This window comes from Pseudomonas sp. R28(2017), assembly GCF_002112505.1.
Lineage (GTDB): Bacteria > Pseudomonadota > Gammaproteobacteria > Pseudomonadales > Pseudomonadaceae > Aquipseudomonas.
This window is the reverse complement of record NZ_NEHW01000017.1, coordinates 55,324-112,994: the sequence shown is the minus strand read 5'-3', so window position 1 is coordinate 112,994 and position 57,671 is coordinate 55,324. Positions and strand designations below refer to the sequence as shown.

Genomic DNA, 57,671 nt, shown 5'->3' with positions numbered 1-57,671 from the left:
CACGAAGAAGGCAGCCTGACCCGTGCCGCCGCGCGCGAAGCCATTGCAGTGTCGGCGGCCAGCAAGCGCCTCAACGAGCTGGAGGGCGCGCTCGGCTCGCCGCTGTTCCTGCGCCAGGCCCGCGGCATGCAGCTCACCGCGGCGGGCGAAACACTGCTGCACCATGCCCGGCGCATGCTGTTCAACCTGGAGAAGATCGGCCTGGAGCTGGGCGAGCACCTGCAAGGCGTGCGCGGTTACGTGCGGATGCTGGCCAACCTGTCGGCGATCATCCAGTTTCTGCCCGAGGACCTTGCCGCGTTCAACGCCGACCATGCGCAGATCAAGGTCGACCTGGAGGAGCGCCCGAGCAACGGCGTGGTCCAGGGCCTGCTCGACGGTGTCGCCGACCTGGGCATCTGCTCCGGCGACAGCGATACCCGCGACCTGCATGCCGTGCGCTACAAGCGCGACCAGCTGGTGCTGGTGGTGCGCCAGGGGCACCCGCTGGCCGAGCAACCGCAGGTGGCCTTTGCCCAGACTCTGGACAACGACTTCGTCGGCCTGCATTCGGCCAGTTCGATCAACATGCGGACCGTCGAGGCCGCACGCCGGGCCGGCAAGGTACTGCGCCTGCGCATTCATGTGCCGAGTTTCGATGCCGTGTGCCGCATGGTGCAGGCCGACATGGGTGTGGGGATTCTGCCGCGCAAGGCCTTCGAGCTGTTCGGCGGGGCCCTGGGCTTGCGGGCGGTGACGCTGAGCGATGACTGGGCCGAGCGCGAGTTGCTGCTGGTAGCCCGGGAGCTGGAGGCGCTTTCACCGGTAAGCCGCTTGCTGTTCGAGCAGCTGCGTGGGGATAAGCAATAGTGTTGTCCTGTACCGGCCTCTTCACGGGCTTGCCCGCTCCCACAGGTATTTCACTGCCCTTGAGGTCCGGGTGATCCTGTGGGAGATCACCCAGCCCTTTGGCTGCGCTGTCGCGCAGAGAACAAATCCTCAGCAAGCGCCGCTTTACCCTGTGGGAGCGGGCAAGCCCGCGAAGTGGCGGGTGCTGGCAGGGCACTCACCCTTCGCGTTTCGCGAACGGTAGTTGCCCACACAGGATTGGTGCCCTGTCCCTGACAGCCGTAGGCTCTCCCTCAAAGTCCAAGAACAATGAGGTACACAACATGCCTGCTCCCCTCGAAGGCATCCGGGTGCTGGAAATCGGCACGCTGATCGCCGCCCCCTTTGCCGCCCGCCTGCTCGGTGAATTCGGCGCCGAAGTGATCAAGATCGAAGCCCTGGGCCAGGGCGACCCCCTTCGCAAGTGGCGAAAGCTGCACGACGGCACTTCGCTCTGGTGGTACCTGCAATCACGCAACAAGAAGTCCCTGGCGCTGGACCTCAAGGCCGCCGAGGGCCTGGCCATCGTCAAGCAGTTGCTGCAGGACACCGACGTGCTCATCGAAAACCTGCGCCCCGGTGCCCTGGAAAAACTCGGCCTGGGTTGGGACGTGCTGCACGCGCTCAACCCTCGCCTGACCCTGGTGCGCATCTCCGGCTACGGCCAGAGCGGCCCATACCGGGACCGCCCGGGCTTCGGCGCCATCGGCGAGGCCATGGGCGGCATCCGCCATACCACCGGCGAACCGGGTGCGGCACCGGCCCGTGCCGGGGTCAGCCTGGGCGACTCGCTGGCCTCGCTGCATGCGGTGATGGGTGCGCTGCTGTCGCTGTTCAATGTGCGCGCCAACGGTGGCGTCGGCCAGGTGGTCGATGTGTCGCTGGTGGAAAGCGTGTTCAACCTGATGGAAAGCCTGATCCCCGAATACGACCTGCTTGGCCATGTGCGTGAGCGCAGTGGCGGTGCACTGCCAGGTATCGCGCCGTCGAACACCTACCGCACCGCCGACGGCGCCTTTGTGGTGATTGCCGGCAACAGCGACCCGATCTTCCGCCGCCTGATGCAGGCCATCGGCCGGCCGGACCTGGGCGAAGCCGACGAGTTCGCCCACAACGACGGCCGCGCCGCCCAGGCCGCACTGCTGGACGACGCCATCGAACAGTGGACCCGCCAGCATCCGATCGACGCCGTGCTGGCGGCCCTGGAACGGGCCGAAGTCCCGGCCGGGCGCATCTATTCGGTCGCCGATATCGTCAACGACCCGCACTACCAGGCACGCGACATGCTGCTCGACAGCCAGTTGCCCGACGGCACCGCCGTGCGCATGCCGGGCATCGTGCCCAAGCTCTCCGCAACGCCGGGCCGTGTCGACTGGCAAGGCCCGGCGCTGGGTGAGCACACCGACGCCGTGCTCGGTGGCCTGGGGATGGCCGCAGCCGACATCGCCCGCCTGCGCAGCCAGGGGGTGGTGCAATGATCCCGGCCAACCCCGAGCAGCTGATCATCCAGGAAGTGGCCCCGCGCGACGGCTTGCAGATCGAACCGACCTGGGTCGCCACCCAAGACAAGATCGCCTTGGTCGATGGCCTTTCGCGCCTGGGCTTCAGCCGCATCGAAGCCGGCTCGTTCGTCTCGCCCAAGGCGATCCCGGCGCTGCGCGACGGCGATGACGTGTTCCGCGGCATCCAGCGCCAGCCGGGGGTGGTCTATGTGGCCCTGATCCCCAACCTCAAGGGCGCCGAACGCGCCCTGGCAGCCGCTGCCGACGAGCTGAACCTGGTGCTCTCGGCCAGCCAGTCGCACAACCTGGCCAACATGCGCATGCGCCGCGAGCAGTCGCTGGCAGGCTTCGCTGACATCGTTCAAGCCGTGCAAGGGCGCACGGTCAGCCTCAATGCCACGGTGGCGACGGCCTTCGGCTGTCCGTTCGAGGGGCGCATCGATGAAGACCTGGTGCTGCGCCTGCTCGATGCCTACCTGGAACTGGGCGTGCACGGCGTGACCCTGGCCGACACCACCGGCATGGCCAACCCGCGCCAGGTCGAACGCCTGGTTCGCCGCAGCCTGGAACGGCTGCCGGCAAGCATGCTCACGCTGCACTTCCACAACACCCGGGGCCTGGGCCTGTGCAACGTGCTGGCGGCCTATGAAGCCGGCGCCCGACGCTTCGATGCGGCCCTCGGCGGGCTCGGTGGTTGCCCGTTCGCGCCGGGCGCCTCGGGCAACATCTGCAGCGAGGACCTGGCCAACCTGTGTGCCGAAACCGGCATCCCCACCGGCATCGACCTCGATGGCCTGGTGCGCCTGGCGCGGGGCCTGCCTGCCCTGCTCGGCCATGAGGTGCCCGGCCAGCTGGCCAAGGCCGGGCGCAACTGTGACCTGCACCCGCTGCCGGCCGGCCTGTCAGCCTGACTGCAGCGCAGTAACTTCGGGGTACGCCCCACCAGACAACAAGAACAACAGGGCCGCCCACGTCGCGGCCCGACTGGAGAACACACAATGAGTCTTTCCGCCCTGCACACGGCTGCCGATGGCACCGCCGACAGTGAAAAAGCCCTGGTGCGCAAGGTCGCCTGGCGGCTGATGCCGCTGATCATGGTCTGCTACCTGTTCGCCTTCTTCGACCGCATCAACATCAGCTTCGCCAAATTCCAGCTGCAGACTGACCTGGGCTTCAGCGACACCGCCTATGGCCTGGGCGCAAGCCTGTTCGTGGTCGGCTATGTGCTGTTCGAGGTACCCAGCAACCTGATGCTGTACAAGGTCGGCGCTCGCCGCTGGATTGCCCGCATCATGATTTCCTGGGGGCTGGCCACCGCCGCCATGGTGTTCGTCAGCAACGAGTGGCAGTTCTATGCCCTGCGCTTCATCATCGGCGCCATGGAAGCCGGCTTCGCGCCTGGCGTGCTGTACTACCTGACACTCTGGTTCCCCCGCCACTACCGCGGCCGTATCACCTCGCTGCTGTTCCTCGCTTCGGCCTTTGCCGGGCTGTTCGGCGCACCGTTCTCCGGCCTGATCCTCGGCCACCTCGACGGCGCCTTGCAGATGCGTGGCTGGCACTGGCTGTTCCTGCTCGGCGGCCTGCCTTGCGTGGCCCTTGGCCTGCTGGTGCTGACCCGGCTCAAAGACCGCATCGAGGATGCCGGCTGGCTGAACCAGGCGGAAAAACAACTGCTGCTGTCGCGCATCGACCCACCGCAGGCTGCCCATGGTCAAGGCTCGCTGCTGCAGGCGATCCGCATTCCGGGTTTCCTGACCCTGGGGCTGATCTATTTCCTGATCCAGATTGCATCCTACGGCCTGAACTTCTGGGCGCCGCAACTGATCCGCAGCGCCGGCACCGAGAACCCGTCGATGATCGGTCTGCTGACAGCCATCCCCTACATTTGCGGCGCCATTGCAATGGTCGTGTGCGGGCGCCTGTCGGATGCCACGGGCGAACGGCGCTGGTTCACCGCCGGGCTGATCTCGCTGGGCGCGCTGGGCTTCCTCTGCGCCGGGCTGTTCGATGACAACACGCCGTTGCTGCTGGTGTCCCTCGGCCTGCTGGGCGCCGGTGTGGTGGCGTCGATCCCGAGCTTCTGGGCGTTGCCGCCAAAATTGCTGGCCGGAGCCGGCGCGGGTGCGGCCGGCGGCATCGCCCTGATCAACACCCTGGGTCAACTGGGCGGGATCGTCAGCCCGGTGCTGGTGGGCCGCATTCGTGACCTGACTGGCACCACCACTCCGGCGCTGTACCTGATTGCCGGGGCCTGCGTGGTGACGGCGCTGCTGGTGCTGTTCGCCTTGCCAGAGAAACTGCGCACGCGGGATGTGCCGAACCGTTGAAGCCCTTGCGCGGGCAAGTCGCAGCGGCGGTTCCGCACGCCGGCTTGCCCGCGAAAAAGCCAACACGGATTCAAATGTGAACCCTGTCCAGATGCCGTACTGCCACGATTGCGCCGCTCTAGCCCGTGGGTTCTAATCCCTGCCCAACGGTTTATCTTCGCAATCCAAGGACGTTTCATCATGTACAGGAAGCTCGTACCGCTGGCGTTGCTGGCCACCCTGTCCGGCTGCTCGGACACCAAGGACGCCAGCGAGGCCAATTTCCACAAGGCGGCCCAGGCCTACCTCGACACGCAGTACCCGCACTGTTTCGTGGTCACCGACTTCCCCACCAAGACCCAGGACTTCGACGTCACCGGCACCAGCAAGGCGTTGCATGCCCTGGCCAGGGTCGGCATCGTCAGCGAAAAGGAAATTTCCCGCGTCGAAGTGCCGGAGCGCCTGTGGCAACCGGCGCGCACTGACATCTACTACGCCTACGACCTTACCGATGAGGGCCGCAAGTACTACAAGGCCGATGCCCAGAAGCTGCTCAACGGCCAGACCCGCGGCGGGCTGTGCTTCGGCAAGGCCGAGGTGACGGCGATCGAGCAGTTCAGCGAACCGGGGCAGATGATGGGGCACACCGTGGCCGATGTGACCTATGCCTACAAGATCACCGGGTTGCCGGAATGGGCGACCAATGACGAGGTCAAGGCCACTATCCGTGACCTGGGCAATGCGGTGGCCACCACTGACTCCCCGGCCAGGGAAAAGCGTGTGATGGTGCTGACCAACAAGGGTTGGGTGCACGAGCGACTGTTCGACAAATAATGTTCTCCTGTACCGCCCCTCTCGCGGGCAAAACCGCGAAATGGCCGGTACAGGTTCACATCCACCCGGCGAGTACCACCGGCAGCCAGACGAACGACAGCACGGTCGAACACATGACCAGGTTGGCCACCTGCTCCGGCTGCCGGTTGGCCCTGACCGCCATCAGGTAATTGAACACCGCCACCGGCATCGCCGACTGCACCATCAGCACCGCCCGTTCCAGGGTCTCCATGCCCAGGGCTGCTCCCACGGCCCATCCCACCGCCGCACCCAGCACGATGCGCACGCCGCCGAGCAACAGGCCGCCACCGATGTGCTGCGGGCGGATGCTGGCCAGCGAGACGCCCAGGGTCAGCAGCATCAGCGGGATCGACATGCCACCCAGCAGGTCGGCGGTATTGGCCAGCCAGCGCGGCAGTTCGACGTCGAGGAAGATGATCGGCATGGCACCGGCCAGGCTGATGACGATGGGGTTGCGCAGCAATGCCTTGAGCGAGGCCACCGTGCCGGAGATGGCCATGCCCAGGGTGAACTGCACGATCGACAGGGTCAGGAAGAAGGCCACGGCCAGGGCCAGGCCATGCTCGCCGAAGGCATACAGGCTGATCGGCAGGCCCATGTTGCCGGTGTTGGGGAACATGAATGCCGGCAGCAGCACCCGCCAGTGCTGGCCCGAGATGCGGCACACCAGCAGCCCCGCCAGGGCCATGCCCAGGGTGCACAGCAGGCAGGCCAGGGCCATGCTGGTGAACGCCGTGGCGTCGAGCTCGGTGCGGCTCAGGGTCGACAGCACCAGCGACGGCGTGCCGACGGTCATGACCATGCGGGCGATGAATTCGGTGGGGTAATCCAGGCCTTTGCGGGCCCAGGCGTAACCGATGCCGGCGACGATGAAGACCGGGGCGAGAACGGCGAACAGCGAAGCGAGCATGAGCGGGCTTTCCTTGGTGGGAATGGCGATTATGCCGCAGCCTTGAGCAATCTGGGGCTACTGCGCGACCCCAGCAATGTCGGATTCAGTCACAAAGCTGTCGCATCCCGCCCTGCGTCGTCTCGTCGCAGGCCTTAGCCTCTTGGGCAAATCGATCACAACCCGTAGAATCGCGCTTCCTTTTCGCCCGTCGCCTTGAACGGTGGCAACCGGCAGCAACGACAGAGTCCAGGCCTGAACACATGACGCCCATGTGAAATAGGCTCAACCCACCCCGCCCGGCCCCGCTCTTACAGGGTCCAGCGGTTGAGTCTTGCCCAGGTCGCATCCAGCCCAGGCACATCCGTGCACTTTTTTCGGCCCTCGATGGGTCCGTTTGGCGTGCGCGTTCGAAGAGGCGTTTCTGACCGCCACTCCAACTTGAGGTACCTATGTCTCCGCGTTTGCTGGCCATGGCGCTGGCGCCCCTGCTCGGGCTGTTCATCATTGCCCTGGGCAACGGCTTCATGTCTTCCCTTACCACCCTGCGCCTGGACGCTGCCGGCGAATCGGCAACGACCATCGGTATCGTGTCGTCGACCTACTTCATCGGCCTGACCCTTGGCGCCATCTTCAACGACCGGCTGATCCTGCGCATCGGCCATATCCGCGCCTACACCAGCTTCGCCTCGCTGATCGCCGCGACCATCCTGCTGCAGGGGCTGTTCTACGACGCCACCTGGTGGTCGGTGCTGCGCCTGATCAATGGCTGGGCGGCTGTCGGCGTGTTCCTGGTGATCGAAAGCTGGCTGCTGCTGGCCGGTGACGCAAAGATCCGTGGGCGCCTGCTGGCGCTGTACATGATTGCCTTCTATGGCGCAGGCGTGATCGCCCAGGCCGGCCTTGGCGAAATCACCCACCTGGGCGACAGCGCCCCGTTCATGCTCGCCGGCATGCTCGCCGCGCTGTCGGTATTGCCGATCGTGATCCTGCCGCGGGTGTCGCCGTTGCTCGACCAGGTCGAGCCGCTCAAGCCGCGCCAGCTGCTGGGCGTGGCCCCGTCGGGGCTGGTCGGCTGCTTCGGCTCCGGCGTGGTGATTGCCGGCATCTATGCCCTGCTGCCGCTGTACCTGCAGCGCATCGGCCTGGATGTCGGTGAAGTCGGCAACATGATGGCCTGGGTGATCCTCGGCGCCATGCTGCTGCAGTACCCGGTGGGGCGTTGGTCCGACCGCAAGGACCGCCAGGATGTGCTGATCGCCCTGGCTGCGCTGTGCATGGTGCTGTCGCTGGTGACGGTGTTCCTGCCGTCGGATTCGGCCCTGCTGCCGGCCATGCTGTTCCTGCTCGGGGGCGGCGTGTTCGCGCTGTACCCGGTAGCCGTCAGCCATGCGGCCGACCGGGCGCCATCCGACGCCCTGGTGCCGATGATCCAGGGCCTGCTGCTGATCAACTCGCTGGGCTCGGCCATGGCGCCGCTGGCCATTTCGCCGGCCATGACCGAGTTTGGCGAAGTGGGGCTGTTCTGGGCCTTTGCCGTGGTCAACCTGGGCATGGTGTGCTTCTTCCTCTGGCGTCGCGGCAAGCGCCCGGCGGCAGAGCACCCGGCACCGTTCACCGCGTCGACCACCTTCTCGCCGACCGGCGCGGAACTGCGGGTGACCGAAGACCTGATGCATGCGGCGCAGGAGCATCCGCCGCTGGAACCGGTAGAAGCCGCTGTGCCGGCAGCACAGCCAGAAACCAGGTAAATGAAGGGCCGCTCCAGCGGCCCTTTTCTTTACCGCCCGTCGGGCCTGCGGCACCCCATCAGCCCGCGCCAGCCAAACGAATGACAGATCATCCTTCCAGGAGACTTGCCATGATCCGCATTCAAACGCTGTTGCTCGCCCTCGCCTTGGGTATCGCCTCCACCACCGGCTACGCGGCCAGCGATGCCACCAACACCGACAGCAAACCCAAAACCGACCAGCAAGGTGGCAAGACCGCCGGTGAAGGCAGCAGCGTCAACAGCCCGGGCAGCGGCCAGGACAATGACAGCAGCGACACCGGCAGCAATTCGGACGCGGCCGATGGTGCGGCCGGTGGTTCCAACAACACCGGCGAGGCCACAGGCTCCGGTGCCGGGCACACGGGCGGCACTGCCGAAGACCAGGACAGCCGCTGACCGGCCGCTGGGCTACACTGCGGCGCAACGCCCTGCCGAGGAATCACCATGAACCTCAAACCCTGGCTGCTCGCCGCCTTGCTGCCCTGCACTGCCGTGGCGGCGGGCGGTGATTCCGCCGCGCTGTCGATCAGCTCGTCGTCGTTCACCGATGGCGGAGTCATCGGCCTGCAGCAGGTCGGGCCCGACCCGGCCTGCGGTGCCGGTGAGGCGCGCACGCCGCAGTTGAGCTGGAAGAACCTGCCCGACGGCACGCAGTCGCTGGCCTTGGTGATGTTCGACCCGGACGGCGCCAAGGGCCTGGGCGTGGTGCACTGGATCGCCTACGACATCGACCCGGCGCTCGGCGCGCTGGAGGAAGGTGCGGGCTGGCAGACCAGCCAGGCGCTGATCGTCGGGCGCAATTCGCACGGGACCATGACCTATCGCGGGCCTTGCCCGCCGGCCGGGGACAAGCCGCACCATTATGCGCTAACGCTTATTGCCACCGACCTGCCGCTGGGTACTTTGCCGGAAGAGCTGGATCGCGGCGGCCTGATGGAATTGCTGAAAGGGCATGCACTTGGGGCGCAGAGCCTGGTCGGCCGCTACGGCCACTGAAACTCTGATGCTGTATTGTCCCGCGAAGAAACCAGCACCGCTTCATCGCCAGTAACGCGCGTCATCGACGATCCGTTCATGGCTGGCAAACAACCCCGGCAGCTGTTCCTTGAGGTAGTCGATCCAGGTCCGCACCTTGGCATCCAGGTAATGCCGCGACGGGTAGATCGCATACAGCGCGTTCTCACGTAACCGGTACGGCGCCAACAAGCGCCGCAGGCGCCCCTGCTCGATGGCCTGGCTGGCGGTGTAGAACGGCAGCAGGCCAATGCCCATGCCCAGTTCACTTGCCACCAGCATGGCGTCGGCGACATTGGTCAGGAAGCTGTCGCGCGGAGCGATCACGCAGTGGTCGAGGCCCTGGGGGAACACCCAGTCACCTTCATGCATCGGGTAGGCCATGCGCAGGCAGCGGTGCTCGTGCAGGTCTTCCGGTCGCTCGGGCACGCCATGGGTCTCAAGGTAGCTGGGCGCCGCGCAAGGGATGCTGAAGATGGTGCCCAGCGGCACGGCAATCAGCTGCGAATCGGGCAAGGCCTCATCCACGGTGATCACCACATCATGCCCTTCGGCCAGCGGGTCGGGGTTGCGCTGGGACAGCGTCAGCTCGATGGCCACTTCCGGGCACAGGGCGTTGTAGCCGGCCACCAAGGGCATCAGCAACATGCCCAGGCCGTGCGGGCAATGCAGGCGCAGGCGGCCACGCGGGGTGAGGTGCGCGCCACGCGCTTCGTCCATGGCCTCGTCGGTCAGCGCCATGATCTGCCGCGCCCGTTCCAGAAAACGCTCGCCCGCCTCGCTCATGCGCAACCGCCGGGTGGTGCGGTGCAGCAGGCGGGTCTGCAGCTGGTTTTCCAGCTCGGCGACGATCCGCGACACCTGCGCCGCGGAAATGTCGAGGGCATTGGCGGCTGCAGCAAAGCTGCCGCACTCCACCACCCGGGCAAAGGTACGCATCGCGTGCAGCATGTCCATGGGCGCTTGGCTCCTTGATCGATCTTATTCGTACGTTCCAGGCAGGAATCTATCACGACTTAGCCCATTTATTGAGGATCACCAATGAATACATCATTGGTAAAACATTGAAAAAGGAGCCTGCCATGAAACGTTCGATCGCTTTTGTCGCCCTGTCTGCCGCCCTTGCCTCGTTCGGCGCTTTCGCCGATGCAGCGGCCAGCCAGCCGGCCACGAGCAACTACGAGTATGGAATGCCATTGGATGTGGCCAAGGTCATCTCGATCACCCCGGCCAGCAACGCCGCCGACTGCCAGGTCGGCACCGCGCACATGGTGTATGTCGACCACCAGGGTCAGAAACGTGAGGTCGACTACCGCGAAATGGGCAACTGCTCGCAGCAGTGATTCAGGCCAGTACCGCGTTGATCCAGCCAATCTGCCGGGCGAAGTCACGCAGTTTTTCCTGCGGGATGGCATCGCGGGCACGCTCGAAGTTGGCCAGGCTCTGCTGTTTCTGACGCAGCATGCGCTGCCACTTGGTCAGGAACGCCGGGCTTTTCTCACGCATCAGCACAGGGCCGAAATAGAGCTCTTCGGCACTGTAGGCCACCGCCTCGGCGGGTTCGGCCACGATGATCTCGTAGTCGAAACGGTTTTCCCGCAGCAATTCTTCGCTGACGATCCGGTAGCCGTTGTCCATCAGCCAGCCGCGCAGCTCGCGCTCGTCGCCATTGGGCTGCAGGATCAGGCGCTCGCGGCCGTTCAGGCGTGCCTTGCCGCGCTCGAGAATCTCGCACATGGTCTTGCCGCCCATGCCGCACAGGCTGATGGCCGTGATGCGGTCGTCGGGCTCGATGGCCTCCAGGCCGTCGGCCAGGCGCACGGTGACGGTTTGCGTCAGGCCATTGCGGCGCACGTTGCGCTGGGCTGAGGCGTACGGCGTGTGCGCCACTTCCCCGGCCACCCCGGCTTCGATCACGCCGCGCAGTGCCAGTGCCACCGGCAGGTAACCGTGGTCCGAGCCGATATCGGCCAGCCGCGCGCCCTGCGGCACCTGCGCCGCCACTCGTTCCAGGCGCATCGATAGTGTCTGTTCGTTCAACGCCAGCCCCTTGGTTAACAATCGGCGGCGATTCTGACTGCCCGGGCGCGGCATTTCAATGCAGACGAGCCCAACGGCTCGACCCTTGCGGCTTGCTCGCGTAGGCTTGCCACTTTCCTTCCGTTGCAAGGCAAACACCCCCATGGCAGATCTCATCTACACGCCGGATTCCGACGCCGAGTCCATTTCCTCCGACGTCGCCGAATACAACGGCATCCTGGTGACTACCCAGATTCCGGCCGATCTCGACGCCGACATCACCCAGCAGAGCGAGAGCACCCTGCAGGCCCTGAAAGACGCGCTGGAAAAGGCTGGCAGCGGCATGGACCGGGTCATGCACCTGACCATCTACCTCACCGACATGGCCGACCGCGCCGCGTTCAACGAGGTCTACCAGCGCTTCTTCAGCAAGCCATGGCCCGTGCGTGCCGCCGTGGGCGTTGCGGCGCTGGCCTTCCCTGAGATGCGTGTGGAAGTCACTGCGATGGCTGCCAAACGTTAAACCGATTCGATCTGTGGTTGGGCCTTGGGGCTGCTTTGCAGCCCATCGCAGGCAAGCCAGCTCCCACAGGTACAGCGCCGCGCTCGGGCTTTGCACTGTACCTGTGGGAGCTGGCTTGCCTGCGATGGGCCGCAACGCGGCCCCAGCCATTGCAACCTTCAAAGCAGGACGCTGCATGCAATTCCCCCCTTTTCGCCGCAAGGCCCTGATCGCCTTGCTGCCCGGCCTGGGCTTGTACCCACTGGCCCAGGCCGAACCTGCCACCACCTTCAACCTGCTGGAACCGGTGGTGGTCACCGGCACCTACGCGCCCAACCCAAGCTTCGACCTGCCCTACTCCATCGACACCGTCGACCGCCAGCAGATCACCGATGGCCAGCTGGGCGTCAACCTGTCGGAAGCACTCAACCGCGTACCCGGCCTGGTGGTGCAGAACCGCCAGAACTACGCCCAGGACCTGCAGATTTCCTCGCGTGGCTACGGCGCCCGGTCGGCCTTCGGCATCCGAGGCATCAAGCTGCTCAGCGACGGCATCCCGGCCAGCACCCCGGATGGCCAGGGCCAGGCGGCCTCGTTGAACCTGGACGTGGCTGACCGCATCGAAGTGCTGCGCGGCCCGGCGTCCGCCATTTATGGCAGCAATGCCGGTGGCGTGATCCAGATGTTCTCGCGCGATGGTTCTGGACCGCCCAAGGTCGGTGCCGAAACCACCTTCGGCAGCGATGGCTTCAACAAGAACCACGTCTACAGTGAAGGCGGCAGCGAACAGGCCGGCTTCCTGGTCGATGCCTCGCGCATGGACACCGACGGCTACCGCGACCACAGTGCCGCCCGCCGCGACCAGACCTTCGCCAAGCTCCACGTCAAGCCGGACGAAGACAGCCGCCTGGCGCTGATCGTCAGCACCCTGGAGCAGAACGGCACGCAAGACCCGCTCGGCCAGACCTGGGATGCCTACAAGCACGACCCGCGCTCGGTGGCGGCGCGCGCCGAGGAGTACAACACGCGCAAGAGCATCCACCACCAGCAGGTCGGCATGAACTACGAGCGCTACTTTGGCGAGGCGACCCTGCAGTTCAACCTGTATGGCGGCAAACGCAGCGTGATCCAGTACCTGTCGATCTCCAAGGGCACGCCCGCGAATAACCGCGGTGGCGGTGTGGTCGACTTCGACCGCGAATTCCACGGCGGCACCCTGCGCTGGATCCAGCCGGTCAGCGCCGCCCCCGGCAACCTGACCCTGACCTTCGGTGCCGACTACGACCGCAGCCGCGACGACCGCCGGGGCTTCCAGAACTTCAGCGGCGACACCTTGGGCGTGAAAGGCGAGCTGCGCCGCGATGAAAAGGACACCGCTACCAGCCTCGATCCCTATGTGCAGGCGCACTGGGAACTGGACCGCTGGACCGTGGATGCCGGCCTGCGCCACAGCAGCATGGAAATGGAAGTGGATGACCGCTTCCTGGCCAACGGCGATGCCAGCGGTTCGAAGAAGTACCAGCGCACCACGCCGACCCTGTCGATCATGTATGCCTTCACCCCCGATCTGCATGGCTACATCAGCGCCGGCAAGGCCTTCGAGACGCCGACCCAGGCCGAGATGGCCTACGCACCCGGTGCACTGGAAGGCTTCAACTTCGGCCTGGAACCGGCCACCAGCACCCAGTACGAGCTGGGCCTGAAAATGCGCCCGGATGAACGCACGCGGATCAACGCGGCGGTGTTCGAGATCCGTACTAAAGACGAAATCGTGGTCGCTGCCTCGACCGATGGCCGCACCAGCTACCGCAACGCTGGCAAGACCCTGCGCCGAGGCTTCGAGCTGAGCGTGCAGCGTGAGCTGAATGAGCATTGGCAGGCAAACCTGGCCTATACCCTGCTCGATGCTACGTATGACGAAGCCTTCAACCAGGGCACCACGACCATCGACAAGGGCAACCAACTGCCAGGCGTGCCGCGCAGCAGCCTGTTCGGCGAGCTGGTGTGGAAGCCGCGTGATGGCATCAGCATGGGGCTCGAGGGGCAGTACCGGAGCAAGGTGTATGTCGAGGACACCAACGACCAGCATGCAGCGCCCGGTTATGCGCTGTTCAACTGGCGCACGCAGTTCCAGCAGCAGGTTGGGCCCTGGACGTTCCACCAACTGGTGCGCCTGGACAACCTGCTCGACCGCCAGTACGTAGGGTCGGTGATTGTCGGCGATGGCAATGGCCGCTATTACGAGGCGGCGCCGGGCCGGTCCTGGTATGCGGGGGCCGGGCTCGAATACCAGTTCTGAGCCTTTGGGGCTGCTTTGCAGCCCTTCGCGGGCTTGCCCGCTCCCACAGGTACTGCACAGGCTCAAGGCCTGAGGAAATCCTGTAGGAGCGGGCAAGCCCGCGAATGGGCCGGTACAGCCAACACACCTCTCGGCACTCGAAGGTGCCAGCCAGGCATTTCACCGCTACAATGCCGCCCTAAACCGTGACAGCCCGAACCTATAACGACATGTCCCTTCCAAAGAATCACCTGGAACTGCTCAGCCCTGCCCGTGACGTGGCGATCGCCCGCGAGGCGATCCTGCACGGCGCTGATGCCATCTACATCGGCGGCCCGAGCTTCGGCGCGCGCCACAACGCCTGCAACGACGTCAGCGATATCGCCGAACTGGTCGAGTTCGCCCACCGCTACCATGCACGCGTGTTCACCACCATCAACACCATCCTCCACGACAACGAGCTGGAGCCGGCGCGCAAGCTGATCCACCAGCTCTACGACGCCGGCGTCGATGCGCTGATCGTGCAGGACCTGGGGGTGATGGAGCTGGATATCCCGCCGATCGAGCTGCATGCCAGCACCCAGACCGACATCCGCACCCTGGAGCGGGCCAAGTTCCTCGACCAGGCCGGTTTCTCCCAGCTGGTACTGGCCCGCGAGCTGAACCTGCAGCAGATTCGCGCCATCGCCAGCGAAACCGACGCGGCCATCGAGTTCTTCATCCACGGTGCGCTGTGCGTGGCCTTCTCCGGCCAGTGCAACATCTCCCACGCCCAGACCGGGCGCAGCGCCAACCGCGGTGACTGCTCCCAGGCCTGCCGTCTGCCGTACACCCTGAAGGACGACCAGGGCCGTGTGGTGGCGTTCGAGAAGCACCTGCTGTCGATGAAGGACAACAACCAGACCGCCAACCTGGCCGACCTGGTCGATGCCGGCGTGCGCTCGTTCAAGATCGAGGGCCGCTACAAGGACATGGGCTATGTGAAGAACATCACCGCCCACTACCGCAAGGAACTCGACGCCATCCTCAAAGGCCGCCCGGAACTGGCCCGCGCCTCCAGCGGCCGTACCGAGCATTTCTTCCTGCCCGACCCGGACAAGACCTTCCACCGTGGCAGCACCGACTACTTCGTCACCGACCGCAAGGTCGACATCGGCGCCTTCGACTCGCCGACCTTCACTGGCCTGGCGGTCGGCGTGGTGGAAAAGGTCGGCAAGCGTGACCTGCAGGTGGTCACCGAGGTGCCGCTGACCAACGGCGACGGCCTCAACGTGCTGGTCAAGCGTGAGGTGGTGGGTTTCCGCGCCAACATCGCCGAGCCGCGTGGCGAGTTCGAGGAAGACGGCCAGAAGCGTTACCGCTACCGCGTCGAACCCAACGAGATGCCGGAAGGCCTGCACAAGTTGCGGCCCAACCACCCGCTGTCGCGCAACCTCGACCACAACTGGCAGCAGGCCTTGCTGCGCACCTCGGCCGAGCGCCGGGTTGGCGTGGAGTGGCATGCGGTGCTGCGCGAGCAGCGCCTGATGCTGACCGTCAGCAGTGAGGAAGGCGTTAGCGTGCAGGTGGCCCTGGACGGCCCGTTCGGCGCTGCCAACAAGCCACAGCAGGCCCTGGACCAGTTGCACGACCTGCTCGGCCAGCTGGGCACCACGATGTACCACGCCAACCGCATCGAACTGGATGCACCGCAGGCGTTCTTCATCCCCAACTCGCAGCTCAAGGCCCTGCGCCGTGAAGCCATCGAGGCGCTGACCGAGGCCCGTGTGCAGGCGCACCCACGTGGCGGGCGCAAGGCCGAGACCACGCCACCCCCGGTGTACCCGGAGTCGCACCTGTCGTTTTTGGCCAACGTCTACAACCAGAAGGCCCGCGACTTCTACCACCGCCATGGCGTGCAGCTGATCGACGCGGCGTACGAGGCCCACGAGGAGCACGGCGAAGTGCCGGTGATGATCACCAAGCACTGCCTGCGCTTCTCGTTCAACCTGTGCCCCAAGCAGGCCAAGGGTGTGACCGGCGTGCGCACCAAGGTGGCGCCGATGCAGCTGATCCAGGGCGATGAAGTGCTGACCCTGAAGTTCGACTGCAAGCCGTGCGAGATGCATGTGATCGGCAAGATGAAGAACCACATCATCGACCTGCCGACGCCGGGCAGCGCGGTGGCTCAGGTGGTTGGCCACATCAGCCCGGAAGACCTGCTCAAGACCATTCCCCGCGGGCCGCACTGATCGTCAGCCTGTAAGGGCCCTTTCGCGGGCAAGCCCGCGAAAGGGCCGCAAGGCGGCCCCGCTTTCAACACTCAGAGAATGCCCAGGCCCCGCGCCGTGCGGTCCACCGCAATCCGGGTCTTCTCCACCAGCTCATCCAGCTCGCTGTGGTTGGCCACCAGGGCCGGCGCCATGATCATCCGCCCCAGGGTCGAACGAATGATCACCCCTTCCTCGAAGCCATACGTACGGCACTGCCAGGCCAGGTCGTTTTCATTGGCATAGCGCTTGCGGCTGCCCTTGTCCTCGGCGAACTGCAGCGCCGCCACCAGGCCGGCACCTTGCACCTGGCCAATCAGCGGGTGGTTGGCAAACACCTCGCGCAGGATGCGCTGCAGGTACGGCCCGGTGTCTTCCTTCACCTGGCGCACGATGCCTTCATCGCGCAGCGCCTTGAGGTTGGCGATCGCCACCGCCGCCGCCACCGGGTGCCCGGAATAGGTCAGGCCGTGGGCGAACACCCCGCCGCGCTCCACCAGTGCTTCGGCAATGCGCTTGCTCAGTACCAGGCCACCCATCGGCACGTAACCCGACGTCAGCCCCTTGGCGATCGACAGGGTGTCCGGTTCGAAGCCGAAGTACTCGTGGGCGAACCACTCGCCAGTGCGACCAAAGCCACCGATCACTTCATCGGCACACAGCAGCACGTCGTACTGGCGGCAGATGCGCTGGATTTCCGGCCAGTAGCTTTCCGGCGGGAAGATCATGCCGCCGGCGCCCTGGAACGGCTCGGCGATGAAACCGGCGACGTTCTCGGCACCCAGTTCGAGGATCTTTTCTTCCAGCTGCAGGGCGCAGCGGCGGCCGAACTCGGCCGGGGTCAGCTCACCGCCGGCGGCGTACCAGTAGGGCTCGTCGATGTGCGCGACATCCGGGATCATCCCGCCCATCTCATGCATGAATTTCATACCGCCCAGCGCGGTGGCGGCCAGGGTCGAGCCGTGGTAACCGTTCCAGCGGCCGATCATGATCTTCTTGGTCGGCTGGCCGACCACCTGCCAGTAGCGGCGCACGGTGCGGATCAGCACCTCGTTGGCCTCGGAGCCGGAGTTGGTGTAGATGGCGTGGCTGTAGTGGCCCGGCAGCAGGCTGAACAGCAGCTCGGACAGTTCGATCACCGCCGGGTGGGTGGTGTGGAAGAACATGTTGTAGTAGGCCAGCTGATCCATCTGCGCGGCGGCGGCGGCGGTCAGGTCCTTGCGGCCGTAGCCGAGCTGGGTGCACCACAGGCCCGACATGCCGTCCAGGTAGCGCTTGCCGTCGCTGTCCCACAGGTGCAGGCGCTCGCCACCGACCATCACCCGAGGGCCTTCGGCGTTCAGCGCCTTCTGGTCGAGGAAGGCGTGGATGTGGTGCGCGGCGTCGCCCGCCTGGTAGTCACGGGTATCACGCTGGGTTTGCAGCTTGGCTTGGAACGGTGCGTTCATTGTTGTTCTCCAGGGTAAAACGCGGCGTGCAGTTGGCCCTGCCAGACCGCTGACAGTAAAAATCGGGTTGGGGTGAAACGGCGCGCTCAGCGCCTTCGCAGGTAGCTTTCCAGCGGGTCCTTGCTCAGGCCTTCCTGGGCCTGGGCCAACGAGTCGATGAACAGCGAAAACAGTTCGGACTGCTTGGCGATATCGAGCTTGGTGTAGAGGTTCTTGCGGTGGGTCTTGACCGTGTCCTCGCTGATGCCCAGGCGCTCGGCCAGGGACCGGGTCGAGTGGCCACGCAGCAGGTACTGGGCGATGCGGCACTCGCGCTCGGTGAGCAAGGAGGAGCCGAAGTTGTTCAGCGCAGCGTTGATCTGCCGGCCCAAGGCGCTTTCGAAGCGCCCGCCGAGAGCGTCGACATCGAGGTGGCTCCACTGCCGCCGCACCGTGGCCACGACCCACGGGGCCACGCACTTGAGGTCATTGACCTGTTGCCGGTCGAGGCGGCGGGTGCTGGCCAGGGCCACGGCGATGGTCAGGTGCTCGTCGAGCGGCACGATGAAGTTGAGCTCGTCTTCCAGGTGGGCGTGCTGGTAGAACGCCAGGTAGTACTCGCTGCGCTTGAAGTGGTCGGGGGCGACGTCGCTGAGGCGGTAGCAACCGGGGGCGATGCCATCCATGCAGGCACGGTAGAACGGGCACAGCAGGTAGTAGCCTTCGAGGTACTTCTGGATGTTGCCTTCCGGCAGCCAGGGGCCTTCCTCGTCCTTTTCGAACAGTGCCGAGGGCAGGCCTTTGCGCGGGTAGAGGAACACGGTAATGGCCTGGCACGGTGCAATCAGCTTGAGCGCGGCGAACAGCGCCTCGACGAAGCCCGGCGAACCCTGGGCGTCGACGACGCGGGCCATCTGCGCGTACCAGTCGGGCGATTTCAGCCGGTCTTTGCTCATTGTCGTGGTCCCATGCCGGGGTTGTTATGGTTGGGATTCTTGCATGGGGCCGGGGTGCAGACCATCACCCTTCGGGGTGAGGGACGCTTGGCGTGGGTGCATTGCATTTGACGCCACTCGCGCCGCGTGCTCTCCTTACGCCTTGCGTCAGGTGCCCCCTTTGGGGGTGAAACGGGAAATCGGTGCGTCGCAGGCCCTCGCCAGGGCCGGGCAAATCCGGTGCTGCCCCCGCAACGGTAAGCGAGCGAAGCGTCCAGACCACTGTGCCACGCAGTCCGGCATGGGAAGGTGATGCTTTTCAAGGAGCCCTGCTCCTCCTCGCAAGCCCGGAGACCGGCCTGGCGTCCATGAACACCCCGCGGTGGGCGGGCGCTGTCGCATTCCCTCGGGCGCCTCGCACCCGGGGCTGCCGCGCTTGTCCGTTGCCCCATTGTCTTTTAACAAAAGCAAAGCAGAGGATCGCGTCATGCCCGTCACCAGCGCCAAACACAGCATCGCCACTCCCGTCACCCTCAGCCAGCGCATGGTCATCGCCGTCGGCGCCAGCCTGCTCGGCCTGTGCCTGGTCTACTTTGCCGGCTTCTCGCACATCGAGGCCGTGCACAACGCCGCGCACGACACCCGCCACAGCGCCGCCTTCCCCTGCCACTGAGGCCGCCATGATCAAGCGCATTGCCCGCACTGCCGGGTTCAGCGGCCTGCTCGCCGCCCTGTTGCTGACCCTGCTGCAAAGCTTCTGGGTCGCACCGCTGATCCTCCAGGCGGAAACCTATGAATCGGCCGCCCCCGCTGCCGAACACCACAGCCACGGCGAAGAGGCCGGGGCTGGCCATACCCACAGCGAAGAAGCCTGGTCGCCGGAAGATGGCTGGCAGCGCATCCTGTCGACCACCGGCGGCAACCTGGTGGTCGCCGTCGGCTTCGCCCTGATCCTCGCCGCCCTGTACAGCCTGCGTGAACCGGGCCGTACCAGCACCGGCGCACTGTGGGGGCTGGCCGGCTTCGCCGTGTTCTGCCTGGCGCCAACTCTGGGCTTGCCGCCAGAGCTGCCAGGTACCGCCGCCGCCGACCTCGGTCAGCGTCAGAGCTGGTGGATCGGCACCGCAGCGGCGACCGCACTGGGCCTGGCGCTGCTGGTGTTCGCACGCCACGGGTTGCTCAAGGCGCTGGGCGCGGTGTTGCTGGTGGTGCCCCACGTGATCGGCGCACCGCAGCCGGAGGTCCACGAAAGCCTGGCCCCGCAAGCCCTGGAGACTCAGTTCATGATCGCATCCTGGCTGACCAACGCGGCGTTCTGGGTGGCTTTGGGCCTGCTCAGCGCCTGGCTGTATCGCCGCTCCAGCCACGCCTGATGGCCATCGCCCCGCCAATGCCGGCGCTGTATGCCGGCTTCGGTTGCCGCCGCAGCTGCCCGGTGGCGGTCCTCGATAGCCTGCTGCATGAAGTGCTGGAGCGTCATGGCCTGAGTGCCACAGCACTTCGCGGCATTGCCAGCATCGCCGGCAAAGCCGATGAACCAGGCCTGCAACAACTCGCGGCACGTCACGCCCTGCCGTTGGTGGTTTTCGATGCCGAGCAACTGCAGGCGTTCGCGCCACAACTCAGCCACCGCTCCGCAGTCGCCTACGCCCACAGCGGCTGCTGGGGCGTGGCCGAGAGCACGGCACTGGCCCTGGCCAGCCTCAGCCACGCAAGCGTCACCCTCAAGGTGGCCCGGCAGGTGCTCGGCCCCGCTACCCTGGCGCTGGCCTGCGGCAGATAATCGCCTCTTTCATCAATTCAAGGATTTACCATGACGGTCTACTTCATCGGCGCCGGCCCCGGCGACCCGGAACTGATCACGGTCAAGGGCCAGCGCCTGATCCACCAGTGCCCGGTGATCATCTACGCAGGCTCCCTGGTACCCGCAGCGGTGCTCGAAGGCCACCAGGCCGAGACCGTCATCAACAGTGCCGAACTGCACCTTGAGCAGATCATCGACGCCATCCGCGCCGCACATGCCAAGGGCCTGGACGTGGCCCGTGTGCACAGTGGCGACCCCAGCCTGTACGGCGCCATCGGCGAGCAGATCCGCCACCTGCGCGAACTGGGCATCGATTACCAGATCATCCCCGGGGTCACGGCCACCGCCGCCAGCGCGGCGCTGCTGGGCTGTGAGCTGACCCTGCCGCAAGTGGCGCAGACGGTCATCCTCACCCGCTACGGCGACAGCTCACCCATGCCCGCAGGCGAACAACTCGGCGACCTGGCCCGGCATGGCAGCACCCTGGCCATTCATCTCGGGGTCAAGCACCTGCCGCGCATCGTCGCAGAATTGCTGCCCCACTATGGCCCCGGCTGCCCGGTTGCGGTGGTTCATCGCGCCACCTGGCCAGACCAGGACTGGGTGCGCGGCACGCTGGCCGATATCGTCGAACAGGTTGCCAGCAAGGGCTTCCGGCGCACCGCCCTGATCCTCGTCGGCCATGTGCTCGGCGATGCACCGTTCGCCGAGTCGGCGCTGTACCGCGCCGGCCATGCCCACCTGTACCGCCCCGCCGACTAGCATTGCCAAGGCGACGAAGGGCGGAGCAGACTGCGCATTCCACCAGACCGGAGGGATACCATGCTGGAGCTGCGCCCCAATTGTGAATGCTGTGATACCGATCTGCCGGGCGATAGCCCTGAGGCCATGATCTGTTCGTTCGAATGTACCTTCTGCCGCCATTGCGCCGACACCCGCTTGCAGGGGCGCTGCCCGAACTGCGGTGGCCAGTTGCTGGCCCGGCCGACGCGGGTAGGCCAGGCCTTGAGCAACAACCCCGCCTCGACCCAACGTATCGTCAAACCGCACACACCCTGCGCCTGACCCTCCGCCATTACAGGCATCTTCGCCTTCGACGATGCCTGTAATGGCTGCCTTGTAGGAAATTTCTACAATACCGGCTCGCTTGTTCAACACATCTATACTCGCCATTACCAGGGATCCGGAATGGTCGTATCGTGCCGCACAGCAGAAAAAGCTTGCAGACGTATTCCTGATTACTTCAGGGAACCGACCACATTCCGACAGGAGTTAGTGACATGACAACCGTGTTGATCGTTGATGATCACGCCATCGTCCGTTTTGCCTTGCGCAGGCTGCTCGAACAGGAGCGCTTTCAGATCGTCGGCGACGTCGACAATGGCAGTGAAGTGGCACAAGCGGTGCGCGACTTGCGCCCGGACGTAGTGGTGCTCGACATAGGGCTGCCCGGCCTGGATGGCATGGAAGTCATCAAGCGCCTGCAGCAACTGGATCCGGCACCGAAAATCATGGTGTTGACCGGGCAAGCCACCGATCTCTACGTGCGCCGCTGCCTGGATGCCGGCATCGGTGCATTCGTCACCAAAGGCGAGGATCTGGAGGCCGTGGTGTTCGCCCTCAAGGCCCTGATCAAGGGCTACTCCACCTTCCCGCAGATGTCGGTCAACAGCAATACCCTGGAGAGCGAGCCAGAGCGCCTGAGCAGCCTGTCCAACCGCGAGATGGAAGTGCTGCGGCGCCTGAGCCGTGGGGAAAACAACAAGAACATCGGCGCCTGCATGAACCTCAGCGCCAAGACCATCAGCACCTACCGTGGCCGCATCATGGAAAAGCTCAAGACCGAGTCACTGGTGGAAATGGTCGACCTGGCCAAACGCAACCACGTGAACTGAGCCCCGCTGACCATGACTCGAGTACTGGCCAGCCTGCCCCTGATTGTCAGCCTGGTCTGCTGCCCGCTCATGGCGCTGGCCGAGGGGGAGCCGCGGCACTTGCTGGCACGCGCCACCAGTGCCACGCAAACGCTGCAAATGGACGAAGCCGACCGCCAGTGGTTGCAACAGCATGGCACGGTGTTGCTGGGGACTTCACGGCCAGATTACCCCCCCTTCGAGATAAACATCAGCCTGGCCGATTACGAAGGCCTGAGTGCCGACTATGCCGGGCTGATCGCCGAACAGCTGGGCATCCCGGTCGAAGTCCGGCGCTTCGACAGCCGCCACGAAGCGATCGCCGCGTTGCGCACAGGCAAGATCGACATGCTGGGCAGCTCCAACGGTTTCGAAGCCGCCGATGCCCAGCTCAGCCTCAGCCAGCCCTATGCCGATGACCTGCCGGTCATTGTGACTCGTCAGAATACCCGCTTGGCGCAGGGTAACGACCTGGCCGGGATGCGCCTGGCGATGGTCGACCACTACCTGCCGGGCGAGACGGTCCGTGCGCTTTATCCCAAGGCACAACTGAGCCTCTATCGTTCGACCCTGGCGGGCCTGGCGGCGGTCGAGCTGGGTGAGGCAGATGCCTATCTGGGCGATGCCATCAGCACCGATTACCTGATTGGCAAAAGCTACCAGGGCATGGTGAAGATCGACCATTTCTGCCAGGTGGCTCCCGGAAAGTTCGCCTTCGCTTTCGCCAACGACAACCTGCGGCTGCGTAATCTCGTCAATGGTGCCATGGCCAGGATTACCGAAAGCGAACGCCTGAACATCCTGCGGCGCTGGAGCAGTGGCAACACCAGCCTGTTGCTGGAGCGCCACCTCTCTGCACTGTCTGACGAGGAGACGCAGTGGATAGCCGACCACCCGACCGTGAGCGTTCTGGTCGACCCCGCCCTTGCCCCCCTGACCTTCAACGACACCCATCAGCATCTCAGCGGCATCACCGTCGACCTGCTCAAGCAGATCACCCTGCGCACCGGCCTGCAGTTCGAGTTCATCGAGCGCGGCACCGTGCAGCAGATGGTCGAGCAAGTCGCACGTGGCAAGGCACAGATGATCGGGGCACTGGGCTATGGCACAGAACGCGCGGCGCAGCTGCGCTACACCCGCCCCTATCTGGTCAGCCCAAGGGTGCTGGTGACGCGCACCCAGGCACCCTGGCCACTGCACGTCAGAAACCTCGACGGGCAGCGCATCGCCCTTCTCCAGGGCTCGCACCTGCGCGCCGAAGTAGTGCGCCGCTACCCGCAGGCAAAACTGGTCATGGTCGACAATTCCCTGGGCCTGATGGAAGCAGTGGCCAATGGCGATGCTGACGTCGCCTACAGCAGCTACATCAATGCCTCGTACTACATCAACCAGGTATTCAAGGGGCAGCTGCGCATCGCCAGTGTCATGGGCGACGAGCCAGGCGCCGCCGCCTTTGCCGTGGCCCCGGACCAGCCGCAGTTGCAGGCGATTCTCGACAAGGCACTGATGAGCATCCCCCCCGAAGAGCTGGACCAGTTGGTGAACCGCTGGCGCACCAGCACCCTGGTCAGTGACAGCCCTTGGCGCAACTACCGCACACTGACATTGCAAGTGCTGGTGCTGTCAGCCCTGCTGCTGGCGGGCGTGGTGTTCTGGAACAGCTACTTGCGCAAGCTGATCCACCAGCGTACCGAAGCTCAGCGCGCACTGCAGGCACAACTGGCCTTCAGCCGCGGGCTGCTGGAGCAACTGCGCCAGGCCAAGGACGAAGCCGAACAGGCCAGCAAGACCAAGAGCGCGTTCGTGGCGACCATGAGCCATGAGATCCGTACCCCGATGAACGCGGTGATCGGCCTGCTGGAACTGGCGCTGGAAGACAACCGTGCGGGGCACTGCGACACCCAGACCCTGCAAACCGCTCACGACTCCGCCATCGGCCTGCTCGGGCTGATCGGCGACATCCTCGACATATCACGCATCGAAACCGGGCACATGACCCTGCAACCGGTGGCGACTGACCTGGTCGACCTGGTACGCAGCACCCTGCGCGTGTTCGAAGGCAATGCACGGATAAAAGGGCTGCACCTGCAGGGCGAACTGCCAGACGCGCCGCTCTGGGTCCTGGCCGACCCGTTGCGGATCAAGCAGATCCTCTCCAACCTGTTGAGCAATGCCATCAAGTTCACCGACCGTGGCGAGGTCGTGGCCCGCCTTGCATTCAAACCCTCGTCAGCGCTCGACACCGCGCTGGTCGAGCTGCAGGTGAGCGACACCGGCATCGGCATTGCCCCCCACGATCAGGCGCGCCTGTTCAACACCTTCACCCAGGCCTCGGGCCCACGCGCCAGCCAGGGTGCAGGCCTGGGCCTGATGATCAGCCGCACCCTGGCCGAACTGATGGGCGGCAGGCTGGACCTGCAAAGCGTGGAAGGCGTCGGCACCCGCGTGCGGGTCCAGTTGCCGCTTGCACTGAGCGCGCCACCCGCACCCACGGAGCACCAGGAGGCCGACGACGAAACCGACAGCGGGCCCCTGAATGTGCTGGTGGTCGACGACTACCCCGCTAACCTCATGCTGCTGGAAAAACAGCTCAACAGCCTCGGCCACCAGGTGACGCTGGCCGAAAATGGCGAAGCGGCACTGGCCCTGTGGCAAACACACACATTCGACCTGGTCATCACGGACTGCAGCATGCCGGTGATGGATGGCCATGAGCTGGCCCGCAGGATCCGCCAGCTGGAGCAAGCCAGTGGGCAGCCCGCCTGCAGCATTCTCGGGGTAACCGCCAATGCCCAGGCCGAAGAGCATCAGCGCTGCCTGGACAGCGGCATGGACGACTGCCTGTTCAAGCCCATCGGGCTGCGGACATTGAAGGCTCACCTGCCGCACATTCGCCCCCGCACACCGGTGTCAGCCCCCAGTACCAGCGGCTTCAACCTGAATGAACTGCGTCACCTGACCCAGGATGACCAGCAGTTGACCAGAAGCCTGCTCGAACAGCTGACGCAAAGTGCCCACGAAGACCTTGTCGCCCTGCAAGCGCTGGGTACCGGCGGCGACCACGAGGCGTTGCGCGCCCTCGCCCATCGCATCAAAGGCGGCGCCAAGATGTTGCGGGTACGCGGGGTGGTCAAGGCGTGCGAAGCCATCGAACAGGCACATGCCCAAGGGCTGCCGACGGAGGCCTTGCGCCTGCAGCTGGAAGCGAGCCTGCAGGCGTTGTTGCGGGAGCTGGGCGACACCCTCAGTGCAATTGCAGAGTCGAGCTGATCTGGCTGATGGCGTCGACCACGTGGCGCGAGCCCTGCTGGATTTCCATGATCACCGTCCCCGCCTCGTTGGCCAGGGCGACCCCCCGCCCGGTGCGTGACAGGCTCGACTGCATGCTGGCCACGGCGGTCAGCGACAGGTCGTGGTTCTGCCGCACCACGTCGACGATCTCCAGTGTCGCCTTGCTGGTGCGCGCCGCCAGGCTGCGCACCTCGTCGGCCACCACGGCAAAGCCGCGCCCATGCTCACCGGCCCGGGCGGCTTCGATGGCCGCGTTCAAGGCCAGCAGGTTGGTCTGGTCGGCAATGCCGCGGATGGTCAGGACGATCTGCCCGATCACATCCGACTGCTTGCTCACCGCATCGATGCTGCGCGCGGCATCATTGAGCTCCTCGGAAATCTGCTCGATGACCTCCACGGTCTGCTGCACCACTTCGCTGCCCTTGCGCGCGCAGGCATCGGTCTGCACCGAACTGGCATGGGCCGCGGTGGCGGCGCTCTGCTGGGTACTGACCTGGGCGGTGATGTCGCTGGCGAACTTGACCACCTTGTACAAGCGGCCCTTGCTGTCGAAGATAGGGTTGTACGAGGCCTCCAGGTACACCGTCTGGCCTTGCTTGTTGATCCGTTCGAAGCGGTGCGAGTGATACTCGCCGCGATTGAGCGAAGCCCAGAACTCGCGGTATGCACCGGATTCGCGCTCATGGGGCTGGCAGAACAGCCCATGGTGACGGCCCTGCACTTCTTCCAGGGAATAACCCATGGTCTGGAGGAAGTTGCGGTTGGCTTTGATCACCCGCCCTTGCGGGGTGAACTCGACCACGGCCATGGACCGGCCAATGGCCTTGAGCAGGCTTTCGCTTTCGTGCTCGTCCTTGACCCGCTGGCTGATGTCGGCGGCCACCTTGATCACACTGGTAACCTGCTGCTGCTCGTCGAGCACCGGCATGTAGCTGGCCTCCAGCCAGACTTCACGGCCGGCCTTGTCGATGCGTTCGAAGGTGCCGCTGATGGCCTTGCCCTGGCCCAGCTCACGCCACAGTTGCTGGTACTCGGCGCTCTTGGCATAGCCCGGGTCACAGAACAGGCGGTGGTGTTTGCCGCGCAGTTCTTCATTGTCGTAACCCATGGCCTGGCAGAACTGGGCATTGGCATCGAGAATGGTACCGTCGGGGGCGAACTCGATCATCGCCATGCAGCGGCTGATCGCCGCGAGCTTGGCCTGAGCCTCGGCCAAGGCCTTGCGGGTGCGCTGAATCTCGAGCAAATCAGACTTGCGGTGGAAATCGAACATGGCGCCAGGATCCTTGATGCCCAGGGTTTCCTGAGCATAGATCGGCATGGTTGCCGCGCAAGCAGATTGATATCACTTTGCGATTAACCAGTTAGCGACGGTTCCTGAAAAACCTCATGAGCTCTCGCGTACCATCAGTTCAAAGCCCAGGTCCTGCTGCTCGGTGGCTACCCGCTTGCCATCGAGCAACGCCAGCAGTGCCTGGGCGGCGCCCCGACCAACGGCAGCCCGTGGGGTGCGAATGGAGGTGAGGCGCGGCACCATGTGCGCCGAAGCCGGCAAGTCGTTGAAGCCGACCATGGCCACCTGGCGCGGCACTTCGATGCCTTGGCGCAATGCCTGCAGTACCGCACCCTGGGCCAGGTCGTCGTTGCAGAAGAAGATGCCATCCACATCGGGCGCCTGGGCCAACAGCTGACTGAACAGTTCGCTGCCCAAGGCAATGGATGACGGTTGCGGCGCCAGGATCTCCAGCTCGGTGGCCTGCATGCCGGCTTCGGCAAGGGCCTGGCGGAAGCCGTCGGCGCGCTGCATCACCCGTGGGTCAAGCTGCGCGGCAATGAACGCCAGGCGCCGCCGGCCGCGCTCGATCAGGTGCGTTGCGGCGGCCCGCCCGGCCTGCTGCTGGGAAAAGCCCACCGACAACGCACCCGCCTCACCGCCCAGCTCCATCATGTGCACGCAGGGCACGCCGCTGGCTGCCAGCATCTGCCGCGACGCGTCGCTGCGATCGAAGCCGGTGAGCAGCATGCCGCAGGGCTGATAGGCCAGGTAATTGCGGATCAGGTTTTCTTCTTCGTCGATATCGTAGTGATAGTTGCCGATCAGCACTTCCAGCCCACGCGGGCGCATCACCTCGTGGATGGCCTCCAGGGTGTCGATGAACAGCTGGTTGGACAACGACGGGATCAACACCACCACCGACTGGCTGCGCGCCGAAGCCAACGCCCGGGCCGCCGGGTTGGCCACGTAGCCCAGGGACGCGGCGGCGGCCATGACCTTCTCCACCAGTTCCGGCGCAACCGTGCTCACGCCGCGCAAGGCGCGCGATGCGGTAATCGGGGAAACCCCGGAGAGCCTGGCGACTTCAGCCAGCGTGGGACGACCTGTGGTGCGAGAGCCTGAGCGAGACATGAATGTTGTAATTTTACTACTTGCAGGAATGGGGAACGGCCACTAAGGTAGCGCTGTCTCAGGACGCAGGCAATGTAATCTTTAGTAGTGGCCACTGCAGCACGCTGCCAAGCGTCCATACTGCGTAAGGACAAGACCAATAACACTGGGGAGGTGGCGTTTCGTCTACGACGAGACAGCGCTGTCTCGCCCCGCAGGAGGTACTGATGAATTCTCCCCTGTCCGCCATCGTGGTGATGGGCGTGGCCGGTTGCGGCAAAAGCTGCGTCGGTGATGCCATTGCCAAGCGAAGCGGCGGTCGCCTGATCGAAGGCGACGCGTTCCACCCTGCCGAAAACATCCGCAAGATGAGCGCTGGCATCCCGTTGGACGACGATGACCGTGCCGGTTGGCTGGTGCGCCTGGGCCAGGAACTGCAAGCGACGGTGAAGGCTGGCGAACGGCCGATCCTCACTTGCTCCGCGCTCAAGCGCCGTTACCGCGACACCCTGCGCGCGGCAATGCCTGAGCTGGTGTTCGTGTTCCTCGAGCTCACCCCTGCCGAGGCGGAAAAACGCGTGCTCGCGCGCCCCGGCCACTTCATGCCGGCCAGCCTGATCGACAGCCAGTTCGCGGCCCTCGAGGCGCCCCATGGCGAACCCCTGACCCTGCCGCTGGACGCCACTCAACCGATTGCAGTACTTGCCGAAACGGTCGACGCCTGGCTAAAGCCCTGCGGTGAGCGGACCCTGGCGCGGACTGCCTGAACCGGCGGTTTTTCCGGCTCACCAAAGATAGCGCTGTCCCGACGCCTGAAGGCGACGGAAGTTCAATAAAAGCTACGCCAAAAAAACAACGATAAGACCGAGGCATCAAAACCATGTTCGGACTGGCTACAGATACCTACCTGCTGCTCGACGCGCTGGTCACCATCGTCGGGCTGATCCTGCTGATCACCCATTTCAAGGTCCACCCCTTCGTCGCCCTGACCCTGGCTGCCGGCTTCCTCGGCCTGACCTCGGGCATGCCGGTGGCCAAGGTCATGAAATCGTTCCAGGACGGTTTCGGTGGCGTGCTCGGCTTCGTCGGCATCGTTCTCGCCCTGGGGACGATGCTCGGCAAGCTGATGGCCGACTCCGGGGGCGCCGACCAGATCGCGCAAACCCTGATCCGCGCCTTCGGCAAGAAGAACGTGCACTGGGCGATGATGTTCGCCGCCTTCCTGGTGGGCATTCCGCTGTTCTTCGAAATCGGCTTCGTGCTGCTGATTCCACTGGTGTTCATCGTCGCCCGGCGCTCGGGGGTGTCGCTGATCAAGATCGGCATTCCGCTGCTGGCCGGCCTTTCGGTGGTGCATGGCCTGGTCCCGCCACACCCGGGCCCGCTGCTGGCGATCGGCATCTTCCACGCCGACATCGGCAAGACCATCTTCTATGGCCTGCTGGTTGCGCTGCCCACGGCGATCATCGCCGGCCCGCTGTTCGGCAACTTCATTGCCCGCTACATCCCGGGCAACCCATCGCAGGAGCTGATGGACCAGATTGCGAAAGAGTCGGACCAAGGCAACCTGCCAAGCTTCACTATCACCCTGGTCACCGTGCTGCTGCCTGTGGCGCTGATGCTGCTCAAGACCTTCGCCGACGTGGTACTGCCGGCCGAGCACATCTTCCGCCAGTGGATGGACCTGATCGGCCACCCGATCACCGCCCTGCTCGCTGCCCTGCTGCTGGCCTTCTACACCTTCGGTTCGGCCCGTGGCTTCAACCGCCAGCAGATCATGAAGATGCTCGACCAGAGCCTGGCACCGACCGCGGCCATCGTGCTGATCGTCGGCGCAGGTGGCGGCTTCAAGCAGATGCTGGTGGATACCGGCGTGGGCAACGTGATCGGGCAGATGGCCGTGCAGGCGGAAATTTCACCGATCATGCTGGCCTGGCTGGTGGCGGCGGTGATCCGCATCGCCACCGGCTCGGCGACCGTGGCGACCATTACCGGTGCCGGCATCGTCGCCCCGGTTATCGACCTGGTACCTGGGGTCAACCGTGAGCTGCTGGTGCTGGCCACCGGCGCCGGCTCGCTGATCCTGTCCCACGTCAACGACGCCGGGTTCTGGCTGGTGAAGCAGTACTTCAACATGACCGTGGCAGAAACCTTCAAGACCTGGAGCATGATGGAGACGATCCTGTCGATCGTCGGCATCATCTTCATCATGGCGCTGTCGACGGTGGTGTGACCGCTGATCGGGGTGATGGCACCTGAGCTGCTCGGGTGGGGCCCAAACCAGGTATGAGCCCTACCCAACGCAATGGAGCCTGCCATGACCCGATCGACCCTGCTGCTGGTTGCCCTGCTCACCTCACCGCTGGCCCTGGCGGTCGGCACCGGTCCCACTTATCCCGATGACCCGCACAACCCGGCGCCACAGCCGGGTGTCGATAGCACCCTGAACCCGATCGAGAAGCCAATGCCTAGGGATACCGACCCGCGCATTCAGGGCAATGATCCGGAAAGCCCGCCGGCCAAGCAGAATGACAACCGCGACCTGCCGGGGATGGATGGCAGCGGCTCCGAAGGGACCGGGGGCCAAGGCGCTAATGGGAACAGTGGCAGTCAGCGTTGATAGCCCATTGTTCGCCAGCCAGACGGCCTGAGGTGCAACTGTCTTGCTCAATTTCCAGAATCTGACGCGATCACTGTGGGAGCGGGCTTGCCCGCGAACACCGGCGAAGCCGGTGCCATGCACCGCGTCGCATGCTTCGCGGCGGTTCGACGCCTCGACACGCCCGCTCCCACAGGGTAAAGCGGCGCTTGCTATTGCGCCAGGTTCTAGATATTTAGCAAGACAGTTGCTCCCACAGGATACTCATTCGCCGGTTCAAGCGGATCTGGGCGCTACCACTGGCGTTTGTCAGGCCGGGTAAGCCCCAGCTTCTCGATGCGGTAACGCAGCATGTCCCGCGACAGGCCGAGCATCCGCGCCGACTTGGTGACATTCCAGTCAGTACGGTCCAGCGTCTTGCACACCAGGTCGCGCTCCATGTCCGGCAGGCTGGTACCCGGCTCCGGCTCATGCCTTGGCATTTCGTACACGGTCGCGGTGGGCTGCGCCACCATCGGCTCGTCGATCAAGGCCATGCACAGGTTCAACTGATGCCCCTGCACCACTTCGTTGGGCGCCAACAGCACCGTCTGTTCGAGCATGTTGCGCAGTTCACGCACATTGCCCGGCCAGCTGTAGCTCAACATCAAGGCTTCGGCTTCGGCACTGAAACGCAGGTTCGGCTTGCCGTAACGGCGCCCGTGGTGCGCCAGGAAATGCCGCGCCAGCAACAGTACATCCTGGCCCCGGGCATACAGCCGCGGTACTTTCAGGGCGATGATGCGCAAGCGGAAGAACAAGTCACGGCGGAACTTGCCCTGCTGCACCATCTGCTCGAGGTTGCAGTTGGTGGCACTGATCACCCGCAGGTCGACCTTGCGCTCCTTGACCGCACCGATGCGGCGAATGCTGCGATCTTCCAGCAACTTCAGCAGCTTGGCCTGCAGCACCAGGTCCATCTCGCCGATCTCGTCGAGGAACAGGGTGCCGCCATCGGCTGCCTCCACCAGGCCCACGCGGCGCTCCTTGGCATCGGTGAAGGCGCCCTTCTCGTGCCCGAACAGCTCGGCCTCCAGCAGATTGGCCGGGATTGAGGCACAGTTGAACTCGATGAACGGCCCCTTGCTGCGCGAGCCGTCGAAATGCAGCGCACGGGCCACCAGCTCCTTGCCGGTACCGGTCTCGCCTTCGATCAATACCGGGGGCAGGTCGTCCATCGCCATGCGCCGCTCAGCGTCGAGCACCTGCTGCAGGGTGTGCTTGAGGGTGAGCATCGCCGGCGACTCGCCGATCAACGCCTGCAACCCGGACTTCTGCGCCTCGCGCTCCTGGTAGAACGACAGGGTGCGTTCCATGCGCTCGGCAGCCAGGGCCTTTTCCAGGGTCAGCTTGAGCTCGGCCAGCACCACCGGTTTGGTCAGGTAATGGAACGCCCCCTCCTTCATGGCCTGCACGGCGTCTTCGACATTGCCGTAACCGGTCATCATGATCACCTTCAGGTCCGGCGCCTGCGACACCAGGGTACGCAGCAGGTCGTGCCCGCTCATGCCCGGCAACGAGTTGTCGGTCAGCACTGCATCGGGCTGGGCCCGCTTGATCTGTTCCAACGCCAGCTCCGCACTGTGGCAGAGCGTCACCTCGAAGCCCTTGAGGCTCAGATAGGTGCGAATGTTGTCGCCGAGGATTTCATCATCCTCAACTACCAGGATGCTGTGCTCCATGGTCCCCTCCCGCTGCGATATTGAAAGTGAGGCTGACGCGGGTTCCTTCCTCTTCACGGCTGCTCAGGCTGACCGAGCCGCCAAACCGTTCCATGATCCGCTTGACCAGGGCCAGGCCTACGCCAAGGCCGCCCTGCTTGGTGGTGTAGAAAGGCTTGAACACCATTCTTTCCTGTTGCTGGCTCATGCCCTTGCCGGTGTCGCTGAGCAGCAGCTGCGCACGCTGGCCATCCAGCACGGTGACCTGCGCATGCAAGACACCGCCCTTGGGCATGGCTTCGAGGGCATTGGAAAACAGGCTGTTGAGAATCTGCGTCAACTGCAGCGGCTGGCTGGCCACCCACTGCGCCTGCGGCCCTTCGAAGCTGAACCGCACGCCGTTGCGCTCGATCTGCTGGGCAAAGGCCAGGTGGGTATCTTCGAGGGCCGCCACCAGGTCCACCGCCTCGGCGCTGTCACTGGCCGGGCGCAACGACACCAACAGCTCGCGCACCCAGCGCGACATGCGGTCGACCTGGCTGATGATGTCAGTGATGTTCTTCTGCGCCTGTGGGCTGGCTATTTCCTCCGCCAGTTCGGCGCTGGAGCGGATATTGGCCAGCGGGTTGCGCAAGCTATGGGCCACGGCTGACGACATCTCGCCCAGCGCCACATAGGTTTCGCTGGCCACCAGCCGGTCCTGTTGCTGCTGCATCATGTGCGCAGCGCGGCGCACGATCCAGAACAGCCCAAAGTAGATCAGCGCCCCGCCCACCAGGGTCGAGGCCCAGATCAGCACGTAACCGCGCTGGATGCGCCGCACCAGGTCCTGCGGCTCCTTGTAGATCTCGACCATGGCCATCACCTGCTCGCCCTGGCTGTCGAACAGGGGGATGTAGTTTTCGATGAACAGGTACTTGGGCTCGCGCTGGAATTTCTGCTCTTCCCGGTCGTCCTCGGCCTTGTGGTAACTGGCCGATACCGCCTTGCGCGAGCGGAAGGCGCGGTCCAGGTCGCCGTCGGCTTCGATGCGCTTGCCGATCAGCTCGGGGTTGGTGGACCAGACGATGGTACGGTCACGGGCATAGGCGTTGGCCAGCAGGATGTCCGGCAAGTGCTCGACGTGGTCGAGAAACTCGACCCGGGTCGACTCGGCCAGGGCCGGGCTGACCTGCAGGTGCTGTTGATCCAGCCGCGGGTTCAGCAGTTCACCCATGGTGGTGCCGGGCGGTAGCTGCGAATGACGCACTTCGGCCAGGGCCAGGGACTGGATGAACTGGGCCGTGAGCATGGCATCGCGCTGGACGCTGTCACGCACCACGAAACGGGTCGACACGTAGCCCAGGCCGCCAGCCACCGAGGCGATGATCAACAGGCTGATCACCGAGAACCAGCGCAGCAGGTTGAAATCGCGAAGCGGCACGGCCAGGCCACTGCTGCTGGGCAGTGCGGCGGGTTTTACGGGAACCTCTTCATCCAGCATCTGCATCGCGTCGTTCCCGTACAGGGAGTCCGTTCAGAAGTGTCAGCGTATTGCTACCGATAGTAGCAACTTGATAGCACCTCACCTGGGCGGCAGCCGCCGCCATTTGTCGCGCGTTACCTGCTGCGGGAATTTGCAAGAACTCGGCCAAGCACCAAAACCAATCGTCACATCCATAAAAATCAGGTAGTTATGAGCAATTTGTAAGGCTTGATCTACTAGGCTTCCCCACATTTGGGTAGCCTTTACCCAAAATCTATAAAACCCATATGTTTCAATTAGTTAAAGCATGTTCATGAAGCCATGCATCATCATTGCACCAAACGAAAGCTGAGCGACACCCGGGTGCCATGGCCTTGGCTGCTGCTCAGCCTGACCGAACCACCAAAGCGTTCCATGATCCGTTTGACCAATACCAGCCCGACACCCAGCCCGCCTTGCTTGGTACTGAAAAATGGCCTGAACGCCAGGCGCTGCTGCTGTTCGTTCATGCCCCTGCCGGTATCGGCAAGGCGCAAGGTCAAACTGCGCCGGTCCCGCTTGACCACCTCGATACGCAACCGCCCGCCCTGTTCCATCGACTCCAGGGCATTGGCAATCAGGCTGTTGAAGATCTGCCCCAGCAGCGCCGGGTGGCCGAGCACCTGCACCGGCGGTAACGGTTGCAGGTCCAGGGTTACCCCGCAGCGCGCCAGTGGTACGGCAAAATTCTGCAGGCTTTCCTGCAAGACCTGGGGCAAGTCGACCGGCACCGCTTCGTCGTTCAGCGGCCGCAAGGATTGCAGCAGCTGGCGAATCCACTGCGACATGCGGTCGACCTGGCTGATGATGTCGTTGATGTTGCGCTGCGCCGGGCCTTCATCGAAGGCCTGGGCCAGTTCTGCGCTTGAACGGATGCTGGCCAACGGGTTGCGCAGGCTGTGGGCCACCGCCGAAGATACCTCGCCCAGAGCCACGTAGGTCTCGCTGTTGATCAGGCGCTTCTGTTGCACCGCCATCACGCGCGCGGCGCGGCGCATGATGCCGTACAGGCCGATGTAGACCAGCGCAGCACCGACGGTGATGGCCAGCCAGATGAGAATCAGCCCGTGCTCGATGCGCACGATCAGGTCGTGGGGTTCCTTGTAGATCTCCACCATCGCCGTCACGGTATCGCCATCGGCATCGAACAAGGGGATGTAATTTTCGATGAACAGCTGTTCCGGCGGGACCACGAACTTCTGTTCGGCACGTGCCTGCTCGAAATTGTGGTAACTGGCCGAAACCCGCATCTTGTACTCGAAGGCCCGGTCCAGGTCATCATCACTTTCGATCAGCTTGCCCACCAGCGCCGGGTTGGTCGACCAGATCACCGTCCGGTCCGGGGCATAGATGTTGGCCAGCAGCATGTCCGGCAGGTGGGCGATATGGTCAAGGAACTCACCGCGGGCCTTGCGCCGGGCTTCCGGGTCGACATCGGGCATGAGCGTCCGGTCGGTGCGTGGATCGAGCAGCTCGCCCATGGTGCGCACATTGGGGATCGACACATGGCGCACTTCGGCATCGGCGATCGAGGTGATGAACTGCGCGGTGAGCAACGCGTCGCGCTCGATGCTCTCATCGATGATGAAGCGGCTGGAAATCAGCCCCAGGCCGGCCGCCACCGACAGGATGATCGCCAGGCTCACCCAGGCATACCAGCGCAACAGGTTGAACGGTCTGCGCGGGGCGGCGGGTTCGTTGCCCGCAGGCGCCTCGGTTGCTTCGGAACGGGGGGCGATGTCCATGACCGGACTCCACTGCTGGGCACCTTTGAAAGGTTATAGCCCAGAGTTGGGTAACCTTGGCATTGATTGGGGACGAGTTGCACCACTTTCGCGATGCAAGGCCCGTTCAGAGCGGCGAATCATCGGCCAGCCCCTGCAGCTTGCGGTATTCGCGCAACACGTTTGGCACATAGCGGCGGGTCTCGGCGAACGGCGGTACCGCTCCGCGCCGGCGCACGGCATCGGGGCCGGCGTTGTAGGCGGCCACGGCCAGGGTGATGTCATTGTCGAACAGCGTCAGCATGCGCTTGAGGTAGCGCGCGCCGCCCTGCACGTTGTCTTCGGGGTCGAGGAGGTTTTCCACGCCCATCTCCTTGGCCGTGTCCGGCATCAGCTGCATCAGCCCCACCGCCCCGGCCGCCGAACGGGCCTTGGGATTGTAGCCTGACTCGGCCTTGATCAACGCATGCAGCAGCGCCAGCGGCACATCGTAGTCGCGGGCCGCCGCCGCCACCAGCTCGGCATAGGGCCGCCCGGTGATCAACTGCGCGTCGGCCGGGCCGGCCTGGGCAAGGGGCTCGCTGATCACCCGTTGGTAATGGCGTCCTGGCCGGTGGACGTTGCTCAGTACATAGCTGCCATTGGCATCGACGGAAATGTACATGTCGGCCTGGGCGCATGCCGCCACCAGCCAGGTCACTACCAGGATCACCACACGCATGTCGGTCGCCTCCCCGCCGTGCCCCCCGATCTGGGGGAAATGCCCCGGAAAACCCGGGCTTTTGTGCAACGACGCAAGCACCGTGCCGCTTGCCATGGCGCATGGCGCAAGGCCCCGAGGCAGACGTGCACGGCTGTTGCATGGGGCTTGGAAAAGCGTGTCCCCATGCAGCGGAGGGCTTCACCATGCAGCGCAAATCCAACCCCCAACGGGGCTTTACCCTGCTTGAACTCCTGGTCGTCCTGGTGGTGCTCGGTTTGTTGGCCGGTATCGTCGCGCCCAAGTACTTCAGCCAGCTCGGTCGCTCGGAAGCCAAGGTGGCGAAGGCGCAGATCGAAGGCCTGGGCAAGGCCCTGGACCTGTACCGCCTGGAAGTGGGCCATTACCCCAGCAGCGAGCAAGGCCTGCAGGCCCTGGTCACCGCCCCCAGTGGCGAGGCGCGCTGGTCGGGGCCTTACCTGCAGAAGGCGGTGCCGCAGGACCCGTGGGGTCGCCCTTACATCTACCGTCAGCCCGGCGAAAACGGGGGGGAGTACGACCTGCTGTCGATGGGCAAGGACGGCCAGCCCGGCGGCGATGGCGAAAACGCTGAAATCACCAGTTGGCAATGAGGAGAACGGACATGCGCTACAGCCTCAAGGCCCTCGGCAGGCAGGGCATCGTGCAGATACAGATCGACGCCGAAGACGCCGAGCACGCGCGTCGCCAGGCCGAACACCAAGGGTTGCGGGTGGTCAGCGTGCGCGGCCAGGGCAAAACCCTGGGTGGCCTGGCCTGGCGCCGGGCGGCGACATTCGACCTGGTGCTGTTCAGCCAGGAGCTGACCACCCTGCTGCACGCCGGCCTGCCGCTGATCGATGCCCTGGAGAGCCTGGCGGAAAAGTCCCCCGTCGGGGCCACACGCAAGGTCCTGACCGAGCTGGTGCGCCAGCTCTATGAAGGCCGCTCGCTGTCGCAGTCGCTGGCACAGCAGCCGCGGGTGTTCCCGCCCCTGTACGTGGCGCTGGTGCAGTCCAGCGAACGTACCGGGGCGCTGGGCGATGCCCTGGCCCGCTACATCGGTTATCGCCAGCGCCTGGACCTGGTCCGGCAGAAACTGGTGGGCGCCTCGGTCTACCCGTTGCTGCTGTTGCTGGTGGGCGGCGGCGTGGTGCTGTTCCTGCTCGGCTATGTGGTGCCGCGCTTCAGCCTGGTGTTCGAAGGCATGGGCAGCGAACTGCCCTGGTTGTCGCGGATACTGATGGATGTCGGCCTGTTCCTGCACGCCCAGCAGCTGCCGCTGGCACTGGCGGTTGCAGGTGGCATCGGTACGCTGGTGGTACTGCGCCGCAACCCGCTGGTAAGGCGCTGTGCATCACGCCAACTGCGGCGCCTGCCCGCCTTGCACCAGCGCCTGGTGATGTATGAACTGGCGCGGTTCTATCGCTCGCTGGGGATCCTGCTGCAGGGCGGCATCCCGATTCTCACCGCCATGGGCATGGCCCACGGGCTGCTCGGCAGCGCGTCGGCGCAGGGCCTCGAGCAGGCCAGCCGGCGTGTGGGTGAAGGGCTGCCGTTGTCGGATGCACTGGAGGCCGGCCAGCTGGTCACCCCGGTGTCGCTGCGCCTGCTGCGGGCGGGGGAACAATCGGGAAACCTGGGGGAAATGCTCGAACGCTGCGCGGATTTCCATGATCAGGAAATCGGCCGTTGGGTGGAGTGGTTCGTGAAACTGTTCGAACCGCTGCTGATGACCTTCATCGGGCTGCTGATCGGCGGGATCGTGATCCTGATGTACATGCCGATCTTCGACCTGGCTTCAAGTATTCACTGACCTCAATAGTCGAAGCGATCCACCGCTCGCCGCCGTTCGTTGTCGTCACGCCGGTCATAACTGGCGGTGGTCTGGATGTTGGCATGGTGCGCCAGCTTCTGCGCAATCGACAGGTCATGCTCTTCGATCACCCGGGTGATGAATGCCCGGCGAAAATCATGGGGCATGATCTTCACCCCCACCTGGGCGCCGCGCTGGCGGGCGATGTAATAGATAGCATGCTTGGTGATGCGCGCGCGGGTGATGTGGTTGCCACGGCGGATGCGGTTGAACAGGAACGGGTCGTCCGACGCCCCTTCGGGCAGCGCCTGCCGGCGCAGGTCCAGCCAGGCCTGCAGCTTCTCGAACGCCCAGGCCGGGGCGTACTTGATCAACTGCCGGTTGCCCTTGCCCGTGACCTGCAGGCTGCGCGCCTCGAAGTCGACCTGGCTGAGGTCGATATCCACCGATTCCGATTTGCGCATGCCGGTACCGTAGAGCAAGGCGATGATGGCGGCGTCACGCACACCCTGCGGCCGTGGGTCGGCCTCGCACAGGTCCATCAGTTCGCGAATCAGGCTGCGCCGCAAGTTGCGCCCGGGCGGCAGGCGGCTGCCGGACGCCGGCTTCACTTCACGGATGCGCAACAACTGCTCATGGTCGATCAGCCCTTGGCGCCATGCCTCGTTCATCACCCCGCGCACGGCATTCACATACAGCGACGAGCTGTTCGGTGCATAGCCATCGGTACGTAATGCCGCGACCAGCGCAATCACATGACCAGGCTCGAGCCGGTGCCATGGCACATCGACGAGGTTGCAGTCGACGAAACCGAGCCGGTCGGCGGCGTCCTGGAGGATGTAACGCATGGTCTGCTGGCTGGACGGAGCCAGCCGGGCCAGGTATTGCAGCAGTGGATTTTGCGAAAGGTCGGACAAAACGTGAATCCTGGAGCGAATCGAAGCAACGGCGCGCAATGGTACCGCAAACCCAGCGACTTGATCGAACCCATGGCTTGGCAAGTGATCTGTGGTCTAGAGTTCACACCAAGCACCCACCCACGAGCGCCCATGGTTCTTCACCGCCTGACCCGTACCCACCCCCGCCTGAGCATCGCCGCACTGGTCGGCGTGCTTGGCGCCTGGCTGATCCCTGCCGACGATACTGTCCAGCGCATCCTTGCCGGCTGGAACCTGGGCGTATGGCTGTATCTGCTGCTGGTCCTGTGGCTGAGCTGGCGAGCCAGCCCCGACAAGGTGCGCACGGTCGCCCGTGTCGAGGACGAAAACGCCGGCCTGGTGCTGTTCACCGTGTGCATCGCCGCCATCGCCAGCCTGGCCGCAGTCACCCTGCAGCTGGTTTCCAGCCGCGGCCTGCAAGGCAGCGCGCTGGCCGTGCACTATCTGTATACCGGGCTGACGGTGGCCGGTTCATGGCTGCTGATAGGCTGCATCTTCAGCTTGCACTACGCCCGCCTGTTCTACACCGGTGAGCGCAGCGCACCGGCACTGCGCTTCCCCGACGGTGAGTGCAACCCGGATTACTGGGACTTCCATTACTTCTCGTTCACCATCAGCGTTGCCGTGCAGACTTCCGATGTCGGCGTCGGCGGGCGCGGCATGCGCCGGGTGGTGCTGGCGCATTCACTGGTAGGCTTTGTGTTCAACACGGCGATTCTGGGCTTCACCATCAATATTGCGGCAGGCCTGCTCGGCTAGCACTCGCCCAGCGCAGGCAGCGATGCGCCGGCAGGCTTGCGCCAGGCGCTCGGCATCCAGCACCAGCCCCATGCGCACATGGCCCGCCGCACTGGGGCCGAATGCATCTCCGGGCAACAGTGCCACGCCCTCCTCCAACAGCAGGCGCTGGGCGAAGGCCTGGGCGCTGAGCCCGGTGGCACGGATATCGAGCATGACGAACATGCCGCCGGCCGGTCGATGGGCGAGCACCCCCGGGCAATCCGCCAAGGCCGCGCAGACCCGGTCGCGCCGCTGCCGGTAGGCCTCGCGCATCTCGCGTACAGCCGGCATGTTGTGCTCCAGCGCCGCGCAGACAGCCGCCATGACAAACTCCGGCAAGCCGAACAGCATCGCCATGGCCAAGGTTGCCAGATGTGCAATCAAGGGATGCGGGCCCACCACCCAACCCACCCGCCAACCACTCATGGCATGGGACTTGGACACGCTGTCGATCAGCACGCAGCGCTCGGCCATGCCCGGCAGACTCATCGGGTCTGCCGGTTCGCCGTCGAACAGCAAGCCGCTGTACACCTGATCGCACACCAGCCACAGGTCATGTTCCCGACACAGCTGCGCCAGCAGCGCCATGTCTTGCGGCGAGATGGCGGCACCCGTCGGGTTGTGCGGGGTGTTCAGCAACAGGCCACGGGTGCGTGGGGTAATCGCCCGGGCCACCGCCATCGGGTCAAGGCGAAAGCCCTGCTCCGGGCTGACCGGAACCTGCACGGGCTGCGCCCCACAGGCGCCTAGCACGCCCTGATAGGTCACATACATGGGCTCGGCGACAATCACCTCGTCACCGCCTTCGAACAGGCACTGGCACACTGCGTACAGCGCGCACTGGGCACCGGCCAGGACCATCACCTGGTCGGCCGAAACGTGCGCCCCGGTGCGCCGGGCAATCGCCTGGCGCAGGGCCAGGCTGCCGTGCACGTCACTGTAATGGGTTTCGCCGCGCTGCAGGCTGGCAATCGCAGCGTCGACCACTGACACTGGCGTGTCGAAATCCGGGTCCCCCACCGTCAGCAGGAAGATTTCGCGCCCTTCGCGGCGCAATGCCTGGGCCTGGTAGTGAATATCCCACGCCGCGACGGCTTCGCCGGCGATGCGATGGGTGAGCGTGGAATAACGCATGACTGTCTCCCTGTCTGCCCAGCTCGCACCGCTCGTCCGAAAACGCTGTGCGCCGAATGAGGGTAAAAATAGCAGAGCAAAGCCTTGACCATGCCGCCTTCGTGCAGTGAAAACGTTTGCGTGGCCATTTGCCGTCAGACGGCTCGCATGACCGCTCTGTGACTGCTGTCATGCATTAATACATTTGTCTTGTTTTGCCCCGAACATTACCTGTGGCAGGTGCTATGGTTAGGTTCCCGGCGCCGAACGAACGGCTACCGAATCACCGCGTCCAGGCAAGGACAAGGAGGCTGGCTTGAACAAGATGACGTTCCCCAACGCCTGCCAGGTGATGCGCTGGCATTTCCATCCGCTGGGCTTCGAAGCCAGCATGGATGCACCGCGCAGCATGGTTGCACGCTTGTTTGACCGCGCCACTGGCGAGACCCTGCTGGCCATCGCCGGCATTCCCTGCACGGCGATCATGGCCGCAGCGGATGTCGAACGCATCATCGAGGCCGTGGAGGCCGAGATGGAGGCCTTTGCGCCCCCCTTTACCCTGCTCGATGCGGGTTAGACAACCGCCTCGCTTTCCTCGCGCAACGCCTGCAACTTGCCCATGAACTGCTCGGCCGGCACCGGCTGACCGAGCAAATAGCCTTGCAGCGAATCGCACCCCAGGCGGGTCAGGAAGTCCTGCTGGCGGTTGGTTTCCACCCCTTCGGCAACGATGCGCAGGCCCAGCGCCTGGCCCAGGGCGACGATCGCCGAGACGATCGCCGCGTCGTCGCTGTCCTGCTCCAGATCACGCACGAAACCACGGTCGATCTTCAGCTCGTTGGCCGGCAGCCGCTTGAGGTACATCAGGCTTGAATAGCCTGTGCCGAAGTCGTCGATGGACAAATCCACGCCCATGTCCGACAAGCGCTGCAATACTGTCAGGCTGGCGTCGGCGTCGTGCATGGCGGTGGTTTCGGTAATCTCCAGGGTCAGGCGATTGGCTGCCAGGCCGTTCTCCCGCAAGGCCCGGGCGACGCTGTCCACCAGGCCGGCGTGGCAGAACTGGATGGCCGACAGGTTGACCGCCATGCGCCAGTCCGCATGCCCCTGTTCGACCCACTGGCGCATCTGCCGGCAGGCTTCATCCAGCACCCACTCGCCGATGGGGATGATCAGGCCGGTCTTTTCCGCCAGGCCGATGAAACGGTCTGGCAGCATCAGGCCGTGCTGTGGGTGCTCCCAGCGCAGCAAAGCTTCGGCACCGATCGGTGCGCAGGCCTGGGCGTCGAACTTGGGTTGGTAGTGCAAGCGGAACTGGCCCTGGTCCAGGGCCGTGCGCAGGTCCTGCAACAGCTGCAACTGCTGGCGGGCATTGCTGTTCATCGACGCGTCGAAGAAGCTGTAGCCGTTCTTGCCGGCGCTCTTGGCGTGGTACATGGCAGCGTCGGCGTTGCGCAGCAGTTCGAGCTGATCCTGGCCGTTGCCGGGGTACAGCACGATGCCCAGGCTGGCCGTCAGTTGCAGGTCATGCTCGGCGACGCGGAAAGCGCGTGACACCAGGTTGACCTGCTTGACCGCTACATCCATGGCGTCTTCCGGCTCCTGCAGTTCCACCAGCAGCACGAACTCGTCACCGCCGATCCGCGCCAGGGTGTCCTGGCTGTGCAGATGCCCGCGCAGGCGCGCCGCCACGGCCTTGAGCAACAGGTCGCCGACATGGTGACCAAAGGCGTCGTTGACCGGCTTGAAGCCATCGAGGTCGATGAACATCAGCGCAAAGCAGCCGCCCTGCTCCGCCACCTTGCCAATCGCCTGATCGATCCGGTCGGACAACAGCGTGCGGTTGGGCAGCCCGGTCAAGGTGTCGTGCAAGGCCAGCTGGGTCAGCTCCTGGTTGGCCAGGGTAAGCGAGTGGGCCAGTGCTGCCGTGCGTGCTTCCAGGCGTGCATCCAGCACCGAGGTGAGCAAGGCCACGGCCAGCACCGCCAGGGTGGTGATGAGCACCAGATAGACCAGGCCATCGCCCTGCAACCCGCTGGTCAACGCGCCGCAGTAGCTGCCCTCGGGAAAGTTCGCCGCGGCCATGCCGGTGTAGTGCATGCCGACGATGGCAACCCCCATCACCATGGCCGCCAGGCCGCGCACCTGGCGCACGTACGGAGTGTGCTGGCGCAGGCGGAAGGCAATCCACAAGGCGGCTGCCGAAGCGCCGACCGCAATGGCCAGCGAAGCGCCGAACAAGGCCGGGTCATAATCGATGCCGGGCAGCATGCGCAGCGCCGCCATGCCGGTGTAGTGCATGCAGGCGATGCCGGAGCCCATGATCAACGCACCGAACGCCAGCTGCAGCTTGGGCAGGCTCGGCTGGCTTACCAGCCACAGGGCGAAGCCGGAGGACAACACGGCAATCAGCAGTGACAACACGGTCAGGCCAATGTCATAACCCAAGGCAATGGGCAGGCTGAAGGCGAGCATGCCGATGAAGTGCATCGACCACACGCCGATGCCCATGGCCAACGCGCCTCCCCCCATCCAAAGCTGCACGGCGCGGCCCTTGGCCGTGGCGATGCGGCCGGTCAGGTCGAGGGCGGTATAGGAGGCGAGAATGGCCACGCAGAGTGAGATAAGCACCAGCGCGGAGGAATAACTACCGTTCAGCATTGGAAAATCCAGCTCGGGACAGGGGGGCCCGGAAAAAACTGACGATTGTACTCAAGCTTTGCCGAAACGCACGGGGTTTGTGCGAATGGGAATGGATCCAAAGAATGGAAAAGGTCTTCGGATTGTTTGAAATAGAGCGCTTTCAATGTCAAATGAAGGCATATTGCCACTTGTCGGCTGACTCGCATCTTGTAGGAGCGGCCAGCCGTTGAGCACGGTTCACTCCTGCTGGGCAAACGCCTGTTCGGCATCCCAGCCACCGCCAAGCGCGGCAATCAACTGCACGCTGGCCACCAGGCGCCCTTCCAGCAGGGTCAGTGCACTGCGCTCGTTACTGAGCGCGGTGGTCTGCACGTTGACCACATCCAGGTAACCGATCAGGCCGGCGCGGTACTGGTTCTCGGTCAGGCGCAACGACTCGCGGGCCGCTTCCAGCGCTTCCTGGCGCACCACGGCTTCGTCGGCGTACACCTTCAACTGCACCAGGAAGTTCTCCACTTCCTTGAAGCCGTCGAGCACGGTCTGGCGGTACTGCGCCACGGTCTGGTCATACACCGCCCGGGTGCGGTCAACCTCGGCGCTGCGCTTGCCGGCGTCGAACAGGGTCAGCGCCAGTTGCGGCCCCACCGACCAGTAGCGGTTGGGCAGCTCGATCCAGTTGCTGAAGCTGCTGCTGGAATAGCCGCCGCTCATGCTCAGGCTCAAGTCGGGGAAGTAAGCGGCACGCGCCACGCCGATATTGGCGTTGGCGGCGATCACATTGCGCTCGGCCGATGCGATGTCGGGGCGGCGTTCGAGCAGTTGCGACGGCAGTGCCACCGGGATCTGCGGCAGCGCCGGAATGCGCTTGCTGTCGGCCAGGGAGAACTCGGCCGGGGCCTTGCCGAGTAACACGGCGATGGCGTTCTCGAACTGTGCACGCTGCCAGATCAGGTCGATCAGGTCGGCCTGGGTGGACTTCAGCTGGGTGCGTGCCTGGGCCACCGCATCCGGGCCGGCGACACCGGCGCGGTACTGGTTTTCGTTCATCCGCAGCGAACGCTCGTAGGTCGCGACGGTGGCCTCCAGCAAGCGCTTCTGCTCATCGATCACCCGCAGCTGCAGGTAGTTCTGCACAAGCTCCGACTGCTGGCTGAGGCGGATTGCGGCCAGGTCGGCGAAGCTGGCTTCGGCACTGGCCTCGTTGGCGTTCAAGGTCTCGCGCAGCTTGCCCCACAGGTCGACTTCCCAACTGACGCCGAGCTGCGCGTTGTAGGTGTTGCGGATGCCGCTGCTGTTGTTGGACAGGCTGGAACTGGAACTGCCGGTACCTTGTGCCGAACGGTTCTTGCTGGCACTCAGGTCCAGGCTGGGGAACAGCGACGCCCGGCTGCTGCGCACCAGGGCCTGGGCCTGGCGGTACTGGGCTTCCGATTGCGCAACGGTCTGGTTGCTGCGGTTGAGTTCTTCGACCAGCGCATTCAACCCGGCATCGCCGTAGATCTCCCACCAGGCGCCACGGGCGATGGCATCGGACGGGTTGGCCTGGGTCCAGCCCTCGGCCTGCTTGTACTGCGCCGGCGTGCTCAGCGCCGGGCGGTGGTAGTCCGGGCTCAGGGTACAGGCGCTGAGCATGGCCACGCACAGCCCGGCGCCGGCCAGGCGTGAGCCCCGCCCACGGGTCAGCAACTGCAAGGCACGGTGAAGTGGGGTCTGGGCGAAGTTCATAGCGGCGTGTCCAGGGCGGCGTCGGTGCGTACACCGCGCCAATGGTTGAATCGGTGACGCAGGCGGTCCAGGTACAGGTACACCACCGGCGTCGTGTAAAGGGTCAGCAGCTGGCTGACGACCAGGCCGCCAATGATGGTCAGGCCCAGCGGCTGGCGCATCTCGGCACCTTCGGCGCGGCTGATCAGCAGCGGCAAGGCACCCAGGATGGCAGCCAGGGTGGTCATCAGGATCGGCCGCAGGCGCAGCAGGCAGGCACGGCGGATCGACTCCTCCGGGCTCAGGCCCTGATGGCGCTCCAGCTGCAGGGCCAGGTCGATCATCAGAATGGCGTTCTTCTTCACCACGCCGATCAGCAGGAACAGGCCCAGCAAGGAGATCAGGCTGAATTCGCCGCCAGTGGCGTACAACGCGAGCAAGGCGCCGACACCGGCCGAGGGCAAGGTCGACAGGATGGTCAGCGGGTGGATGTAGCTTTCGTAGAGGATGCCCAGCACCAGGTACACCAGCACCAGGGCACCGAGGATCATGAACGGCTGCCCTTCCTGGGTCTTGGCGAACGCACTGGCCGTGCCGCCAAGCTTGGCGATCACTTCCTCGGGCAAGCCCAGCTTGGCCACTTCCCGCTCGACCGCAGCCATGGCCTGGTCGGGGCTGTAGCCTTCGGCAACATCGAAGGCGATGTCTTCGGAGGCGAACTGGCCTTCATGGCTGACCCGGTCATTGGCCAGGCTGTTCTCATAGTGGGCGATGGTCGACAGCGGCACCCGCGCACCGTCACTGGTGATCACCTGCACCTGCTCCAGGGTGCTTGGGTCCCAGGCGTATTTCGGGTTGATCTCCAGCACCACCTGGTACTGGTTGAGGCTGTCGTAGATGGTCGAGATCTGCCGCTGGCTGTAGGCGTTGTTGAGCACGGCGGTGATCATGTCCATGTCGATGCCCAGGCGCTTGGCCTGGTCACGGTCGACGACCAGGGTCACCTGCTGGGTGCCGGAGCCGTCACGGGCATCGATGGCCGTCAGCTCGGGCAACGCGCGCAACGCCGCGACCACCTTGGGGAACCACTGGCGCAGGGCCGCCAGGTCGCCGCTCTGCAGGGTATACAGGTACTGCGAGGAGGTCTGGTCACGGCCACCGCCGCCCAGTTGCAGGTCCTGGTCGGCCATCAGGAACAGCCGCCCGCCAGGCACCTTGGGCATTTCCTTGCGCAGGCGCTCGATGACCTTCTGCGCATCGAGCTTGCGCTCGGCGATGGGCTTCAGGCGCACCAGCACGAAGGCGTTGTTGGTGCCGCTGTTGCCGCCGATGAAACCCGCCACGCTCTCCACTGCCGGGTCGGCCAACAGCGCGCGGCGGTAGATTTCCATCTTTGGCTGCATGACGCTGAAGGACAGCCCGTCGTCGCCGCGGATGAAACCTTGCAACTGGCCGGTGTCCTGCTGCGGCATCAGGGTCTTGGGCACCACCACGTAGAGGGCGATGTTCAGGCCGATGGTCGCCAGCAGGCTGATCAGCGTCAGGCGCTTGTGGCGCAAGGCCCAGCCAAGGCTGCGGTCGTAGGCATCGACCATGCGCCGGTGCGCCTTGTCGCTCCAGCGCTGCAAGCGTGTCTGCTCGGCACGGTGGGGCTTGAGCCAGCGGGCGCACAGCATCGGCGTGAGGGTCAGCGACACCACCAACGAGACGATGATCGCCGCCGCCAGGGTGATCGAGAACTCCTGGAACAGGTTGCGCACGATGCCGCCCATGAACAGGATCGAAACGAACACCGCCACCAGCGAGACGTTCATCGACAGCAGGGTGAAACCGACCTCCTTGGCGCCGAGAAACGCCGCACGCATCGGCGGCTGGCCGTCCTCGATATGCCGCGAGATGTTCTCCAGCACCACGATGGCATCGTCCACCACCAGGCCGGTGGCCAGGATCAGCGCCATCAGCGACAGGTTGTTCAGCGAGAAGCCGCACAGGTACATCACCGCGAAGGTGCCCACCAGCGACACCGGCACCGCCAGGCTGGGGATCAGCGAGGCGCGCAGGCTGCCGAGGAACAGGTAGACCACCAGGATCACCAGCACCACGGCGATCAGCAAGGTGTGCTCGGCCTCCTTGAGGGTGGCCTTGATCACCGGCGAACGGTCCATGGCCACGTTCAGTTGCACGCTGGCCGGCAGCAGCGACTGCAGGGCCGGCAGCTGCGCCTTGATCTGGTCGACGGTCTGGATGATGTTGGCGCCGGTCTGGCGGTTGACCACCAGCAACACGGCGCTCTGGTCGTTGAAGAAGCCGCTGTTGTAGCGGTTCTCGACGCCATCGGTGATGGTGGCCACGTCCGACAGGCGCAAGATGGTGCCGTTCGACTGGCGGATCACGATCGGCTCGTAGTCCTTGGCGGTTTCCAGCTGGTCATTGGCGCGCACCTGCCAGTTGCGCTGGGCGTCCTCGACAAAGCCCATGGGCCGACGCTGGTTGGCGTTGGACACCGCCGTGCGCACCTCGTCCAGCGACAGGCTGTACTGGTTGAGCAGCTGCGGCTCGACGGCGATGCGCACCGCCGGCAGCGAGCTGCCACCGATCTGCACTTCCCCTACCCCGCTGACCTGGGCCAGGCTCTGCGACAGGATGGTATCGGCCAGGTCGTACAGCTGGCCCTTCTGCAACACGCTGGAGGTCAGCGAGAGCACCATGATCGGTGCCTGTGACGGGTTGATCTTCTTGTAGGTGGGCATGCTGCGCATGCCGCTGGGCAGCAGGTTGCGCGTGGCGTTGATCGCCGCCTGCACCTCGCGCGCCGCACCGTCGATGTCGCGGCCCATCTCGAAGCCGATGATCACCCGCGTCGAGCCCTGGTTGGAGCTGCTGGTCAGGGTGGTGACGCCGGCGATGCTACCGAGCTTGCGCTCCAGCGGCGTGGCCACGGTGGCGGCCATGACCTCGGGGCTGGCGCCGGACAGGTTGGCTTGCACGACGATCACCGGGAAGTCCATCTGCGGCAACGGCGAGACCGGCAGCAGGCCGAAGCTGACGCCGCCCAGCAGCATGATCGCCAGGCTCAGCAGCATGGTCGCCACGGGCCGGCGGATGAAAGGACCGGACAGGTTCATGCCTCGGCCTGCTGCGCGTCAGCGGCCGGGCGCCAGCGGCGGGCCAGGCGGTCGAAGTACAGGTAGATGACCGGCGTGGTGAACAGCGTCAGCACCTGGCTGACCAGCAGGCCGCCGACCATCACCAGGCCCAACGGCTGGCGCAGCTCGGCACCGGAGCCGGTGGCCAGCATCAGCGGCACGGCGCCGAACAGCGCGGCCAGGGTGGTCATCAGGATCGGCCGGAAACGCAGCAGCGCCGCCTGGTAGATCGCATCCTGCGGGCTCATGCCCTGGTTGCGCTCGGCCTCGAGGGCAAAGTCGATCATCATGATCGCGTTCTTCTTGACGATGCCGATCAGCAGGATGATGCCGATGATCGCGATCATGCCCAGGTCGTTGCCGCTGAGGATCAGCGCCAGCAAGGCGCCGACCGCCGCCGACGGCAAGGTCGAGAGGATGGTCACCGGGTGGATGTAGCTCTCGTAGAGCACACCCAGCACGATATACATGGTCACCACCGCCGCCAGGATCAGCAGCAAGGTGCTCGACAGCGAGGCCTGGAAGGCTTCGGCGGCGCCCTGGAAGCGGGTCTGCACGCCAAGCGGCATGCCGATGTCCTGCTGCACCTGCTCGATCACCTTGACCGCCTCGCCCAGCGACGCACCATGGGCCAGGTTGAACGACAGGGTCACCGCCGGGAACTGGCCGATGTGCGAAATGGCCAGCTGCGCCTGGCGCTGCTCGATGCGCGCCAGCGCCGACAGCCGCACCTGGCCGCCATCGGTGGCCTTGACGTGGATCGATTCCAGCGCCTGCGGGCCGATCACCGCCGCATCCTGTGACTGCAGCACCACGCGGTACTGGCTGGCCTGGGTGTAGATGGTGGAGATCTGCCGCTGGCCGAAGGCGTCGTACAGGGCGTTGGTGATCTGCGACACGGTGATGCCCAGGCGGCTGGCCATGTCACGGTCGATCACCAGGTACACCTGCAGGCCCTTGTCTTGCAGGTCACTGGCGACGTCCTGCAGCTCCGGGCGCTGCTGCAGGGCCTGCACCAGCTTGCCGCTCCACTGTGCCAGCAGGTCGGCATCGGGCGACGACAGGCTGAACTGGTACTGGGTGCGGCTGACCCGGTCCTCGATACTCAGGTCCTGCACTGGCTGCATGAACAGGCGGATACCGACCAGTTTGTCGAGTTGCGGCTGCAGGCGGCTGATCACGTCACCGGCGGTGACATCACGCTCGCCGTGGGGCTTGAGGTTGATCAGCAGGCGGCCACTGTTGAGCGTGGCGTTGTCGCCGTCGACACCGATGTAGGACGACAGGCTCTGCACTGCCGGGTCCTGCAGGATGATCTTGCTCAGGGCCTGCTGGCGCTCGCTCATGGCCGCGAACGAGGTGGACTGCGGTGCCTCGGAAATACCCTGGATCACCCCGGTGTCCTGCACCGGGAAGAAGCCCTTGGGCACCACCATGTACAGCAGCACGGTGAGTGCCAGGGTGGCCACGGCCACCAGCAGGGTCAGCGGCTGGTGCTTGAGCACCCACTGCAGGCCACGGCCGTAGTGCTCGATCATCCAGTCGATCCAGGCACCGCTGGCGCGGTAGAAGCGGCCCTGCTCTTCTTCCCTGGGCTCGCGCTTGAGCAGGCGCGCGCACATCATCGGCGTCAGGGTCAGCGACACCACCAGGGAAATCAGGATCGCCACCGCCAGGGTGATGGCGAATTCGCGGAACAGCCGGCCGACCACATCTGCCATGAACAGCAACGGGATCAGTACGGCGATCAGCGAGAACGTCAGCGAGATCAGGGTGAAGCCGATCTGCCTGGCGCCCTTGAGCGCCGCCTGCAGCGGGGTCTCGCCTTCCTCGATGTGGCGCGAGATGTTCTCGAGCATGACGATGGCGTCGTCGACCACGAAGCCGGTGGCGATGGTCAGGGCCATGAGCGTCAGGTTGTTGACCGAGAAGCCGGCCAGGTACATCACGCCAAAGGTGCCGATCAGCGACAGCGGCACGGCGATCGAGGGGATGATGGTGGCGCTGAAACGGCGCAGGAACACGAAGGTGACCATCACCACCAGCACGATGGCGATCAGCAGCTCATGCTGCACGTCCTTGACCGCGGCGCGGATGGTCTGGGTGCGGTCGGTGAGCACCGACACGTCGAGGCCGGCCGGCAGGTTGTCGGTGATCGATGGCAACAGCGCCTTGATGCGGTCGACCACTTCGATGACATTGGCACCGGGCTGGCGCTGGATGTTCAGCAGCACGGCCTGGTTCTGGTTGGCCCAGGCGGCCAGGCGTTCGTTTTCGGCACCGTCGACGATTTCGGCGACGTCCTTCAGGCGCAGCGGCGCGCCATTGTTGTAGGCAAGGATGAGGTTGGCGTATTCCTCGGGCGAACGCAGCTGGTCGTTGGCATCGAGCATCGACACCCGGGTCGGGCCGTCGAAGTTGCCCTTCGGCTGGTTGACATTGGACGCGCCGATCAGGGTGCGCACGTCTTCGAGGTTGAGGCCGTTGGCGGCCAGCGCATCGACGTTGACCTTGATCCGCACCGCCTGGCGCTGGCCGCCGGCGATGCTGACCATGCCCACGCCACTGATCTGCGCGAGCTTCTGCGCCACGCGGGTGTCGACCAGGTCGTTGAGCTTGGGCAGCGGCATGGTCTTGCTGGAAATGGCCAGGGTCAGCACCGGGGTGTCGGCCGGGTTGACCTTGTTGTACACCGGTGGCGCTGGCAGGTCAGTGGGCAGCAGGTTGCTGGCGGCGTTGATCGCGGCCTGCACCTGTTGCTCGGCAACGTCCATGTTCATGTCCAGGCTGAAGCGCAGGGTCAGCACCGAGGCGCCGCCGGAACTGGTCGAGGCCATCTGTTCGAGGCCCGGCATCTGGCCGAACTGGCGCTCCAGCGGGGCGGTCACCGCGCTGGTCATCACCTGCGGGCTGGCGCCGGTGTACAAGGTCATGACGCGGATGGTCGGGTAATCGACCTGGGGCAAGGCCGACACCGGCAGCAGCTTGTAGGCGATCAGGCCGGCCAGGACGATGGCCAGCATGGTCAGCGTGGTAGCGACCGGGCGGAGGATGAACAGCCGTGACAGGTTCATGCGCCCGCCTTGGCTGCCGCTTTGCCGGAAGGCGCTTCATCGGCCTGGGCCGAACCCTTGGCGTCCTGGCCCTGCAGGTGCTGGCCTGGGGTGGTCGGCACTTGCGAGCTGTCCTCGACCACCTCGACCTTGGTGCCTTCGCGCAGGCGGTCGGTGCCTTCCAGCACCAGGCGGTCGCCGGCCTTGAGCCCGTCGAGGATGACACTGTTCTGGCCATCGCTGGCACCGACCTTGAGCTTGCGGATGTTGACAGTGCTCTGTTCGTTGACCACATAGGCGAAGGTGCCGTCGTTGCCGAACTGCACGGCCGCTGCCGGGGCCATCACCACCTGCTTGAGGGTGTCGGCCAGCAGGCGCACGTTGACGAACTGGTTGGGGAACAGCGCCAGGTCCTTGTTCTCGAAGCGGCCCTTGAACTTCAGGGTGCCGGTGGTGGTGTCGATCTGGTTGTCGATGCTGCCCAGTACGCCGGTAGACTGCAGCTTGCTGTCGCTGCGGTCCCAGGCCTCGACGGGCAGGCTGGCGCCGCTGCGGTAACGCTCGAGCACGGTGGTCAGCTCGGTTTCGGGCAAGGTGAAGGCCACAGTGATCGGCTCGGTCTGGGTGATCACCACCAGGGCGGTGGTGTCGTTGGCCGCCACCAGGTTGCCCAGGTCGAGCTGGCGCAGCCCCACGCGGCCGTTGATCGGCGCACGGATCTGGGTGAAGTCGAGGTTCAGGCGGGCATCGTTGACCTGGGCCTGGTTGGTCTTGACCAGCCCCTGGAACTGCGCGACCTGGGCCTCTGCGGTGTCGAGGGTCTGTTTGGCGATGCTGTCCTGGGCGTACAGGCCTTTATAGCGCGCCAGGTCGACCTGGGCGTTCTTCAGTTGCGCCTGGTTCTGCGCCAGGGTGCCTTCGGCCTGCTGCAGGGCGATGCGGTAAGGGCGCGGGTCGATTTCGGCGAGCAGGTCGCCAGCCTTGACCTGCTGGCCCTCCTTGAAGAGGATTTTCACCAGTTCGCCTGCCACCCGGCTGCGCACATTCACCGTGTTGGTCGCGGTGACCGTGCCCAGGGCCTTGTAGTAGAGCGGGAAGTCACCCACGCGCACCGGCTCGACGCGCACCGGCACCGGGTCGGTGGAGCCGCCGAAACCCGGCCGGCCGCCCATGCCCATGCCCACGCCTTTGCCGCCGCGCCCTCCACCAGCCGCTTTGTGGGCAGGCGTTGCCGCGGGCCACAGCCACCAGGCCAGCAGGGCCACCAGCAGCAGGATCAGCAGGCCGACGAGCCAGCGACGAGGGGATCGGGAATTGGACACTTGCATGGGTTGAACGAACCTTGTTCAGAAATGGCGGCTTGGGAGGTTGAACGATAAGCACTGGCACCGGTATAGCAAAGGCTCTTTACCAGAGGTTTACCTTTGCCTGACGTTGCCAAAAGGTTGAACTTTAAATGAAAACGGCCCGGAAAGGGTTCCGGGCCGTTACAGGGTGTTGCTTTGAGAGGAGCCAGGCAGAAGAGTTCCTTTACCTGCCCCGGCCCTATCGCGGGCACGCCCGCTCCTACAGGGATATCGCAGGTCTCATGGGCTGCGCCGTACCTGTGGGAGCGGGCGCGCCCGCGAAAGGGCCGGCACAGGCATCCTCAGCCCGTGCTACCCCAGGCAATCCTTACTTCAGTACAGCCAGGGCTGCATCGTAGTTCGGCTCGTCGGCGATCTCGCCAACCAGCTCGCTGTGCAGCACCTTGTCGTTCTCGTCCAGTACCACCACGGCACGGGCAGCCAGGCCGGCCAGCGGGCCGTCGGCGATGGCAACGCCGTAGTTCTGCAGGAACTCGGCACCACGCAGGGTGGACAGGTTCTTCACGTTGTCCAGGCCTTCGGCACCGCAGAAGCGCGCCTGGGCGAATGGCAGGTCGGCCGAGATGCACAGCACCACGGTGTTGGCCAGGTCGTTGGCCTGGGCGTTGAACTTGCGCACGGACGTGGCGCAGGTCGGGGTGTCGACGCTTGGGAAGATGTTCAGCACCTTGCGCTTGCCGGCGTAGTCCTTCAGCGACTTGTCAGCCAGGCCTTCACCCACCAGGGAGAAAGCCGGCGCCTGGGCGCCGGCCTGTGGCAGGTTGCCGTTGACCTGAACCGGGTTGCCTTTGAGCGTGACTTGAGCCATGACGAAATCCTTATGCGGGGGTTTTGAAAAGGACACTGAGTTAATCATGAAGGCGGCCGGGTGCCTATGGGTACATTGAAATTGTTCTATTGCCGGACAAATCCTGTGGACAAAAAAAAGCCCGGATGGCGACAAAGCCTCCGGGCTTTTCCTGTTGCGGGCAGTGAATCAGCTGATCAGGCCGTACACCACCGAGGTCAGCGCAACCAGGCCGATCACCACCACGAACACGTTCGACAGTGCACCGCTGTACTTGCGCATCGACGGTACGCGACGGATGGCGTACATCGGCATCAGGAACAGCAGCACGGCGAGGATCGGGCCGCCGAGCGATTCGATCATGCCGAGGATGCTCGGGTTGAGGGTGGCGACGATCCAGCAGACCACCAGCATCAGTGCGGCAACCAGGCGGTCCAGGGCCTTGGCACCCGGGCGTGCGCCGGTCTTGGCAATGATGCCCTTGAGGCCTTCACTGGCGCCGATGTAGTGGCCCAGGAACGACTTGGCAATGGCGACAAAGGCGATCAGCGGCGCGGCGAAGGCAATGGTCGGGTTGCTGAAGTGGTTGGCCAGGTACGACAGGATCGACAGGTTCTGCGCCTTGGCTTCGGCCAGCTGGGCACTGCTCAGGGTGAGCACGCAGCTGAACACGAAGAACAGCACCATCACCACCATCAGCAGGTGGGCACGGCGCAGGATCTGGCCACTGCGCGCATCGGCGTGCTCGCCATAGCTGCGCTTCTGGTCCACGGCGAAGGCCGAAATGATCGGCGAATGGTTGAACGAGAACACCATCACCGGAATGGCCAGCCACAGGGTGTGCAGGAATGCCGAACCCGACGGCACCTGGGCGGCGCTGTCGAGGATGCCGCCGGTCCAGTGCGGGATGAGGTACAGGCCGAGCAGGCCCAGGGCAACGATGAACGGGTACACCAGCAGGCTCATGACCTTGACCGTGGCCTGCTCGCCGCAGCGCACGATCGCCAGCAGGCCGAGGATCAGCACGAACGACAGGAGCGCCCGCGGTGGCGGCGCCATGTGCAGCTGGTGCTCCAGGAAGCTGCTGACGGTGTTGGTCAGGGCCACGCTGTAGATAAGCAGGATCGGGAAGATCGCGAAGAAGTACAGCACGGTGATCAGCGCACCGGCCTTGATGCCGAAATGCTCTTCGACCACTTCGGTGATGTCACCGCCGCTGCGCCCGGACAGCACGAAGCGGGTCAGGCCACGGTGGGAGAAATAGGTCATCGGGAAGGCCAGCGCGGCCAGGATCAGCAACGGCCAGAAGCCGCCGAGGCCAGCGTTGATCGGCAGGAACAAGGTACCTGCGCCGATGGCTGTGCCGAACAGGCCCAGCATCCAGGTGGTGTCGTTACGCGACCAGCTGCCGAGGGTGGCGGGGGTCGATTCTGCAAAGCGTTGTTCAACGCTTGGGGCCTGCTCATTCATTCCGGGTGAAGCTCCACTCGCAAGACTGCAACAGGCTGAGAATGGCGAACTAGACGATTCGCCCAACTCAACCGGGGAAGAGGGGCGCGATTGTGCACGGAAAGGTTGCACTTGCGAAGCCCTTTTCCGAGGAGCGGTTGCACTTGTCTTTACAAGCGGGTTGTGCCAAAGGAGGCGCTGCGGTGCAGCCCTTTCGCCGGCAAGCCGGCTCCCACACCTGCAGGCGCCGCGCTTGCCGGCGATGGGCCGCATAGCGGCCCCGTGCGGCCTTATTTCTGTACGGCAGCGAAGGCTTCGGCAACCCGTTGCAGGTTGGCCGGACGCAGGCCGGACATGCACACCCGGCCGCTGTCGATCAGGTACACACCGAACTCGTCACGCAGGCGACGCACCTGCTCGACGCTGAAACCGGTGTAGCTGAACATGCCGCGCTGGCGCAGGAAGAACTGGAAGTCCTGGCCTGGCAGCAGGACCGCCAGGGCATCGACCAGTGCCTGGCGCATGTCGAGGATACGCTTGCGCATCACTTCCACTTCTGCCGCCCACTGGGCGTTGAGTTCGGCGTCGCCAAGCACGCCAGCCACCAGCTGGGCACCGAAGTTGGGCGGGCTGGAGTAGTTGCGGCGCACGGTGGCCTTGAGCTGGCCGAGCACGCTCTGGGTGGTGGCTTCGTCGTCGCAGACCACCGACAGGCCCCCTACCCGCTCGCCGTACAGCGAGAAGATCTTGGAGAACGAGTTGCTGACCAGGCACGGCACGCCGGCACGGGCCATTTCGCGGATGGCGTAGGCGTCTTCCACCAGGCCTTCGCCGAAGCCCTGGTAGGCGATATCGAGGAATGGGATCAGCTGGCGTGCCTTGACCACTTCCACCACTTGTTGCCACTGGCCCTGCTCGAGGTCGGCACCGGTAGGGTTGTGGCAGCACGGGTGCAGCAGCACGATGCTGTTGGCTGGCAGCGCCTGCAGGGCCTGCAGCATGCCGTCGAAGTCGACGCCACGGCTGGCCTGGTCGAAGTACGGGTAGGTGTGCACCTTGAACCCAGCACCTTCGAAGATGGCGCGGTGGTTGTCCCAGGTCGGGTTGCTGACCCAGACTTCCGACTGCGGGAAGTAGCGCTTGAGGAAGTCGGCACCGACTTTCAGCGCACCGGAACCGCCCACGGTCTGCACGGTGGCCACGCGCTTGCCGGTCACGGCCGGGTGGTCGGCACCGAACAGCAGCGACTGGATCGCTTGGCGGTAGCTGGCCAGGCCTTCCATCGGCAGGTACAGCGAGGCTTCGTGGTCAACACCGGCGATGCGCTTCTCGACCGCATCGACCGCCGCCAGCTGCGGCACCACACCGGCCTCATCGTAATACAGGCCGATACTCAGGTTGACCTTGTCGGCGCGCGGGTCGGCCTTGAAGGTTTCCATCAACGAGAGGATCGGGTCGCCGGCATAGGCATCGACATGTTTGAACACAGCGTGCAGCTCCTTGGATCAGGACAGTTCGGAAAGACTGCCCTGAGGATACCCGGAGTCGGGCCCAAGGAACATCACATAAGTGCAAGGTTGTCTATGCAACTTTGCACAGCTGGGGATTTGTGCTGGATTCTTCGCGGGCATGCCCGCTCCCACAGGGATATCACAGCCCTTGAGATCTGTGCAGTACCTGTGGGAGCGGGCTTGCCCGCGAAGAGGCCGGATCAGCCAAGCAATTCTTTCAGGCCTTGCAGCTCTTGCTCAGTTACCGCCACCCCTTCTCGCTCAGCCTGTTCCCGCTCGCGGTAACGCCGCTCGCCCGGCATCCGCGATAGCCCCGCGGCTTGCATGTGCTCGACCAGCTCGCGGCTGCGCTGGGCAAACCGCTCACCCTCGGCCTTGCTCGGGTCAATGACGATGATCAATTGCCCGGTCCACGGCGTCTTCGCTCCCGGGTGCCCTGACCAGTCGAACTCCCAGGAGAAATGCCCACCAGTCAGCGCCGCTGCCAGCAACTCGACCATCATCGACAGTGCCGAGCCCTTGTGCCCGCCAAACGGCAACAGCGCGCCGCCTTCGAGAATGGCCTTGGGGTCGGTGGTTGGCTGGCCCTGGGCATCCACGCCCATGCCTTCGGGCAATGCCTGGCCGGCACGCGCGGCGATCTGCACGTCGCCGTGGGCCATGGCGCTGGTGGCCATGTCGAAGACGATCGGATCATGCCCCGCGCACGGCGCGGCGAAGGCGATCGGGTTGGTGCCGAACAACGGTTTGCGCGCACCGTGCGGCACCACGCAGGTCATGCTGTTGACCACGCTCAGCGCCACCAGGCCTTCCTCTGCGAACGGCTCTACATCGGGCCACAGTGCGGCGAAATGGTGCGAGTTATGGATCGCCAGCACGGCAATGCCGGCGCTGCGGGCCTTTTCCACCAGCAACCCACGCGCCGCCGCCAGGGCGGGCTGGGCGAAGCCACCGGCGGCATCCACACGCACGTAGCCTGGCGCCACATCGGTCACCTGCGGCGTGGCACGCCCATCCACCCAGCCGCTGGCCAGGGTCGAAACGTAACCGGGGATCCGAAACACGCCGTGGCTGTGGGCGCCATCGCGCTGGGCACTGGTGCAGTTGT

The 57,671-nt window shown here is 64.8% G+C and carries 47 protein-coding genes, 2 pseudogenes and 1 riboswitch (2 of these 50 only partly in view); of the genes and pseudogenes, 26 read left to right on the top strand and 23 right to left on the bottom strand.

Going from position 1 to position 57,671, the window contains the following annotated elements; genetic code table 11:
- The 5 genes from CAF78_RS24410 to CAF78_RS24390 all read left to right on the top strand — a co-directional run.
- Positions 1–849, top strand: partial view of a LysR family transcriptional regulator gene (locus tag CAF78_RS24410; RefSeq protein WP_085678983.1) — the 3' portion only. It extends 63 nt beyond the left edge of the window; 849 of the gene's 912 nt are visible here — the last part of the coding sequence; its start codon lies beyond the left edge, outside the window; its stop codon occupies positions 847–849.
- 302 nt (positions 850–1,151) lie between these two features.
- A complete protein-coding gene (locus CAF78_RS24405) occupies positions 1,152–2,345 on the top strand; it encodes a CaiB/BaiF CoA-transferase family protein (protein WP_085678980.1) in 1,194 nt (397 codons plus the stop codon).
- The gene (locus tag CAF78_RS24400; protein ID WP_085678977.1) at positions 2,342–3,280 is read left to right on the top strand and encodes a hydroxymethylglutaryl-CoA lyase; all 939 of its coding nucleotides are present in this window, start codon (positions 2,342–2,344) and stop codon (positions 3,278–3,280) included. The genes CAF78_RS24405 and CAF78_RS24400 overlap by 4 nt, the downstream gene beginning before the upstream one ends.
- 87 nt (positions 3,281–3,367) lie before the next feature.
- Positions 3,368–4,699 (top strand): MFS transporter, encoded by a 1,332-nt coding sequence (locus tag CAF78_RS24395; RefSeq protein WP_085678974.1) that lies wholly within the window; start codon positions 3,368–3,370, stop codon positions 4,697–4,699.
- Between the two features lie 180 nt (positions 4,700–4,879).
- On the top strand, positions 4,880–5,512 hold the full coding sequence (locus CAF78_RS24390; protein ID WP_085678971.1) for a hypothetical protein: 633 nt from the start codon (positions 4,880–4,882) through the stop codon (positions 5,510–5,512).
- Between the two features lie 55 nt (positions 5,513–5,567).
- Here CAF78_RS24390 and CAF78_RS24385 read toward each other — a convergent pair whose 3' ends face one another.
- Complete coding sequence (locus tag CAF78_RS24385) at positions 5,568–6,443, bottom strand: AEC family transporter (protein WP_085678968.1); 876 nt, start codon at positions 6,441–6,443, stop codon at positions 5,568–5,570.
- 431 nt (positions 6,444–6,874) lie between these two features.
- Between CAF78_RS24385 and CAF78_RS24380 the strand changes: the two genes are divergently transcribed.
- The 3 genes from CAF78_RS24380 (at position 6,875) to CAF78_RS24370 (ending at position 9,189) form a co-directional block, all read left to right on the top strand.
- The gene (locus CAF78_RS24380) at positions 6,875–8,173 is read left to right on the top strand and encodes an MFS transporter (protein WP_085678965.1); all 1,299 of its coding nucleotides are present in this window, start codon (positions 6,875–6,877) and stop codon (positions 8,171–8,173) included.
- A gap of 110 nt (positions 8,174–8,283) precedes the next feature.
- Positions 8,284–8,589 carry a hypothetical protein gene (locus tag CAF78_RS24375; protein ID WP_085678962.1) on the top strand — a complete coding sequence of 102 codons (306 nt, stop codon included), beginning with the start codon at positions 8,284–8,286 and terminating at the stop codon, positions 8,587–8,589.
- A 48-nt stretch (positions 8,590–8,637) separates the two neighbouring features.
- Entirely contained in the window at positions 8,638–9,189 is a 552-nt protein-coding gene (locus CAF78_RS24370) for a YbhB/YbcL family Raf kinase inhibitor-like protein (RefSeq protein WP_085678960.1), read from the top strand.
- Between the two features lie 42 nt (positions 9,190–9,231).
- Here CAF78_RS24370 and CAF78_RS24365 read toward each other — a convergent pair whose 3' ends face one another.
- Entirely contained in the window at positions 9,232–10,164 is a 933-nt protein-coding gene (locus CAF78_RS24365) for a LysR family transcriptional regulator (RefSeq protein ID WP_085678957.1), read from the bottom strand.
- A 125-nt stretch (positions 10,165–10,289) separates the two neighbouring features.
- Here CAF78_RS24365 and CAF78_RS24360 point away from each other — a divergent pair, with 125 nt between their 5' ends.
- Positions 10,290–10,550, top strand: a complete 261-nt coding sequence (locus CAF78_RS24360; protein ID WP_085678954.1) for a DUF2790 domain-containing protein — start codon at positions 10,290–10,292, stop codon at positions 10,548–10,550.
- Between the two features lies 1 nt (position 10,551).
- Here the strand turns inward: CAF78_RS24360 and CAF78_RS24355 are convergent, their stop codons facing one another.
- The gene (locus tag CAF78_RS24355) at positions 10,552–11,247 is read right to left on the bottom strand and encodes a tRNA (adenine(22)-N(1))-methyltransferase TrmK (RefSeq protein WP_085678951.1); all 696 of its coding nucleotides are present in this window, start codon (positions 11,245–11,247) and stop codon (positions 10,552–10,554) included.
- Between the two features lie 142 nt (positions 11,248–11,389).
- Here CAF78_RS24355 and CAF78_RS24350 point away from each other — a divergent pair, with 142 nt between their 5' ends.
- From CAF78_RS24350 to CAF78_RS24340, 3 genes are all read left to right on the top strand, one after another.
- Positions 11,390–11,749, top strand: a complete 360-nt coding sequence (locus tag CAF78_RS24350) for a RidA family protein (protein ID WP_085678948.1) — start codon at positions 11,390–11,392, stop codon at positions 11,747–11,749.
- Positions 11,750–11,924: 175 nt separating this feature from the next.
- Positions 11,925–14,027: a TonB-dependent receptor gene (locus CAF78_RS24345; protein ID WP_085678946.1), complete on the top strand. Its 2,103-nt coding sequence runs from the start codon at positions 11,925–11,927 to the stop codon at positions 14,025–14,027.
- A 209-nt stretch (positions 14,028–14,236) separates the two neighbouring features.
- On the top strand, positions 14,237–16,237 hold the full coding sequence (locus tag CAF78_RS24340) for a U32 family peptidase (RefSeq protein WP_085678943.1): 2,001 nt from the start codon (positions 14,237–14,239) through the stop codon (positions 16,235–16,237).
- 71 nt (positions 16,238–16,308) lie between these two features.
- On the opposite strand, the gene CAF78_RS24335 is transcribed toward CAF78_RS24340, so the two are convergent.
- Positions 16,309–17,703 carry an aspartate aminotransferase family protein gene (locus CAF78_RS24335; protein ID WP_085678940.1) on the bottom strand — a complete coding sequence of 465 codons (1,395 nt, stop codon included), beginning with the start codon at positions 17,701–17,703 and terminating at the stop codon, positions 16,309–16,311.
- An 86-nt stretch (positions 17,704–17,789) separates the two neighbouring features.
- On the bottom strand, positions 17,790–18,638 hold the full coding sequence (locus CAF78_RS24330) for a helix-turn-helix transcriptional regulator (RefSeq protein WP_085678937.1): 849 nt from the start codon (positions 18,636–18,638) through the stop codon (positions 17,790–17,792).
- Positions 18,639–18,770: 132 nt separating this feature from the next.
- A riboswitch (cobalamin riboswitch) is annotated at positions 18,771–18,995 on the top strand.
- A 109-nt stretch (positions 18,996–19,104) separates the two neighbouring features.
- Between CAF78_RS24330 and CAF78_RS24325 the strand changes: the two genes are divergently transcribed.
- From CAF78_RS24325 to CAF78_RS24295, 7 genes are all read left to right on the top strand, one after another.
- The gene (locus tag CAF78_RS24325) at positions 19,105–19,290 is read left to right on the top strand and encodes a CbtB-domain containing protein (RefSeq protein ID WP_060512890.1); all 186 of its coding nucleotides are present in this window, start codon (positions 19,105–19,107) and stop codon (positions 19,288–19,290) included.
- A 7-nt stretch (positions 19,291–19,297) separates the two neighbouring features.
- Positions 19,298–19,990 (top strand): CbtA family protein, encoded by a 693-nt coding sequence (locus CAF78_RS24320; RefSeq protein ID WP_085678934.1) that lies wholly within the window; start codon positions 19,298–19,300, stop codon positions 19,988–19,990.
- A 17-nt stretch (positions 19,991–20,007) separates the two neighbouring features.
- Positions 20,008–20,400, top strand: a complete 393-nt coding sequence (locus CAF78_RS24315) for a cobalamin biosynthesis protein (protein WP_085678999.1) — start codon at positions 20,008–20,010, stop codon at positions 20,398–20,400.
- A 30-nt stretch (positions 20,401–20,430) separates the two neighbouring features.
- Positions 20,431–21,183, top strand: coding sequence for a precorrin-4 C(11)-methyltransferase (cobM, locus tag CAF78_RS24310; RefSeq protein WP_085678931.1), 753 nt, complete (start codon positions 20,431–20,433; stop codon positions 21,181–21,183).
- Positions 21,184–21,243: 60 nt separating this feature from the next.
- Positions 21,244–21,486, top strand: coding sequence for a DUF1272 domain-containing protein (locus tag CAF78_RS24305; RefSeq protein WP_085678928.1), 243 nt, complete (start codon positions 21,244–21,246; stop codon positions 21,484–21,486).
- A 215-nt stretch (positions 21,487–21,701) separates the two neighbouring features.
- Positions 21,702–22,316, top strand: coding sequence for a response regulator transcription factor (locus tag CAF78_RS24300; RefSeq protein WP_085678925.1), 615 nt, complete (start codon positions 21,702–21,704; stop codon positions 22,314–22,316).
- Positions 22,317–22,328: 12 nt separating this feature from the next.
- Positions 22,329–25,604 (top strand): transporter substrate-binding domain-containing protein, encoded by a 3,276-nt coding sequence (locus CAF78_RS24295; RefSeq protein ID WP_085678922.1) that lies wholly within the window; start codon positions 22,329–22,331, stop codon positions 25,602–25,604.
- On the opposite strand, the pseudogene CAF78_RS29125 reads toward CAF78_RS24295, so the two are convergent.
- From CAF78_RS29125 to CAF78_RS24285, 3 genes and pseudogenes are all read right to left on the bottom strand, one after another.
- Positions 25,579–26,007 (bottom strand): annotated as a pseudogene (locus tag CAF78_RS29125) (methyl-accepting chemotaxis protein); the annotation flags it as partial. The gene CAF78_RS24295 and the pseudogene CAF78_RS29125 overlap by 26 nt on opposite strands.
- Positions 26,008–26,115: 108 nt before the next feature.
- A pseudogene (locus tag CAF78_RS29120) lies at positions 26,116–26,793 on the bottom strand (PAS domain-containing protein); the annotation flags it as partial.
- Between the two features lie 219 nt (positions 26,794–27,012).
- Positions 27,013–28,032 (bottom strand): LacI family DNA-binding transcriptional regulator, encoded by a 1,020-nt coding sequence (locus CAF78_RS24285; protein ID WP_085678919.1) that lies wholly within the window; start codon positions 28,030–28,032, stop codon positions 27,013–27,015.
- Between the two features lie 206 nt (positions 28,033–28,238).
- On the opposite strand from CAF78_RS24285, the gene CAF78_RS24280 reads away from it, so the two are divergent.
- The 3 genes from CAF78_RS24280 to CAF78_RS24270 all read left to right on the top strand — a co-directional run bounded on the left by CAF78_RS24280 (position 28,239) and on the right by CAF78_RS24270 (position 30,631).
- A complete protein-coding gene (locus CAF78_RS24280) occupies positions 28,239–28,778 on the top strand; it encodes a gluconokinase (RefSeq protein ID WP_085678916.1) in 540 nt (179 codons plus the stop codon).
- Positions 28,779–28,891: 113 nt separating this feature from the next.
- Entirely contained in the window at positions 28,892–30,244 is a 1,353-nt protein-coding gene (locus tag CAF78_RS24275) for a GntP family permease (protein ID WP_085678913.1), read from the top strand.
- A gap of 84 nt (positions 30,245–30,328) precedes the next feature.
- Positions 30,329–30,631, top strand: coding sequence for a hypothetical protein (locus tag CAF78_RS24270; protein ID WP_085678910.1), 303 nt, complete (start codon positions 30,329–30,331; stop codon positions 30,629–30,631).
- 272 nt (positions 30,632–30,903) lie between these two features.
- Here the strand turns inward: CAF78_RS24270 and CAF78_RS24265 are convergent, their stop codons facing one another.
- The 4 genes from CAF78_RS24265 to CAF78_RS24250 form a co-directional block, all read right to left on the bottom strand.
- Positions 30,904–32,331 carry a sigma-54 dependent transcriptional regulator gene (locus CAF78_RS24265; protein ID WP_085678907.1) on the bottom strand — a complete coding sequence of 476 codons (1,428 nt, stop codon included), beginning with the start codon at positions 32,329–32,331 and terminating at the stop codon, positions 30,904–30,906.
- Positions 32,306–33,799 carry a sensor histidine kinase gene (locus CAF78_RS24260; RefSeq protein ID WP_085678904.1) on the bottom strand — a complete coding sequence of 498 codons (1,494 nt, stop codon included), beginning with the start codon at positions 33,797–33,799 and terminating at the stop codon, positions 32,306–32,308. Before CAF78_RS24260 ends, CAF78_RS24265 begins: the two co-directional genes overlap by 26 nt.
- Positions 33,800–34,104: 305 nt before the next feature.
- Positions 34,105–35,559 (bottom strand): HAMP domain-containing sensor histidine kinase, encoded by a 1,455-nt coding sequence (locus tag CAF78_RS24255; RefSeq protein ID WP_085678901.1) that lies wholly within the window; start codon positions 35,557–35,559, stop codon positions 34,105–34,107.
- 106 nt (positions 35,560–35,665) lie between these two features.
- Positions 35,666–36,259 (bottom strand): transglycosylase SLT domain-containing protein, encoded by a 594-nt coding sequence (locus CAF78_RS24250; RefSeq protein ID WP_085678898.1) that lies wholly within the window; start codon positions 36,257–36,259, stop codon positions 35,666–35,668.
- A gap of 185 nt (positions 36,260–36,444) precedes the next feature.
- Between CAF78_RS24250 and gspG the strand changes: the two genes are divergently transcribed.
- On the top strand, positions 36,445–36,870 hold the full coding sequence (gspG, locus tag CAF78_RS24245; protein WP_085678895.1) for a type II secretion system major pseudopilin GspG: 426 nt from the start codon (positions 36,445–36,447) through the stop codon (positions 36,868–36,870).
- Positions 36,871–36,881: 11 nt separating this feature from the next.
- Positions 36,882–38,072 carry a type II secretion system F family protein gene (locus tag CAF78_RS24240; protein WP_085678892.1) on the top strand — a complete coding sequence of 397 codons (1,191 nt, stop codon included), beginning with the start codon at positions 36,882–36,884 and terminating at the stop codon, positions 38,070–38,072.
- Between the two features lie 2 nt (positions 38,073–38,074).
- On the opposite strand, the gene xerC is transcribed toward CAF78_RS24240, so the two are convergent.
- Entirely contained in the window at positions 38,075–38,989 is a 915-nt protein-coding gene (gene xerC / locus CAF78_RS24235; protein WP_085678889.1) for a tyrosine recombinase XerC, read from the bottom strand.
- A 132-nt stretch (positions 38,990–39,121) separates the two neighbouring features.
- On the opposite strand from xerC, the gene CAF78_RS24230 reads away from it, so the two are divergent.
- Positions 39,122–39,769 carry a DUF1345 domain-containing protein gene (locus CAF78_RS24230; RefSeq protein ID WP_085678886.1) on the top strand — a complete coding sequence of 216 codons (648 nt, stop codon included), beginning with the start codon at positions 39,122–39,124 and terminating at the stop codon, positions 39,767–39,769.
- On the opposite strand, the gene CAF78_RS24225 is transcribed toward CAF78_RS24230, so the two are convergent.
- Positions 39,695–40,924 carry a pyridoxal phosphate-dependent aminotransferase gene (locus CAF78_RS24225; RefSeq protein ID WP_085678883.1) on the bottom strand — a complete coding sequence of 410 codons (1,230 nt, stop codon included), beginning with the start codon at positions 40,922–40,924 and terminating at the stop codon, positions 39,695–39,697. The genes CAF78_RS24230 and CAF78_RS24225 overlap by 75 nt on opposite strands.
- 295 nt (positions 40,925–41,219) lie before the next feature.
- Here CAF78_RS24225 and CAF78_RS24220 point away from each other — a divergent pair, with 295 nt between their 5' ends.
- On the top strand, positions 41,220–41,480 hold the full coding sequence (locus tag CAF78_RS24220) for a DUF1652 domain-containing protein (RefSeq protein WP_085678880.1): 261 nt from the start codon (positions 41,220–41,222) through the stop codon (positions 41,478–41,480).
- On the opposite strand, the gene CAF78_RS24215 is transcribed toward CAF78_RS24220, so the two are convergent.
- From CAF78_RS24215 to CAF78_RS24175, 9 genes are all read right to left on the bottom strand, one after another.
- On the bottom strand, positions 41,477–43,564 hold the full coding sequence (locus tag CAF78_RS24215) for a bifunctional diguanylate cyclase/phosphodiesterase (protein ID WP_085678877.1): 2,088 nt from the start codon (positions 43,562–43,564) through the stop codon (positions 41,477–41,479). The genes CAF78_RS24220 and CAF78_RS24215 overlap by 4 nt on opposite strands.
- 219 nt (positions 43,565–43,783) lie before the next feature.
- Complete coding sequence (locus CAF78_RS24210) at positions 43,784–45,271, bottom strand: efflux transporter outer membrane subunit (protein ID WP_085678874.1); 1,488 nt, start codon at positions 45,269–45,271, stop codon at positions 43,784–43,786.
- Positions 45,268–48,375, bottom strand: coding sequence for an efflux RND transporter permease subunit (locus CAF78_RS24205; protein ID WP_085678871.1), 3,108 nt, complete (start codon positions 48,373–48,375; stop codon positions 45,268–45,270). Before CAF78_RS24205 ends, CAF78_RS24210 begins: the two co-directional genes overlap by 4 nt.
- Positions 48,372–51,470, bottom strand: coding sequence for an MdtB/MuxB family multidrug efflux RND transporter permease subunit (locus tag CAF78_RS24200; RefSeq protein ID WP_085678868.1), 3,099 nt, complete (start codon positions 51,468–51,470; stop codon positions 48,372–48,374). Before CAF78_RS24200 ends, CAF78_RS24205 begins: the two co-directional genes overlap by 4 nt.
- Positions 51,467–52,777 carry an MdtA/MuxA family multidrug efflux RND transporter periplasmic adaptor subunit gene (locus tag CAF78_RS24195; protein ID WP_085678865.1) on the bottom strand — a complete coding sequence of 437 codons (1,311 nt, stop codon included), beginning with the start codon at positions 52,775–52,777 and terminating at the stop codon, positions 51,467–51,469. Before CAF78_RS24195 ends, CAF78_RS24200 begins: the two co-directional genes overlap by 4 nt.
- A 346-nt stretch (positions 52,778–53,123) precedes the next feature.
- The gene (gene tpx, locus CAF78_RS24190; RefSeq protein ID WP_085678862.1) at positions 53,124–53,624 is read right to left on the bottom strand and encodes a thiol peroxidase; all 501 of its coding nucleotides are present in this window, start codon (positions 53,622–53,624) and stop codon (positions 53,124–53,126) included.
- Positions 53,625–53,792: 168 nt separating this feature from the next.
- Positions 53,793–55,073: a serine/threonine transporter gene (locus CAF78_RS24185; RefSeq protein WP_085678859.1), complete on the bottom strand. Its 1,281-nt coding sequence runs from the start codon at positions 55,071–55,073 to the stop codon at positions 53,793–53,795.
- Positions 55,074–55,342: 269 nt separating this feature from the next.
- Positions 55,343–56,539, bottom strand: a complete 1,197-nt coding sequence (locus CAF78_RS24180; RefSeq protein WP_085678856.1) for an amino acid aminotransferase — start codon at positions 56,537–56,539, stop codon at positions 55,343–55,345.
- A gap of 224 nt (positions 56,540–56,763) precedes the next feature.
- Positions 56,764–57,671 carry the 3' portion of an Ldh family oxidoreductase gene (locus CAF78_RS24175; protein WP_085678853.1) on the bottom strand. Its footprint extends 118 nt past the window's final position, so the window shows 908 of its 1,026 coding nt (coding positions 119–1,026); its start codon lies off the right edge, out of view; it ends in the stop codon at positions 56,764–56,766.

Coding starts and splice junctions, on each gene's coding strand:
- CAF78_RS24380 (WP_085678965.1), top strand. CDS start 6,875: ATGTCTCCGCGTTTGCTGGCCATGGCGCTGGCGCCCCTGCTCGGGCTG.
- CAF78_RS24210 (WP_085678874.1), bottom strand. CDS start 45,271: ATGAACTTCGCCCAGACCCCACTTCACCGTGCCTTGCAGTTGCTGACC.
- CAF78_RS24260 (WP_085678904.1), bottom strand. CDS start 33,799: ATGCAGATGCTGGATGAAGAGGTTCCCGTAAAACCCGCCGCACTGCCC.
- CAF78_RS24305 (WP_085678928.1), top strand. CDS start 21,244: ATGCTGGAGCTGCGCCCCAATTGTGAATGCTGTGATACCGATCTGCCG.
- CAF78_RS24255 (WP_085678901.1), bottom strand. CDS start 35,559: ATGGACATCGCCCCCCGTTCCGAAGCAACCGAGGCGCCTGCGGGCAAC.
- CAF78_RS24215 (WP_085678877.1), bottom strand. CDS start 43,564: ATGCTGAACGGTAGTTATTCCTCCGCGCTGGTGCTTATCTCACTCTGC.
- CAF78_RS24330 (WP_085678937.1), bottom strand. CDS start 18,638: ATGAGCAAAGACCGGCTGAAATCGCCCGACTGGTACGCGCAGATGGCC.
- CAF78_RS24395 (WP_085678974.1), top strand. CDS start 3,368: ATGAGTCTTTCCGCCCTGCACACGGCTGCCGATGGCACCGCCGACAGT.
- CAF78_RS24370 (WP_085678960.1), top strand. CDS start 8,638: ATGAACCTCAAACCCTGGCTGCTCGCCGCCTTGCTGCCCTGCACTGCC.
- CAF78_RS24185 (WP_085678859.1), bottom strand. CDS start 55,073: ATGAATGAGCAGGCCCCAAGCGTTGAACAACGCTTTGCAGAATCGACC.
- CAF78_RS24325 (WP_060512890.1), top strand. CDS start 19,105: ATGCCCGTCACCAGCGCCAAACACAGCATCGCCACTCCCGTCACCCTC.
- CAF78_RS24265 (WP_085678907.1), bottom strand. CDS start 32,331: ATGGAGCACAGCATCCTGGTAGTTGAGGATGATGAAATCCTCGGCGAC.
- CAF78_RS24315 (WP_085678999.1), top strand. CDS start 20,008: ATGCCGGCGCTGTATGCCGGCTTCGGTTGCCGCCGCAGCTGCCCGGTG.
- CAF78_RS24335 (WP_085678940.1), bottom strand. CDS start 17,703: ATGAACGCACCGTTCCAAGCCAAGCTGCAAACCCAGCGTGATACCCGT.
- CAF78_RS24285 (WP_085678919.1), bottom strand. CDS start 28,032: ATGTCTCGCTCAGGCTCTCGCACCACAGGTCGTCCCACGCTGGCTGAA.
- CAF78_RS24250 (WP_085678898.1), bottom strand. CDS start 36,259: ATGCGTGTGGTGATCCTGGTAGTGACCTGGCTGGTGGCGGCATGCGCC.
- CAF78_RS24385 (WP_085678968.1), bottom strand. CDS start 6,443: ATGCTCGCTTCGCTGTTCGCCGTTCTCGCCCCGGTCTTCATCGTCGCC.
- CAF78_RS24390 (WP_085678971.1), top strand. CDS start 4,880: ATGTACAGGAAGCTCGTACCGCTGGCGTTGCTGGCCACCCTGTCCGGC.
- cobM (WP_085678931.1), top strand. CDS start 20,431: ATGACGGTCTACTTCATCGGCGCCGGCCCCGGCGACCCGGAACTGATC.
- CAF78_RS24350 (WP_085678948.1), top strand. CDS start 11,390: ATGGCAGATCTCATCTACACGCCGGATTCCGACGCCGAGTCCATTTCC.
- CAF78_RS24200 (WP_085678868.1), bottom strand. CDS start 51,470: ATGAACCTGTCACGGCTGTTCATCCTCCGCCCGGTCGCTACCACGCTG.
- CAF78_RS24240 (WP_085678892.1), top strand. CDS start 36,882: ATGCGCTACAGCCTCAAGGCCCTCGGCAGGCAGGGCATCGTGCAGATA.
- CAF78_RS24345 (WP_085678946.1), top strand. CDS start 11,925: ATGCAATTCCCCCCTTTTCGCCGCAAGGCCCTGATCGCCTTGCTGCCC.
- CAF78_RS24365 (WP_085678957.1), bottom strand. CDS start 10,164: ATGGACATGCTGCACGCGATGCGTACCTTTGCCCGGGTGGTGGAGTGC.
- CAF78_RS24340 (WP_085678943.1), top strand. CDS start 14,237: ATGTCCCTTCCAAAGAATCACCTGGAACTGCTCAGCCCTGCCCGTGAC.
- CAF78_RS24205 (WP_085678871.1), bottom strand. CDS start 48,375: ATGAACCTGTCCGGTCCTTTCATCCGCCGGCCCGTGGCGACCATGCTG.
- CAF78_RS24195 (WP_085678865.1), bottom strand. CDS start 52,777: ATGCAAGTGTCCAATTCCCGATCCCCTCGTCGCTGGCTCGTCGGCCTG.
- CAF78_RS24405 (WP_085678980.1), top strand. CDS start 1,152: ATGCCTGCTCCCCTCGAAGGCATCCGGGTGCTGGAAATCGGCACGCTG.
- CAF78_RS24280 (WP_085678916.1), top strand. CDS start 28,239: ATGAATTCTCCCCTGTCCGCCATCGTGGTGATGGGCGTGGCCGGTTGC.
- CAF78_RS24270 (WP_085678910.1), top strand. CDS start 30,329: ATGACCCGATCGACCCTGCTGCTGGTTGCCCTGCTCACCTCACCGCTG.
- CAF78_RS24225 (WP_085678883.1), bottom strand. CDS start 40,924: ATGCGTTATTCCACGCTCACCCATCGCATCGCCGGCGAAGCCGTCGCG.
- CAF78_RS24295 (WP_085678922.1), top strand. CDS start 22,329: ATGACTCGAGTACTGGCCAGCCTGCCCCTGATTGTCAGCCTGGTCTGC.
- CAF78_RS24300 (WP_085678925.1), top strand. CDS start 21,702: ATGACAACCGTGTTGATCGTTGATGATCACGCCATCGTCCGTTTTGCC.
- CAF78_RS24360 (WP_085678954.1), top strand. CDS start 10,290: ATGAAACGTTCGATCGCTTTTGTCGCCCTGTCTGCCGCCCTTGCCTCG.
- CAF78_RS24320 (WP_085678934.1), top strand. CDS start 19,298: ATGATCAAGCGCATTGCCCGCACTGCCGGGTTCAGCGGCCTGCTCGCC.
- CAF78_RS24375 (WP_085678962.1), top strand. CDS start 8,284: ATGATCCGCATTCAAACGCTGTTGCTCGCCCTCGCCTTGGGTATCGCC.
- CAF78_RS24230 (WP_085678886.1), top strand. CDS start 39,122: ATGGTTCTTCACCGCCTGACCCGTACCCACCCCCGCCTGAGCATCGCC.
- gspG (WP_085678895.1), top strand. CDS start 36,445: ATGCAGCGCAAATCCAACCCCCAACGGGGCTTTACCCTGCTTGAACTC.
- CAF78_RS24400 (WP_085678977.1), top strand. CDS start 2,342: ATGATCCCGGCCAACCCCGAGCAGCTGATCATCCAGGAAGTGGCCCCG.
- tpx (WP_085678862.1), bottom strand. CDS start 53,624: ATGGCTCAAGTCACGCTCAAAGGCAACCCGGTTCAGGTCAACGGCAAC.
- CAF78_RS24275 (WP_085678913.1), top strand. CDS start 28,892: ATGTTCGGACTGGCTACAGATACCTACCTGCTGCTCGACGCGCTGGTC.